This window comes from Crossiella sp. SN42 (assembly GCF_023897065.1).
Lineage (GTDB): Bacteria > Actinomycetota > Actinomycetes > Mycobacteriales > Pseudonocardiaceae > Crossiella.
In genome coordinates, this window is sequence record NZ_JAMHIV010000008.1 from 168,354 (window position 1) to 225,800 (window position 57,447).

Genomic DNA, 57,447 nt, shown 5'->3' on the forward strand with positions numbered 1-57,447 from the left:
ACCCTGCTGATCACCGCGCGGATGCGTTCGACCTGGTCCTCCACGGGGTGTGCCGCCTTCCTCCGGTGCGCTGACGAGGTGTCCATTGAACTACGACACGGTAAGGTTCGGCGCCGACATCGACCTGCGGGGGATGAGATGCCGAATACGACTCAGGTGCTGGCCAGAGTGGTCGACTCCGATGTTTCCGACATATTCCTGATCGTGACCATGGCCGCGGCGCTGGGCGCGCTGGTCATCTCGATCCTGGTGTTGGTGAAGCTGGGCAAAACCGGACACCGAGCTCAGCCTCCTGTGTCGTTCGGGCCGCCCCCCGGGCCACCCGGACCGGTGAACCAGCCCTTCCAGCCGCAGCAGCCGGTGAATCCGGGTCAGCAGCCTCCCCCTGTATGGGGTCAGTCGCAGGGGTGACCTGACCCCTGGTCTTACACCCGGAGTGTTCGCCCGGTCGGCGGAACCGCTGAACCGTGTGTGCCGGGCTGGCCGGTGTGCCACAGTGAGCGCAGGCCTGAAGTGCGGGCCGGGCGCCGCGCGTGGTGTGCGCGCGCAAACCGTTGACCGCCGCCGGGAACGGCTGGCGGAACGGCGACGTCTGCGTTGTGAACACTCCAATGGGGAGGAAGGGACCGTGGCAGGTTACGGATCTGATCCGGGGACGATGACCCGGGTCGCCAACTCCATCGCAGACGGTGCGACCAAGACCAGTGAGGCCGTCAAGGACTTCGTGGCCACCCAGGCCAACCCGGCGGACTTCGGCGTGAAGCACCAGGACAAGGGCGGTCCCTACCGCGAGGGTGTGCAGAAGCTGGCCGACGGGGTCAAGGGCATGGTCGAGTCGATGACCGCCTTCTCCAACAAGGTCAAGCAGTCCGCGGGCACCTACCGCGGCTCTGACTCCAACAACGCCGGCACTGTGCGTGGCTCCGGGAGCAAGTGATGGCAAAGAGTGACTGGGAAGAAGTCAAGGCGATCCTTGACAACCCCAACGTCAACCCGGACACCAAGCGGGAAATCCTCGACGAGTACCTGGACACGCGCGAGGACGACCGCATTGACGACGAGCACAAGAAGTACATCAAGGAGTACTCGCCGGGGAACGAGCTCGACGACGAGGACGAGAGCGAGTTCGACGGCGACGAGGACGACGACGACGAGGAACAAGAGCTCGACGAAGCGGTAGCCAAGGGCAAAAAAGAGGCCACCGACGCGGACAACAAAGAGGGCAGCGACAAGAAGGCCACCGAGGCCAACAACCAGGCGAAGGACAAGATCGGCAAGGCCCAGGCGCCCACCCTGGCCGAGGGCACGGTCAAGAACTCCAACGAGCTGTTCGACCCGGCGGCCGCCAGCCTGGAGATGTTCAAGCGCTTCCTACCCGCCTGGAACCTGCGCGGCAAGGGCGTCGACTACCAGACCAAGATCCAGCTGCGCTGGGAAGAGCAGAAGAACATCGACTTCCGCAAGTTCCTGCTGGAAGCCGATGAGTTCAACAAGGCCAAGGCCGCGGTCGACCAGTACGTCGATGACATCGACGGCCAGCTGATCAGCCTCTACGGCGCCTGGGACGGCAAGGCCGCCAGCGCCTCCAGCCAGCACTACAGCGGCGCGGTGCGCCCGCAGCTGGACCAGCTGGTCAAGCAGCTCGGCGGCGCCAGCGAGACGCTGACCAAGGCGGTCGGCGAGATCTACCGGGCGTGCAAGCTCAAGTGCGAGGAGCTGACCAACGCCTTCACCCTGACCATCGCGGGCGCGCCGCCGGAGATGGCCAAGAAGATCGTCACGATCGCCACGCAGGGCCTCACCGGCGACGACGACGCGCAGCGCAACCAGATCAAGGAGGTGGCGAGCTGGCTGGACCGCACGACCGGCAGCGCCACCTCGCGCGCGCTGGACGACGACGACTGTGGTGACCTCGAGGAATCCACCAAGACGATGGTCCGCGAGACCTGCCAGAAGTGGGCCGACGGTCCCTTCGACAAGGAGTTCGGCGGCAAGCTCACCCAGTTCGAGAACTCCTGCAACGCCGCGGTGACCACGGTCAACGCGCAGTGGGACTCGATCAACAACTTCCTCAAGGGCTACGAGCCGAAGTTCCCCAAGGAGGGCTCCGGCGGTGGCGGTGAGACCGGCGGCAACGGCGGTGGCGGCACCGGTTCCGGCGGTGGTGGCGGCACCGGTTCCGGTGGCGGTGGCACGGGGTCCGGCGGCGGTGGTGGCGGCATGCCCAAGCCGCCCCCGATGCCGGAGCTGCCCAAGCCCGAGGTGCCCGACCCCTCGAAGCTGATGGACCAGACCGACCCGTCCAAGGTGAAGGTGCCCAACGACGAGCAGACGGTCACCATCGACGACGGCAGCGGGCGCAAGATCCAGGTGACCGAGCCGACGGACGACGGCAAGGTCAAGATGATGATCACCGGTCCGGACGGCAAGCCGAAGCCGTACGAGATCGACTTCCAGCTGCCCGGCGAGAAGCCCGGCCAGCCCGGTCAGCCGGGCGGGATCCCTGGTCAGCCCGGTGGGCCCGGCCAGCAGGGCGGGACTCCCGGGGTGCCGCACGAGCGGCTGGACGTCTCCGGCAAGCCCGGCGGCGAGCAGCCCACCCAGATCAAGCCCGGTCCGGACGGGACCGCCTCGTTCCGGGACGGCAACTCGCTGATCACCACCCAGCTGGTGCCCGGCACGGACGACCAGATGAAGGTCACCGTGGACAACATGGACGGCAAGCCGCCGACCACGTACACGGTGAACTTCGAGGACGAGGCCAAGGGCGGCCCCGGCCAGACTGGGCCCGGTGCCCAGGGTGGCCCCGGCGGCCAGGGCCAGGGCGGCCAGGGCGGGATGCCGCGGCCGATGCCGATGATGGGCGGCGAGCCGGGTGAGATCCGCCAGGGCGGCCCGGCGCGGCCCGAGCCGATGCAGTTCCAGCAGGGCGGCCCGTACCAGCCCGAACCGGCCTACGGGCGGATGGAGCCCGGTCCCGGTCAGCACTTGCAGACCGAGCCCGCCTACGGGCGTCAGGGCGAGCCGATGATGCCGCAGGGCGCGCAGGGTGGTCCGCCGCCCGGGTGGCAGGGTGGCCCGCCGCAGGGGCCGCCGCCTGGCTGGCAGGGTGGTCCGCCGCCGCAGGGCTGGGGCGGTCCGCCGCCCGGGTTCCCGCCGCAGGGACCCCCGCCCGGCTGGCAGGGCGGTCCGCCGCCCGGGATGCCGTGGCAGCACGAGCCGATGCCCGCGCAGCACGGCGGTCCGCCGCCGCCTCCGCCCCCGCCGCCGAACTGGCAGCAGCCGCCGCCTCCGCCGCCGCAGTTCGTCGGCAACGACCACGGTGGCTGGCAGGGCGGCCCACAGCACGGTGGTCCGCCGCCTCCGCCGCCGAACTGGCAGCCGCCGCCCCCGCCGAACTGGGGCGGTCCGCAGCCGGGCTTCAACGGCGGGCCGTTCCCACCGCCGCAGGGCTTCGTCGACGGCACCGCGACGGCCTCGGCCGCCGGGGGCAGCTACGACGGTGGCTACACCCAGTCCTCCGCCGGTGGCGGCAGCCTGGGCAACCCGTCCGCGGGCAGCGCGTTCGGTGGCGGGCCGGACCAGCCCTCCGCCGGTGGCGCCGGGCTCTCGGACACCAACAGCCCGCAGGCCGGTGGCTCCGGTGGGGCCGGACTGGCCTCGGTGCCCGATGGCGCGGCCTGGAACCAGCAGCAGATGGGCGGCCAGCCCCCGGCGGGCGCGCCCATGGGCGGCGGCATGCCGATGGGCGGCGGCGCGGGCGCCGGTGGCGGCCAGGGCGGCGACCAGGAGCGGCAGAGCAGCAACTGGCGCACGCAGGGCCAGTACTTCTCCGTTGACGAGGAGGGGGAGCGGAAGTGGGTCAACCCGGTGCTGGGTGACGACGGCTTCCGCGACCGCTGAGCAGACATGCCTTCGACCACGGAGAAGGGCGGCCGGTGAGCGGACCGCAGTGGGGACAGGGACCGGGCGGCTACCCGCCGCCCGGCTTCGCCCAGGGGCCGCAAGGAATGCCGCCAGCGGGACCGCCGGGGCTGCCGCTGGCGGGGCTGCGGAAGCCGTCGCTGGTGGCGGTGGTGGTCGCGTTCGTCTGGGTGATCGTCAGCGCCGGGGTGGAGGTCGGTTTCGGGCTGAGCGTGGCCGGTGGTAGCCGCCTCGGCGGGTTCCACCTCGGTGTCGGGCACCTGCCCAACGACATCCTGGGCTACTACGCGATCCCCGGCGCGATGCTGCTGACCTTGATCTTCGCGGTGCTGACCCTGTGCCGGCAGAACTGGGCCAGGTTCATCCTGCTCGGGCTCTGCCTGGTCTTCTCCGGGGTGCACCTGTGGCGGCTGATCGAGAAGTTGCCCGCCGGGCTGGACGTGGTCGAGCTGCTGGTGCGGATCTGGTTCGTGGTGTTCTGGCTGATCGGCATCCTGCTGTACGTGCTGCCGCCGGTGAACCGGGCGCTGGGCAAGCCGCGTCCGCACGGCTTCCCGCCGCCGCACCCCGGGTGGGGACCGCCGCCGAACCGCTGATCAGCGGTGTGCGGCCGTGGGCAGCGGGCCCCGGGTGTAGTCGATCGTGCAGCCGCGGACCTCTTCCTCCAGCAGCGCGCTGTAGGCGCGGGTGCCGGTGAGGATGCGCAGCAGGAACGCGGTGGTCAGTGCCTTGGTCAGCTTCTGGGTGGTGTGGTGGGACCGGCCGTCCAGCAGCAGGTCGCTCCAGTGCCTGCCCTCGGTGAAGGCCAGGTGGGTGGCCTTGGTGATGCCGCGCAGCTGCACCGGTCCGGCCCAGGCCTGGGCGACCGGTTCGACGTGGCCCACGGTCGGCGCGACCAGGTCCTGCACCGCGGACAGGTGCAGGCCGGGCATGGCGCAGTGGTGGGCGGCGTCCAGGGCCGAGGGGCGGGTCTCCGACAGGGCCATGGTGACCACGGCGCGGACCCGCTCGTCCTCGGCGGCGGCCAGCACGGCCGCGCCGCCGCCCATGGAGTGACCGGCCACGGCCAGCCGTTCCGGGTGCACGCTGATCTGGCCCTCGCCGAGGCGGACGCCGGTGCAGACGTCCAGTGCGGTGCGCAGGTCGGCGGCCAGCAGGCGGTGGCTGGGCAGCGCGCCGGTGTGCGTGCCGGGGGCCGCGACCACGATGCCCCAGGACGCCAGGTGCTTGAACAGGCCCAGGTAGCGGCGGGCCGGTTGCAGCCAGCCGTGCCCGAAGGCCACCGCGGGCAGCCCGAGGCCCTGGGCTGGGGTGAGGATCACACCGGGCAGGCCGATCAGGCCCAGGTCGCCGCGCAGCACCTTGTGCGGACCGGGGCGGGTCAGCGTCACCAGCGCCTGCTTGGCCGTCAGGGCCTTGACCGCGCGTGCCATGCCCCGGACGGTAGTGGATACCGCCCCGCCCGGCTGGCGTCGGCCCGAGGTTTGGACCAATCCGACTCCGCCGACGGCAGCGCCTACCCTGTCCCGAGTGTGCGGGATCGTGGGATACGTAGGACATCGACCAGCTCTGACCGTCGTGCTGGACGGGTTGCGGCGGCTGGAGTACCGGGGCTATGACTCGGCAGGCGTGGCCGTGCTGGACGGCGGTGGCGGACTGGCCGTGGAGCGCAAGGCCGGGCCGCTGGTCAACCTGGAGACCAGGCTGGACGAGGTCGGCAGGGACGGCTTCGCCGGCACCAGCGGCATGGGCCACACCCGGTGGGCCACGCACGGCGCGCCGACCGACCGCAACGCGCACCCGCACCGGGACGGCACCGGCAAGCTGGCCGTGGTGCACAACGGGATCATCGAGAACTTCATCGCGCTGCGCGCCGAGCTGGAGGCCGCCGGGGTCGAACCGGCCAGCGACACCGACAGCGAGACCGCGGCGCACCTGATCGCCGCCGCCTACCGCGACGGGGAGACCGCCGGTGACCTGGCCGCCTCGGTGCGGCTGGTCTGCCGCCGCCTGGAGGGCGCGTTCACCCTGGTGGTCACGCATGCCGACCACCCGGACCTGATCATCGCCGCGCGGCGGTCCTCGCCGCTGGTGGTCGGGGTCGGCGAGGGGGAGAACTTCGTCGCCTCCGACGTGGCCGCCTTCATCGAGCACACCCGCGACGCGGTCGAGCTGGGCCAGGACCAGGTGGTCGAGCTGACCCGCGCCGGGTACCGGGTCACCGACTTCCACGGCGAGGACGCGCCGTGCACGCCGTTCCACGTGGACTGGGACCTCGCGGCCGCGGAGAAGGGCGGCCACGAGTACTTCATGCTCAAGGAGATCGAGGAGCAGCCCGACGCGCTGGCCAACACGCTGCGCGGGCACTTCCAGGACGGCCGGATCGTGCTCGACGAGCAGCGGCTGTCCGACCAGGACCTGCGCGATGTGGACAAGGTCTTCGTGGTGGCCTGCGGGTCGGCCTACCACTCCGGGCTGGTCGCCAAGTACGCCATCGAGCACTGGACCCGGCTGCCCGTTGAGGTCGAGCTGGCCAGCGAGTTCCGCTACCGGGACGCGGTGCTGGACCGCTCCACCCTGGTGGTGGCGGTCTCCCAGTCCGGCGAGACCGCGGACACCCTGGAGGCGGTGCGGCACGCCCGCGAGCAGAAGGCCCGGGTGCTGGCGGTCTGCAACACCAACGGCGCGCAGATCCCGCGCGAGTCCGACGCGGTGCTCTACACCCACGCCGGGCCGGAGATCGGGGTCGCCTCCACCAAGGCCTTCCTGGCCCAGATCGCGGCCAACTACCTGGTCGGCCTGGCCCTGGCGCAGGCCCGCGGCACCAAGTACCCGGACGAGGTGGCGCGGGAGTTCCACGAGCTGGAGGCGATGCCGGCCGCGGTCAGCCAGGTGCTGTCCACAGTGGACCGGATGCGCGAGCTGGCGCGGGAGCTGGCCGACTCCAAGGCGGTGCTGTTCCTCGGCCGCCACGTGGGCTACCCGGTGGCCCTGGAGGGCGCGCTCAAGCTCAAGGAGCTGGCCTACATGCACGCCGAGGGCTTCGCCGCCGGTGAGCTCAAGCACGGGCCGATCGCGCTGATCGAGGAGGGGCTGCCGGTCGTGGTGGTCATGCCCTCACCGAAGGGCCGGGCGGTGCTGCACAGCAAGCTGCTGTCCAACATCCAGGAGATCAGGGCCCGCGGCGCGCGCACCATCGTGATCGCCGAGGAGGGCGATGAGACGGTGCGGCCCTTCGCCAACGACCTGATCGAGCTGCCCGCGGTGCCCACCCTGTTGCAGCCGCTGGTCTCCACCATCCCGTTGCAGGTGCTGGCCGCGGAGATCGCCCGCGCGCGTGGCTACGACGTGGACAAGCCGCGCAACCTGGCCAAGTCGGTCACCGTCGAGTGAGCGGGGTCTGGGGCGCCGACCGGGTCAGGGCGGCCGAGCACGAGGTGTTCCAGCGGGTCCCCGAGGGCGCGCTGATGCGCAGGGCCGCCTTCGGCCTGGCCACCTACGCCATCGGCATGCTGGAGGACCTGACCGGCGGCGTGTCCGGGCGACGGGTGGCGCTGCTGGTGGGCGCGGGCAACAACGGCGGGGACGCGCTGTGGGCCGGGCACTTCCTGCGGCGGCGCGGGGTCGCCGTCGAGGCGGTGCTGCTGGACCCGGAGCGCGCGCACCCGGCCGGGCTGGCCGCGCTGCGCCGCTCCGGCGGCCGGATCGCCACCGACCACCTGGCCGCGGTGCGGGCCGCCGACCTGGTGCTGGACGGCATCGTCGGGTTGTCCGCGCGCGGTCCGCTGCGGCCGGCCGCGGCCAAGCTGGTCGAGCAGGTGGAGGCCCCGATCCTGGCGGTGGACCTGCCCAGCGGGGTGGACCCGGACACCGGTGTCGTGTCCGGCCCCGCCGTGCACGCCGCCGCCACGGTGACCTTCGGCTGCCTCAAGCCGGTGCACGTGCTGGCCGCCGGGCACTGCGGCGAGGTCTGCCTCGTCGACATCGGCATCGGCGACGACCTGGGCGAACCGGAGCTGGTGGTGCTCTCCGACGCCGAGGTCGGCGCCCGCTGGCCGGTGCCCGGCGCCAGTGATGACAAGTACACCCAGGGCGTCACCGGCCTGGCCGCCGGTTCCGCGGTCTACCCCGGCGCGGCGGTGCTGGCCACCGGCGCGGCCATCCGGGCCACCTCCGGCATGGTCCGCTACGCGGGCGAGGCCGCCGACCCGGTGCGGGAGCGCTGGCCGGAGGTGGTGGCCACCGGCTCGGTCACCGACGCCGGCCGGGTGCAGGCCTGGGTGGTCGGCCCCGGCCTCGGCACCGGCACCGCGGGCGCGGAGGTGCTGCGCCAGGTGCTGGCCGCCGGTGTGCCGGTCTGCGCGGACGCCGACGCGATCACCCTGCTGGCGGCGGAGGAGTCGCTCTGGGACGAGCGTGATCCGGACACCCCGATGGTGCTCACCCCGCACGACCGCGAGTTCGCCCGCCTGGCAGGCGAGGTCGGCGACGACCGGGTGGCCGCGGCCCGCCGCGCCGCGCGGCGCACCAACGCGGTGGTGCTGCTCAAGGGCCACGCCACGGTGATCGCCGCGCCGGATGGCCGGGTGCTGGTCAACCCGGCCCGCTCGGCCTGGCTGGCCACCGCCGGATCGGGTGATGTGCTCTCCGGTCTGATCGGCGCGCTGCTGGCCGGTGGCATGGATCCGCTGCTGGCCGCGGGCTGCGCGGTGCGCGCGCACGAGGTGGCCGGGCAGCTGGCCGCGCGGGACGCGCCGACCTCGGCCTCGGTGCTGGTGGACGTGCTGCCCGAGGCGATCCGCGCGTTGCGGTCGGCATCCGGGTTGGGAACCGGCAGTTCCAGTATTTGAGGGTGCCGACTCACCGCAGGTGTCCATAGGGTGGTCCCAGGTGTGCGAGGACGGACACAGCGGGGTGAGTGGATGAGCCAGATCCGCGTCTTGGGCGAGCCGGTCGAGCGGGGCGAGGAGGTGCTCACACCCGCGGCGCTGGAGTTCGTGGCCGGGTTGCACCGGGCCTTCGGGGCGCGGCGGCGCGAGCTGCTCGCCCGGCGGGCCGAGCGCAGGGCCCAGGCCGCGGCGGACCGGCGGCTGGACTTCCTGCCGGAGACCAGGGAGATCCGCGAGTCCGGGTGGCGGGTGGCCGAGGCGCCCGCCGACCTGCGGGACCGGCGGGTGGAGATCACCGGGCCGACCGAGCGGAAGATGGCGATCAACGCGCTCAACTCCGGGGCCAAGGTGTGGCTGGCCGACCTGGAGGACGCGAACACCCCGCACTGGCGCAACGTGGTCTCCGGGCAGGTCAACCTGGCCGACGCGGTGCGCAAGACGATCGAGCTGAGCACGCCCGAGGGCAAGCGGTACGCGCTGCGGGCCGACGTCGAGCACGCGGTGATCGTGGTGCGGCCGCGTGGCTGGCACCTGGACGAGGCGCACCTGCTGGTCGACGAGGAACCGGTGGCCGGCGCGCTGGTGGACTTCGGGCTCTACTTCTTCCACAACGCGGCCGAGTTGATCGCCCGCGGCAGCGGCCCTTACTTCTACCTGCCCAAGCTGGAAAGCCACCTGGAAGCCCGGCTGTGGAACGACGTGTTCAGCCAGGCCCAGGCCGAGCTCGGCATCCCGCAGGGCACCGTGCGGGCCACCGTGCTGATCGAGACCATCCCGGCCGCCTTCGAGATGGACGAGATCCTCTACGAGCTGCGCGAGCACGCCGCCGGGCTGAACGCGGGTCGCTGGGACTACCTGTTCAGCATCATCAAGACCTTCCGCGACTCCGGGCCCGAGTTCGTGCTGCCCGACCGCAACAGCGTCACCATGACCGCGCCGTTCATGCGCGCCTACACCGAGCTGCTGGTGCGCACCTGCCACCGGCGCGGCGCCTTCGCCATGGGCGGGATGGCCGCGTTCATCCCGAACCGGCGCGACCCGGAGGTCACCGCGACCGCGCTGGCCAAGGTGCGCGAGGACAAGCAGCGCGAGGCCGAGGACGGCTTCGACGGGTCCTGGGTGGCCCACCCCGACCTGGTGCCGGTCTGCCGCGAGGTCTTCGACGCGGTGCTCGGCGATGAGCCGAACCAGCTGGGCCGGACCCGGGATGACGTGCAGGTCAAGGCCGAGCAGCTGCTGGACGTGGCCTCCGCGGAGGGGGCGGCGACCGCCGCCGGGCTGCGCAGCGCGGTGGACGTCGGGGTGCGCTACATCGCCTCCTGGCTGGCCGGCAACGGCGCGGCGGCCATCCACAACCTGATGGAGGACGCGGCCACCGCGGAGATCTCCCGGTCCCAGCTGTGGCAGTGGATCTACAACGACGTCGGCCTGGACACCGGCGAGCCGGTCACCGCGGACCTGGTGCGCCGGGTGCTGGCCGAGGTCACCGCGCACCTGCGCGGCGAGCACCTGCCCCACCTGGACCAGGCGGCCGAGGTGTTCGAGCAGGTGACGCTGGCCCAGGAGTACCCCGACTTCCTCACCCTGCCCGCATACCAGCGGATCGTCACGACCTAGGAGAGTCCACAGTGGACCTGGACGCGATAGCGGGCGAACTAGACCGGCAACTATCCACTGTGGACTTCGAACGGGACCGGGCCTACCCGGGTGATCCCGGCGGGCGGCAGCCGGTGCACACCGTCTACGTGCCTGCCGACCGGGTCCGGCCCGGACTGGCCGCGGCCTGGGGCGCGCAGGCGCGGGCCGCGCTGGCCGAGCACGCCCCGGACGGGGCCGCGCTGGCCGCGGCCACCGGGGTGGACGGCGCGGCCGGGCTGCGCGGCCGGGTGCTGGCCAAGCTGACCGCGGAGCCGATCGAGGACCTGCGGGTCGACCTGGAGGACGGCTTCGGCGCGCCCGGCGAGGCCGAGGAGGACGCGGCGGCCCGCTCGGCCGGCCGGGCGCTGCGCGAGGACCTGGCAGCAGGCACCGCGCCGCCGTTCTGCGGCGTGCGGCCCAAGGGCCTGGAACCCGCGTTGCGGCGGCGCGGGTTGCGCAGCCTGGCGCTGTTCCTGACCGAGCTGGTCGACGGCGGGCTGCCGCCGGGGTTCGTGATCACCTTCCCGAAGGTCACCTCGGCCGCGCAGGTCACCTCCGCGGTGTGGCTGTGCGGGCGGCTGGAGCAGGAGCTCGGGCTGGCCGAGGGCGCGCTGCGGTTCGAGCTCCAGGTGGAGACCACCCAGGCGATCCTGGGCCCGGACGGGCGGGCCACCGTGGCCGAGATGGTGCACGCCAGCGAGGGCCGGTGCGCCGGGCTGCACTACGGCACCTACGACTACAGCGCGGCCTGCGGGGTCACCGCGGCGCTGCAGAGCACGGCCCACCCGGTGGCCGACCACGCCCGGATGGTGATGCTGCTGGCCGCGGCCGGCACCGGGGTGCGGCTGTCCGACGGGTCCACCAACATCCTGCCGGTGGGCGGCAGCGCCGAGGTGCACGCGGGCTGGCGGCTGCACGCCCGGCTGGTCCGGCGGTCCCTGGACAGCGCCTACTACCAGGGCTGGGACCTGCACCCGCACCAGCTGCCCACCCGGTTCCTGGCCACCTACGCCTTCTACCGGGAGGCCTTCCCGGCCGCCGCCGCGCGGCTGCGCGCCTACCGGGACCGGATCGCGGGCACCGTGCTGGACGAGCCGGCCACCGCGCAGGCGCTGGCGATCGGGCTGGTGCGCGGGCTGGACTGCGGGGCGCTGGCGGCCGAGGAGGTCGAGCAGGCGGTGGGCGCCGAGCGGGCCGAGCTGGAGGTGCTGGCGCGGCGGCGGATCGGCTGAGGCGCTCCTGGGCTGCCCGGCGGATCCTTGTGACACCATTGACGGTGTTATGGCTGACCAGACGCGCTCCGCCCGCGCCGAGACCGTGATCGACACGGCGGCGCTGCGGCACAACTACGCCCACCTCGCCGGGCTGGCCGCCGCCTCCGGCGCCGCGACCATGGCCGTGGTCAAGGCCGACGGCTACGGCCACGGCGCGGTCGAGGTGGCCAAGGCCGCGCTGACCGCCGGGGTCACCTGGATCGGCGTGGCCGCGCCGGAGGAGGCGCTGGAACTGCGCGCCGCCGGGATCACCGCACCCGTGCTGTGCTGGCTGTACCCGGTGGAGCAGGACTTCAGCGCGGCCATCGCGGCCGAGGTCGACCTGTCGGTGTCCTCGAAGGCCGAGCTGGCCGGGGTGCTGGCGGGAGTGGCCGCCACCGGGCGGTCCGCGCGGATCCACATCAAGGTGGACACCGGCCTGTCCCGCAACGGGGCCGAGCCGGGCAGCTGGCAGGGCCTGTTCGAGGCGGCGGCCAAGGCGGCGGCCGACGGCGCGGTCGAGGTGGTCGGCCTGTGGTCGCACCTGGCCAGCGCGGACGAGCCGGACAGCCCGGCCACCGACCAGCAGGCCGAGGTCTTCGCGCAGGCCTACCGGACCGCGGTCGAGCTGGGCCTGCGCCCGCTGCGGCACCTGGCCAACTCCGCGGCCACCCTGCTGCGCCCCGACCTGCACTTCGACCTGGTCCGGGTGGGCATCGCGGGCTACGGCCTGAACCCGGTGCCCGGCCACGGCGGCGACGAGCTGCGCCCGGCGATGACCTTCCGCTCCAGCGTGAGCAGGGTGAAGCGGGTGCCCGCCGGGACCGGCGTGTCCTACGGCCTGACCTGGACCGCGCCCGCGGAGACCAGCCTGGCCCTGGTGCCGGTGGGCTACGCCGATGGCGTGCCCAGGGCACTCTCCGGCCGGATGGAGGTCTTCCTGGGCGGGCGGCGGCTGCCGGTGGTCGGCCGGATCTGCATGGACCAGATCGTGGTGGACTGCGGCGACGCCGAGGTGGCCGAAGGGGACGAGGTCATCCTGTTCGGGCCAGGCGAGCGCGGCGAACCCACCGCGCAGGAGTGGGCGGACAAGATCGGCACCATCCACTACGAGATCGTCACCGGCATGTACCGGCCGCGGGTGCGGCGCAGCTACCGGGGCCACGGATGAACCGGATCTGGCGCGCCGTCGGCATCGCGGGCGGCGTGCTCGGCGCGGCCGTCGGCGCGGGCGCGGTCGGCGCGGCCACCCAGACCCGCCGGATCAAGGCCCAGCGCGCGGGTGGCGCCGAGGACGACCCGTTCACCGACGAGCACCTGGGCGAGCTGCGCCCCGACCGGCAGTCCACCGTGGCCGCCGACGACGGCACGCCGCTGGCCTGCGAGGAGGTCGACCCGGCCGACGGCGGCAAGGCCGAGCTGACCGTGGTGCTGGTGCACGGCTACACCCTGGACCGCCGCTGCTGGCACTTCCAGCGCCGGGACCTGCCCGAGCTGGTCGACCCGAGGGTCCGGCTGGTGCTCTACGACCAGCGCTCGCACGGCCGCTCCGGCCGCGCCGGCAAGGACACCGCCACCATCGAGCAGCTGGGCCGGGACCTGGACGCGGTGCTGCGCGCGCTGGCCCCGGACGGGCCGCTGGTGCTCGTCGGTCACTCCATGGGCGGCATGACGATCATGGCGCTGGCCGAGCAGCAGCCCGAGCTGTTCGTGGACCGGGTGCGCGGGGTCGCGCTGATCGGCACCGCGGCGGGCAAGGTGGGCAGCTCCGGGCTGCCCCGGCCGCTGCTGTCCCGGTACAACCCGGTGACCCTGGGCGTGGGCAAGGTGGCGGGCACGCTGCCCGGCGTGGTCGAGTGGGTGCGCAAGGTGGGCGGCGAGATCACCTGGAGCGTGGTGCGGCGGCTGGCCTTCGGCGACCGCGAGGTGAGCCCCTCGCTGGTGGACCTGATGGACCGGATGATCGACGACACCCCGGTCGAGGTGATGACCGACTTCCTGTCCACCCTGGAGACGCACAACCGGTACGCCGCGCTGGCCGGCCTGCGGCACTGCACGGTGCTGGTGCTGGGCGGCGACGCGGACCGGCTGACCCCGTACTCGCACTCCGAGGCCATCGCGGCCGAGCTGCCGGACGCCGAGCTGGTGCGCGCCACCGGGGCCGGGCACATGGTGATGCTGGAGCAGGCCGGGCTGGTGACCGGGAAACTGACCGAACTCATCCGGCGCTGTGCCAGCCCCGGGAGCGGAAAGCGTTGGTGGCGAAAGGCATGACCACTGTGGACAGTGCACTGTGGACGATCGAACTGCCGGAGGTGGCCGACACCGAGGCCTTCGGCGCCCGGCTCGGCGCGCTGCTGGCCGCCGGTGACCTGGTGCTGCTCGCCGGGCCGCTCGGCGCCGGGAAGACCGCGCTGACCAGGGGGATCGCCGCCGGACTTGGCGTGCGCGGGCAGGTCAGCTCGCCCACCTTCGTCATCGCCAGGGCGCACAAGCCCGGCGAGCGCGGCATCCCGCTGGTGCACGTGGACGCCTACCGGCTCAGCGGCTTCGACGAGCTGGAGGACCTGGACCTGGAGACCGACCTGACCACCTCGGCGGTCGTGGTCGAGTGGGGCGAGGGCGTGGCCGAGGGGCTGGCCGAGGAACACCTGCTGATCCGGCTGGAGCGCCGGGAGGACGAGGTGCGGGTGGCCATGGTGTCGGGCACGCCCCGGCTGCTGGCCGGGCTGCGCGAAGGCTGACCGCGGCCGGGTTCCGGCGAGGCTCAGCCCCGCCGGAACCCGTGCCACTCAGCGGGTCGCGGACCAGTAGATGGCGTTCGCGACCTGGCTGTACAGCCCCTTCGGGTGCGCCCGGAACATCGGCTCGGTGCCGAAGAGCACCACCCGCGCGCCGGACTCGTCCGTGCCCGAGACCACCGCGGCCTGGCCACCTGCCGCCTTCGGGCCGCCGGAACCGTCCTCATTGGACGTCCAGTGCCCGGAGGCGAGCGGGTTCCCGTTGCCGTAGCGCTGTTCCACGGTCACCCCGGCGCCGATCTCGGTGAACCACTGCGGCGAGTAGACGAAGGAGTTCGGCAGCGCCTCCGCGCCCACCACCCCGGCCGCGTTGTTGGTCACCGTGACCACGCCGTTGGCATCGCCCTTGCCCTGCACCGGCTTCACCGGCAGCAGCCCGGCCTGGGTGTTGAACGCGCTGCCGGTGGCGCCGCGGGTGACCACGCCACCGCGGGCCAGGAACGCCTGCAACGCGGTCTTCGCGGCCGGGTTGAGGCCGGTGAAGGACAGGCCGGAGGAGGCGAAGAGCACGTCCACCCGGCTGAGGTCAAAACCGTTGTTGAGCACCGTGGTGGACACCGGCCGCACGTCGAAGCCCATGTCCCGCAACGCGAACAGCTCGTCAGGGCCGACCGCGGCCGCGATGGTGAGCCTGCGCAGCGGGCTGCCCGGCTCGCCGGTGGCGGCCAGGCCGAAGCGCACGCCGTAGCGGTCGGCGACCTGGATGGCGTCCACCCGGGCCGAGGCGGGCACGACGATCGAGCCGTCCGCGCGGCGGCGCAGCTCGATGCCCCGGCCGAGCAGGTCGTTGACCGCGCTGGCGTCCTTGCCGTCGCGCACGGTCAGCGTGAGGTCCTTGCCCGGCGCGGCGTCCACGCCACCGGTCGGCGACGCCGCGGTCACCGGCTTGCCCTGCACCCGCAGGTCGCCGGAGACGGCCACGTCCACCGAGGCGCCCCAGAGCAGGCGGTGGCTCCAGCCGGAGATGTCGTACATCAGCGGCGCCCGCTCGGAGACGTCCCCGCCCTGCTCCAGCATCACGTTGGCCAGCGCCCGCTTCGGCTGGTGCATGTCCACCACGTACGAGCCCGCCGGGTAGGTCCGGCCGTTGAGCGAGAACGCCCGCTCCGCCCTGGTCACCCGCACGTCGTGCGCGACCAGGTGGTCCACCAGCCGGGCCGCGGCCGCGCCGGAGCGCTGGGTGGCACCGGCCGGGATGACGTAGGCGCGCGGGAACTTGGTGCTGTAGCGGTCTTCCGGGCCGAAGCCGGGCACGAAGCCGTCCGGGATGGGCCGCAGCGCCTCACCGGCCGCGCCGCGGCGGAAGACCTCGATCTGGTTGGAGATCATGTCCGCGCGGTTGGCCGAGACGTAGTCCAGGGTGCTGCGGATGGTCGACTCCACCACGTCGGTGTTGACCGCGGCCCGCCTGCGCAGCTCGCTCACCGGCAGGCTCTGGTACGCGCCCCGGTTGACCTGCAACGGAACCTCGATGGTGTAAGCCACCGCGCCGTGGAACATGGCGTACTGCGCGGTGAACACCGGCGCCCAGCCGTCCCACTCGCCGACCGGGTAGTCCCGGAACGGGATCTGCACGTCCTGCGCCTCGGCGTGGCCGAGCGCCTTGACGCCCTGCTCCATCTTCAGGCCGTTGGCGTAGCCGTGCTTGATGTAGAGGTCGAAGTCGTAGTTCTGGCCGTGCGGCGGGCCGGTCGGCTCGATCAGGGTGCCGCCGACGTAGCCGTGCTCGTCCAGCATGGCCACCGGCTGGGTGCGGATCGCCAGGTCCCGCATCACCCGGCCCTCCGGCTGGGAGGAGGTGACGAAGTCGCGGTTGAGGTCGAAGTTGTTCGCGTTCGCCCTGACCCCGCTCACCCGGCCGTCCGGGTTGGCCGAGACGTTGAAGTACACCCGGTGCTGCCGCAGCAGCTCCAGCGCCTTGCGGTCGCTGGTGGTGGCCAGGTAGTCGATCATGCGCAGCGCGCCGTCGGTGCCCTCGTACTCGTCACCGTGAATATTCGCGTTGATCCACACCGGCGCTTTGTACTCCCGGCGCAGCCGGTTGTCCTTGGCCGCCGAGCGCGGGTCGTCCTCGATCTCCGCGCGCCAGGCGTCCTGCTGCCTGGTCTCCTGCGGGCGCTCCGGCGCGGTCAGGGTGACCAGGTACAGGTCCCGCCCGAGACCCGACTGGCCGACCACCTCCACCGACACCCGGTCGCTGCGCTGCTGGATCTCGTTCAGCTTGGGCGCGATCGAGTGGTACGGGGCGAGACCGAGCTTGATCGAGGAGTCGCTGGGCTCCTCCGGGAACACCCGCAGCTGGGTCTGCCTGGGATAACCATCCTTCTTGGTGACCTTGTTCGCCCCGTGGGCGCGCAGGCCGCTGCGCCCGGTCGGGGTGTCGGTGGCCGCGATCTCGTTGCGGTCGGGGCCGTTGGCCGGGTCCTCGCCCTTGGTCACCCGCTCCGGCTGCGCGGGGGCGGCACTGGCCACCGGCGTCCCCAGCAGCGCGGTGCCCGCGGTGAGCACCGCGGCGGCCACCACCGTCAGGCGGTGTCTTCTACGGCGTGTCAGCACGTGCTTGCCTCCCCAGATCCGGATGTCGGGTCGTGCTTAGTCGCTGGCCGATCACCTGGTCAAGAGGTCGAACGGCCCTGCGTGCCCGGGGTCTCGTAGGCTTGTCCGCGTGCTCGTGCTCGCCCTGGACACCGCCACCCCCGCCATCACCGCGGGGATCGTCGCGCTGGCGGACTCCGGTCCGCGGCTGCTCGCCGAGCGGGTGACCCTCGACCCGAGAGCGGCCGGTGAGCTGCTCACCCCGCAGGTGCACCAGGTCGCGGAGGCGGCCGGGATCGCGCTGGCCGAGCTGGCCGCGATCGTCACCGGCGCCGGTCCTGGCCCGTTCACCAGCCTGCGCGCGGGCATGGTCACCGCGGCCGCGTTCGGGCACGCCTTGGACAAGCCGGTGCACCCGGTCTCCACCCTGGACGCGATCGCCGCCGGTACCAGCCACGACGCGGGTCTGCTCGTGGTCACCGACGCCCGCCGCCGCGAGGTGTACTGGTCGGCCTACGACGCGGCCGGGCGCAACGTCACCGGCCCCCGGGTGGACCGCCCGGACGCGGTGGCCGAGCTGCTCACCGGCGAGCTCGCCGGGCTGGGCATCACCCAGGTCGCCGGGCACGTGGCCGCCCAGCACGCCGAGCTGTTCGGCCTGGCCGTGCTGGACGCGGCGTACCCGACCCCGGTGGGCCTGGTGCGCGCCGCGGAATCCGCGCTCGGCGGCGAGCCCGCGCCGCTCACCCCGCTCTACCTGCGCCGCCCGGACGCGGTGGAACCCGCGGGCCGCAAGCGGGTGAGCCCGGCATGACCGTCCACATCGGACCGTTGCGCCGCGAGGACCTCAAGCGCTGCGCGGAGCTGGAGGCGGAGCTCTTCGCCGGGGACGACCCCTGGTCCGAGCCCGCCTTCGCCGCCGAGATCGACGCCGGGCACCACTACGTCGGCGCCTACGCCGAGGGTGAGCTGATCGGCTACGCCGGGATCGCGCTGCTGGTCGGCCCGCCGCAGGCCGAGGCCGAGGTGCACACCATCGCGGTGCACCCGGACTGGCAGGGCAACGGCATCGGCAAGGCGCTGCTGCTGGACCTGCTGGCGCACGTGGGTCAGGTCAACGCCACCGTGTTCCTGGAAGTGCGCACCGACAACGAACCGGCCATCGCGCTCTACGAACGGCAGGGCTTCGAGAAGCTCGGCGTGCGCAAGCGCTACTACCAGCCCTCCGGCGCGGACGCCTTCACCATGCGCCGGGTGCCCACCGCGGAAAGCAGAACAGCATGATCGTCCTCGGCATCGAGACCTCCTGCGACGAGACCGGCGTCGGCATCGTCCGCCGCGGTCCGGACGGCCACCTGGAGCTGCTGGCCGACGAGGTCGCCTCCAGCGTCGAGGAGCACGCCCGCTTCGGCGGCGTGGTGCCCGAGATCGCCAGCCGGGCACACCTGCAGGCCATGGTGCCCACCATGCGCAGGGCGCTGGACGCGGCGAAGCTGTCACTGTCCGATGTGGACGCCGTCGCGGTCACCGCGGGGCCGGGGCTGGCGGGCGCGCTGCTGGTCGGGGTGTCGGCGGCCAAGGCCTACGCCAGCGCGGCGGGCAAGCCGCTCTACGGGGTCAACCACCTGGCCGGGCACGTGGCCGCGGACACCCTGGAGCACGGCCCGCTGCCCAGTCGCTGCCTGGCGCTGCTGGTCTCCGGCGGGCACAGTCAGCTGCTGCTGGTGGACGACCTGGTCAGCAAGATCACCGAGATCGGCGCCACCATCGACGACGCCGCGGGCGAGGCCTACGACAAGGTGGCCAGGGTGCTCGACCTGCCCTACCCCGGCGGCCCGCCCATCGACAAGCTGGCCAGGCAGGGCAACCCGAAGGCCATCGACTTCCCGCGTGGCCTGACCGGCCCGAGGGACGCGCGGCACATGTTCTCCTTCTCCGGCCTCAAGACCGCGGTGGCCCGCTGGGTCGAGCAGCGGGAGCGCGCGGGCGAGCCGATCCCGGTGGCCGATGTCGCGGCCAGCTTCCAGGAGGCGGTCGCGGACGTGCTCACCATGAAGGCGGTGCGCGCGGCCACCGAGCTGGGCGTGGGCACGCTGGTGATCTCCGGCGGGGTGGCGGCCAACTCGCGGCTCAAGGAGCTGGCGGCCGAGCGCTGCGCGGCGGCCGGGATCGAGCTGCGGGTGCCCAGGCCGAGGCTGTGCACCGACAACGGCGCGATGATCGCCGCGCTGGGCGCGCACGTGGTGGCCGCGGGCGCGGACCCCTCGCCGCTGACGCTGTCCGCGGACCCCTCGCTACCGCTGGTCTACGGCGGCTGAGCCGAACCGCTTGGCCGCCTGGTGCTGGTGGCCGAGCCTGCGCAGCGCGGCGAAGAGGGCGTCGCCGAGCACGGTGCCGACCACCGCGGTCTCCACCACCGCCTCCGGGTTGTCCAGGCCGGCCAGCTGGTCCACATCGGCCTCGGCCACCTCGTCGGCCAGCCGCACGTAGCGTTCCAGGTCCGCCAGCAGCCGTTCCTGGCCCAGCTCGCGGAAGGTGCCGAGCAGCCCGGCGGCGGCGCGCCCGGCCGGGTCCGCCGGGTCGATGGTCCAGCCGCGTTCGGCGGCCGCGGCGCGCAGCCGTTCGTAGGCCCAGTCCGCGTCCGGGGCGGTGGCATGGGTCAGGCCGTACTGGGCGGCGCCCAGGGTGTCGAACAGCCCGGCCCCGCTGTCCAGCGACTCCACCACCCTGCGCACCTCGGCCACCGAGCAGCCGCCGGTCTCGATCAGCGCCCGGACCAGCTTGAGCCGCCGGACGTGCGCCTCGGTGTACTGGGCCTGGTTGGGGCTGGTCCGCTCGCCGGGCGGCAGCAGCTGTTCGCGCAGGTAGAACTTGATCGTCCCGACCGGGACGCCCGACTCGGCGCTCAGCTCCGCCATCCGCATGCGGGTCAACCTACTTGTGCGAGCCACATGGATACCGTAGCTTTCCAAAGTAGAAAGCGCTGCTATCCATATGGAGGAGCCATGGCGGGCTGGCATCGACCTCTGCTGGTGTGCTCGGCCGCGATGGCGGCGCTCGCGCTGGTCTCGCTGGCCGGGGTGGTTCTTGACGAGCGGACCGTGCTCGGCGCGCCGCTGTGGCTCAAGCCGTTCAAGTTCGCGGTGTCCAACGCGCTCTACGGCCTGACCTGGGCCTGGCTGGCCTCGCTGCTCGGAAGCGGCGCGCACCGCTGGGCCAACGCGGCGGCGGCGATCATGGTGCTGGACTTCGTGATCATCCTGGTCCAGGCGCTGCGCGGGCGGCCAAGCCACTTCAACCTGGCCACTCCACTGGACACCGCGCTCTACGTGGTGATGGGCGTGGCGGTGGTGGTGCTGTGGGTGGGCACGGCCGTGCTGACCCTGCGGGTGCTGCGGCTGCCGATCGCCGACGCCGGACAGCGCTGGGCGCTGCGGCTGGGCACCGGCATCTCGCTGCTCGGCCTGGCCCTCGGCGGCCTGATGACCGTGCCGAGGGCGAGCCAGCCCCTACCCGGTCCGGTGGCAGGCGCGCACAGCGTCGGCGTGCCCGACGGCGGCCCCGGCCTGCCGCTCACCGGCTGGAGCACCACCGGCGGCGACCTGCGCGTCCCGCACTTCGTCGGCATGCACGCGCTCCAGGCGCTGCCGCTGTTCCTGCTGCTGCTCACCGCGCTCCAGGTGCCCGCGCTGCTGCGCGCCCGGCTGGTGGTGGTGGCCGGGACCGGTTACCTCAGCCTGGTCGCGCTGGTCACCTGGCAGGCGTTGCGCGGCCAGCCGCTGCTGCGCCCGGACGCGCTGACCCTGGCCGCGCTGGGAGTGCTGCTGCTCGGGGTGCTCGCGGGCGCGGTCAGGGCCGCAGCGACCAGCCGTCCAGGACCTCGGCCAGCAGCCAGTTCCCGCCCAGCGCCAGCGAGCCCAGCGCCACCAGCCCGAACACGCTGACCCAGAAGATCCCCGGCAGCCCGGTGAGCCGGGCCAGCTGGTCCGCGTCGGAGTCCCTGGCCCGGCCCCGCCGCCGCTTGCGCTGGAGCTCCGGCACCGGCCGCACCCCGCCGATCAGCAGGAACCAGGTGACCAGGTAGGCGAACCCGGCCTGCACCGCGCTGTCGGCCAGCACCGACACCGCCACCAGCGCGCCGCCGGTGACCAGCAGCAGCACCGCGCCGTAGACGTTGCGCACCATGATCAGCACCAGCAGCAGCAACGCGGTGCACACCCACAGCAGCAGCGTGATCATCCCGGTGCCGAGCAGCGCGGCCAGCCCGAGACCGAGCAGCGAGGGCGCGATGTACCCGGCCAGGACGGTGAGGACCATGCCCGGCCCGGTCGGCTTGCCCCGGGAGGTGGTGAGCCCGGAGGTGTCGGAGTGCAGCCGGATCCCGCTCAGCCGCCGCCCGACCAGCACCGCGATCAGCCCGTGGCCCGCCTCGTGCACGATGGTCACCACGTTGCGGGCCAGCCGCCACGGCCCGTTGGCCAGCACGACGATCAGCGCGACCAGCGCCGTCGTCAGCACGACCCACTGCGGCGGCGCCGGTTGCACACTGATCAGCCGTTCCCAGAAGTCCACGCCCCACTGCTACCAGACGGGGGTGAAGATCCCCTCTCAGGCCCGGTGCAGCCCGGGTTCCCGGTCCTGCACCAGGAAGCTGGCCGCGGTCTCGGCGGGCGCGTCCGGCTTGGTCACGTACGGCAGGGTGCGGAAGTCCGCGCGCAGCTCGCTCGCGGTGAACTTGGTCCGCACGTACCCGCGCCGGTTCTTGTGGAACTTCACGTGCGGGTTCTCCGCGAGCACCGCCGCGTTCGGGTCGTCGTTGCCGTCCCGGCCGCTGGTGATCGAGGTGGTGACCAGCTCGACGCCCACGGTCTTGGAGGTCGGGTCGCCGTAGCCGGCCTTGATGTCGGCCGCCCAGTGCCGGTGCACGTCGCCGGTGAGCACCACCGCGTTGCGGGTCTGTCCAAGCCCGGCGGCGATCTTGTCCCGGTTCACCTTGTAGCCGTCCCAGGCGTCCATGTTGAAGCCCTCGGGGGTGCCGGGGGTGAGGTCGATCTGGGCGAAGAAGACCTGCTGGCCGAGCACGTTCCAGCGGGCGCGGGAGCGGTGCAGGCCGTCCAGCAGCCAGCGCTCCTGGTCCGCGCCGGTGATCGAGCGAGTGGGATCCAGCCTGGCCTCGCACCCGGCCTTCACCCCGTCGCCGCAGGCCTGGTCGCTGCGGTACTGGCGGGTGTCGAGCATGTGGAAGTCGGCCAGCCCGCCCCAGCGGATCCGCCGGTACAGCTGGAGGTCGATGCCGTTGGGCTTGGCCGTCCGGCGCAGCGGCATGTTCTCGTAGTACGCCTGGAACGCCGCGGCCCGCCGCGCCAGGAAGGCCGGGTCCGGCTGCTCGGGAACCTCGTCCGCCCAGTTGTTCTCAGTTTCGTGATCATCCCAAATGACGGCCCAAGGCGCGGTGGCGTGCGCGAGCTGGAGGTCGGGGTCGGTCTTGTACTGGGCGTGCCGCAGCCGGTAGTTCGCCAGCGTCCGGGTCTCCGGGCCGAGCACCTTGCGCACCTCGTTGGCACCGGCGGCGTACTCGTACTGGTAGTCGCCCAGGTGCAGGATCAGGTCCGGGTGGTCCTCGGCGAGGCGGCGGTAGGCGGTGAAGTAGCCCTGGCCGTAGTGCGAGCAGGAGGCGAAGCACATGGTCAGCTCGGTGCGCAGCACCTCGGGGCCGGGCGCGGTGCGGGTGCGGCCGGCCGGGGAGAGCTCACCGCCGGTGCGGAAGCGGTAGAAGTACTCGCGACCGGCGCGCAGCCCGCCGACCTCCACGTGCACGGTGTGCGCGGACTCCGGCCGGGCGTGCGCCACCCCGCGCCGGGCGATCCGGCGGAACCGCTCGTCCTCGGCCACCTCCCAGTGCACCGGCACCACCCGGTCCGGCATGCCGCCGAGGCCGTCCTCGTTCAGCGGGGACACCGCAAGGCGGGTCCACAGCACCACGCCATCCGGGGTCGGGTCCCCGGAGGCGACGCCGAGGGTGAACGGGTCGACGAGCTTGCGGGAGGGGGCGGCGACCGCGGGCAGGGCGGTGGACAGGGCCAGGGTGGCCGCGCCGCCGAGCAGGGCGGAGCGTCGGGACACGCGCATGGTGGGGCCTCCATGGTTCGGGAACACCCCGATCCCATGTCCGGGCGCGTGACGCGCACCAGCCACCATTGGTTGCCACCTCGGCACGGCGCGGTGAACTTCCCGGAACTCCGGGCCTACGGTTGAGGTATGAGCTGGCTGGACGACCGGCTGAGCCGGGCCGAGCGGGACGGGGCCAGCGCCGTGCAGTGGAACGAGCTGGGGATGGCGCTGGCCGACCAGCGGCGCTGGCAGCGTGCGGAGGACTGCTTCCGCCAGGCCATCGCCGCCGGTGGCGAGCACGCGCACTACAACCTGGGCAACGTGCTCCGCCAGCGCTACCTGCCCGCCAGGGACCGCACGCTGCTCGAACAGGCCGTGCACAGCTACCGCAAGGCCGTGGTGGCCGGCTGCCTGGACGCGCACCAGGCCCTGGGCATGGCCCTGGTCGAGCTGGGCGAGTACACCGAGGAGGCCCGCGAGCAGCTCGGCATCGCCGCCCGGCTGGGCGAGCGCTGGGCGGTGATGGGCCAGGCCCAGCTGGCCGAGGCCGACGGCGACCCGGCCGAGCAGGAGCGGCTGCTGCGCGACCTGCTCACCGACGCCGACCCGGTGCTGGCCGACTGCGCCCGCGCCGAGCTGGGCATCGTGCTGCGCTTCGAGCAGCGGGCCGCCGAGGCGGAGACCCTGCTCGCCGAGGGCGCGGAGCGCGGCCAGCGGCACTCCGCCTACCAGTACGCGCTGCTGCTGGATGAGGACCCGCACGCCGCGGCCAGGGCCGAGCCCGCCTTCCGCCGGGCGGTCGAGCTGGGCGAGCAGCAGGCCCTGCTCAAGCTCGGCAGGCTGCTGCGCCGCAACCACCGGTCCCGGGCCGCGGTCGAGGTCTTCGCCGCGGCGGTCGCGGCCGGGCTGCCCGAGGCGCACGCCCAGCTCGCCCGCGCCCACCGCGACCTGGGCGAACGCCAGGAGATGTTCGCCGCCCTGGACCTGGGCATGGCCCTCGGCGACGCGGAGGCCTTCTTCGAGGCGGCCGAGATCGCCGAGCTGGAGGACCGGCGGGCCGAGGCCGAGCAGATCCTGTGGCGGGCGCTGGCCGAGCTGACCGACCCCGGCGACCTGGCCATGGCCAGGGTGCAGCTGGCCGATGAGTTCTTCGACGCCGGGCGCGCGGCCGAGGGCGTCGAGCTGCTGCGGGCCGGGGTGGCCGCGGGGGAGAGCGAGGCGGTCAACTCCCTCGGCAACTACTACAGCGAGCACCTCGGCGACCCGGCCTCGGCCGAGGCGGTCTACCGGGCCGCCGTGGCCGCTGGCGACGATCTGGCCCGGTACAACCTGGCGCACCTGCTCTGGGCGGAGGGCAGGCTGGCCGAGGCCGAGTCCGAACTGCTGGGTCTGGTCACGGCGGGCGAGCCGGGTGCGTATCGTGACCTCGCGGAACTCGCCACGGCCAGGGGGCAGGCGAGCGAGGCTGAGAGATACCGCTCACTCGTTCCGAGGGGCCGTCGTTGAGCGTTGGCACTCGCAGGGGTAGAGTGCCAATCGAACGGCGCTTCACCGCCCCGGCACCCGCGACGACGGGATGGTAGGAGCCGTAACTCAACTACCTGCCAACGCTTTCGAAGACCTACGGAGGTCAAACCGGTGAGCGTGAACATCAAGCCGCTCGAGGACAAGATCCTCGTCCAGGCGAGCGAGGCCGAGACGACGACCGCGTCCGGCATCGTCATCCCGGACACCGCCAAGGAGAAGCCCCAGGAGGGCTCCGTCCTGGCCGTTGGGCCGGGTCGTGTGGACGACAAGGGCAACCGCGTCCCGGTGGACGTGAACGTCGGCGACGTTGTCATCTACTCCAAGTACGGTGGCACCGAGGTCAAGTACAACGGCGAGGAGTACCTGATCCTCTCCGCCCGCGACGTGCTGGCCGTCATCCAGAAGTGACGACCTGCTGCTGAGCACCTGATCCGCCCCGGCGGCCCCTCCGGGGGTCACGGGGCGGTTCTACGTGCAGGGCAAGAGAAGGAGAAGGGAAGAGATGGCTAAGCACATCAGCTTCGACGAGCAGGCTCGCCGCGCGCTCGAGCGTGGGGTGAACCAGCTGGCCGACGCGGTCAAGGTCACCCTTGGCCCGCGCGGCAGGCACGTCGTGCTGGACAAGAAGTTCGGCGGGCCCACCGTCACCAACGACGGTGTGACCATCGCGCGGGAGATCGAGCTGCCCGACGCCTTCGAGAACCTGGGCGCGCAGCTGGCCAAGACCGTGGCCACCAAGACCAACGACGTGGCAGGCGACGGCACCACCACCGCCACCGTGCTGGCCCAGGCCATGGTCCGGGTCGGCCTGCGCAACGTGGCCGCCGGCGCCAACCCGGCCTCGCTGGGCAAGGGCATCCAGGCGGCCTCCGACGCCGTGGTGGAGGCGCTCAAGGCGCGCGCCACCCCGGTCAAGGGCCGCGACAACATCGCCCAGGTCGGCACCGTCGCCTCCCGCGACGAGTCGATCGGCGCGCTGCTCGGCGAGGCCATCGAGCGGGTGGGCGAAGACGGTGTGATCACCGTCGAGGAGTCCTCCAGCCTGGCCACCGAGCTGGACGTGACCGAGGGCGTGCAGTTCGACAAGGGCTACATCTCCGCCTACTTCGCCACCGACCAGGAGGCGCAGGAGGCCGTGCTGGAGGACGCCTACGTCCTGCTGCACAAGGACAAGATCTCCGCCCTGGCCGACCTGCTGCCGGTGCTGGAGAAGACCGCGGAGGCCGGCAAGCCGCTGCTGATCATCGCCGAGGACGTCGAGGGCGAGGCCCTGTCCACCCTGGTGGTCAACTCGCTGCGCAAGACGCTGCGGGTCACCGCGGTCAAGGCGCCGTACTTCGGCGACCGCCGCAAGGCGTTCCTGGACGACCTCGCCGCCGTCCTGGGCGGCCAGGTGGTGGCGCCCGAGGTCGGGCTCAAGCTCTCCGAGGTCGGTCTGGAGGTGCTCGGCAAGGTTCGCCGCGTCGTGGTCACCAAGGACACCACCACCATCGTCGACGGCGGTGGCGACCGGGCCGGTGTGGACGCTCGCATCGAGCAGATCCGCCGGGAGATCGAGGCCACCGACTCCGACTGGGACCGCGAGAAGCTCCAGGAGCGGCTGGCCAAGCTCTCCGGCGGCATCGCGGTGATCAAGGTCGGCGCGGCCACCGAGACCGAGCTCAAGGAGCGCAAGCACCGCATCGAGGACGCGGTCGCCGCCACCAAGGCCGCGGTCGAGGAGGGCATCGTGCCCGGCGGCGGTTCCGCCCTGGTGCACGCGGCCAAGGAGCTCGACGGCAACCTGGGCCTGACCGGCGACGAGGCCACCGGTGTGGCCATCGTGCGCGAGGCGCTCAACGCGCCGCTGTTCTGGATCGCGGCCAACGGCGGGCTGGAAGGCTCGGTCGTGGTGCACAAGGTCAAGGACTCGGAGTGGGGCCAGGGCTTCAACGCGGCCACCCTCACCTACGGCGACCTGATCGCCGACGGTGTGGTCGACCCGGTCAAGGTCACCCGCTCCGCGGTGGCCAACGCCGCCTCGATCGCCCGGATGGTGCTCACCACCGAGGCCTCCGTGGTGGAGAAGAAGGACGACGAGCCCGCGGGCTCCGGGCACGGCCACGGTCACGGGCACGGCCACTGACCTTGGCCTGGTAACGAAGCGCGCGTGACGAACGACAAGGGCGGCACCTCCCGGATCCGGGGGTGTCGCCCTAAGTCGTCAGAAGGGGTTGTGCGGTGGCTGCGCTGCGTATGGCGGCGGACTCCGGCGGGTTCAGGCCGGAGCTGGGGTCAGGGCCAGCTTGCGCCGGCGGTTGCTGATGATCGACTCTCGTTCGGACTCCGACATCCCGCCCCAGATGCCATACGGCTCCTGGACGGCGAGAGCGTGCCGACGACACTGGGCGAGCACTGGGCACGCCTCGCACACCGCTTTGGCCTTGGCCTCGCGCCGTGCCCTTGCTGGTCCCCGCTCACCGTCGGGGTGGAAGAAGAACGCACTGTCCATACCGCGGCAGGAGCCGCGCAACTGCCAGTCCCACAGGTCCGCGTTCGGGCCGGGGAGTCGCCGGGTGTCAGCCATCGCGACCACCTTCTTGCCGGAGTTGATGTGTCGTCGTGCCGTGGGGTGCCCGGATCTAACCTTGATCAACCGTAGAACCGCGCCAAAACTTGTTCAATCGCTAGGCTCGTCAGACCTAGTTCAACGCCGGGTGATCAAAATGGCTTGTCAGCGGCCTGCACCACCTGACTCAGGTTGCCGACCGGGTGACCCCGACCTGAACATGAACACGTGACGAGATCGACAGGTCCGGGTATACCCCGGCCGACGCGGCGACATCCCGCGTCGTCGGCGCTCGTCCCGAGAACTGGCGACGAGGAGTCCTCACTCCGGTTGACCGTGGCCGCGATGGCCGGCCTGCTCGGTGTCGCCCCGGCCACTCTGCGCACCTGGGACCGCCGCTACGGCCTCGGCCCCAGCGACCACACCACCGGGCGGCACCGCCGCTACGGCCCGGCCGACATCGCCCGGCTGGAGCGGATGCACCGCGCGCTGCTGCGCGGGGCCGCCCCGGCCGAGGCCGCCCGCTACGCCCGCAGCTCCACCGAGGACACCGACGCCACGGCCGAACCGCCGCGCAGGCCCGCGCACCGGATCGGCCGCGGCCTGCGGCTGCCGGGCGCCGGGCGCCGGGCCCGCGGCCTGGGCCGGGCACTGCTGGCCATGGACGCCCCAGCGGCCCAGGCGGTGCTCGCCGAGGCCATCGCCGAGGACGGGGTGGCCGCGGCCTGGGACCAGCTGGCCGGCCCGGTGCTGGCCGCGCTGGCCGAACGCGACCTGGCCCCGGTCAGCCACCTGGCCGCGCAGTGCGTGCGCGCCGCACTGGCCACCGCCGAGGTCGGCGCGCCACTGCCCGCCTCGGACAACCCGGTGCTGCTCTTCGCCGCCGACCCGGCCGCGCTGCCACCCAGGGTGCTGGCCACCGCGCTCGCCCTGCGGGGCATCCCGGCCACCGTGCTGCTGGCCGCCCTCCCGGCCGAGGCGCTGGCCGCGCTGGTCCGCCGACTGTCTCCGGCCGCGATCCTGTTCTGGGCCGCCGACCCCGGCCAGGCCGAGCCGAGGTTCTTCCACCGGGTCAAGGGCCGGGTGCCGATGTTCGCCTGCGGACCGGGCTGGGCGGAGGCCGAGCTGCCCGAGCGGATCCGCCGGGCAGGCGCCCTCGCCGAGACCGCGGCTCGTCTGGAAGCGTCCCTGGGGTGAACCTGGACCGGGTGCGGGCGGCGGCCTTCGGCGACCGCCCGGCCGAGAACGTCTTCGCCGAGGCCGCCACGACCGGCTGGGCCGCCTGGTACGCCGCGGTCGCCCTGGGCGGCCAGGGCCACTACGCCGCCGCCCTGACCACCCTCACCCGCCTGGGCCGCGGCCCGGAGGCGGTGCTGTCCGCCGCGGCCTGGACCGCGCTGGCCTCGCACCGCAGACAGCTGGGCGCGCACACCGCGGCCGCGGGCTATGACGGAGAGGCCCTGCGCAGGCTCGCCCAAGCGGGGCTGTACCCCTTGCCGCCCGCCACCGCGCCGCTGACCGCCACCGAGTCGCCCGCCGCCGCGCCGTTGATCGCAGCCTCGCCCGCCACCGTCGCGCCGCGGACCGCCGGGCCGTCCGCCACCGCGCGGCCCGCCACCCCGCCCGACGCGCCCCCGCCCTCTCCCGAGCCCCTCCGCGCCATCGTCGTCGACGTCCTGCTGGGCCTGGCCGCTGACGCGATCGGCCGCGGTCGCCTCACTGCCGCCGCCCGGTTGCACGCCGAAGCGGTTTTGACTCTCGGAAGTGACCCCTCCTGGCGTCCCCGGGTCCGCCTCGGCTGGGTCGAGGCCGAGATCGCGCTCGCCCAAGGTCATCCGCACCGGGCCCTACCAGCGAGTAAACGAGCATGTGAGGTAGCTCACACCACGTCTTCGGTGCGTCATCAAACCAAGTCAGAGCTGGTCCTGGGCGTGACGGAGCAGGTCCTCGGGTTACCCACCGGAGTGGATTTTCTACGCAGTGTGATCAAAAATGCCAGTCAGCACGGCCTGTGGCCGCTCGTCTGGCCGTCAGCGTTACTGCTGTCGGAGGCTGAACCCGATCGGGTCGGATATCACCGGAATGGCGCTCGCGACGCTCTGACCACGGTGTTAGGCCGTACCGACGCGTCCGGACGGCGGTTGGCCGCCCGATCTGCGTGGTTACCCTCGTGGTTGCTCCGTTCTAGTGAACCGGGGGATGCGGCCAGCCGGATGAATTTCTTGACGGATTAAGCACCAGATCGTGTCAAGGTTCCGCCGTCAGCGTCCGATAGGGGAGTTGGAACGTCACTCAGCTGTAGGAAGGAGTCCCCGGTGACGACGGTCTTGATCTGTGATGACCGGCGAAGCGTCCGGGAGGGTCTCACTCGCGTGATGTCGGCCGTCCCTGGGGTCAGCCGCATCGACTGTGTCGGTCACGGCGACGAGCTGCTCGCGCGCTTCTCCCGGCAGGCGGTCGACGTCGTCCTGGTGGGAACCCAGCGCGCGGTGCCGACCGGGGTGGAGGCCACTCGGCGTCTCGTCTCGGCGCACCCGCAGGCCAACGTGATCGTCTTCGGCGCTCCGGACGACGCGGGCAGCATCGCCGCGGCCATCGCCGGCGGCGCCCGTGGGTACCTGCGCTGGGACGCCTCGCGGCCCGAGCTGGTCGCCGCGCTGGCGCACACCCTGGCGAGCACCTCGGTGCCCGCTCCCCGGCAGCCGTCCGACCCGGGCGTGCAGCTCACCGAGCGTGAGCTGCAGGTCCTGCGCGGCATGAGCCAGGGCAAGAGCAACGGCCAGATCGGTCGCGAGCTGTACCTGTCCGAGGACACGGTGAAGACGCACGCCCGGCGGCTGTTCCGCAAGCTCGGCGTCCGGGACCGCGCCCAGGCGGTCGCGCACGGTTTCCGCCGCGGCCTGGTCTCCTGACCACCACGGCCCACAATCTCGCTGACGAAGCAGGTAGCTCGGCGTATCGCCGGGCTACCTGCTGTCATGCTCAGACCCATTCGCACGAGGCCAGGACGCCTCAAGCTCCTGGTCTCGCTTTCCCCACGGTCTGCGCCCCGGCACTCTCTTCTCCGTATCCCGGCGGGTACGGTGAAGCCGACCGGGAGGGCGGGCCACGGTCGGTGAATCGTTTATGTCGGTCCGTCAGCGCGTAACACCAGGGCTACTCACCACGATGACCAACACGGGGGACGGACTGGACGCCGTCGTAGGCGCCGCGATCGGCGGCGACCGAGAGTCGATCGGCCGTCTGCTGGCGTCGATCCGTCCCTTGGTGGTGCGGTACTGCCGCGCCCGGGTAGGCAGGCAGGAACGTTCGTACGCTTCCGCGGACGACGTCGCCCAGGAGGTGTGTCTCGCCGTGCTGACGGCGTTGCCCAGCTACCGCGACCAGGGACGCCCGTTCCTGGCGTTTGTGTACGGCATTGCCGCGCACAAGGTGGCTGACGCGCATCGCAGCGCTGCCCGTAACCGGTCGGAACCGGTCCCCGAGGTGCCTGACGCCCCGGAGACCGAGGCCGGTCCGGAACAGCGGGCCATGCACGGTGAGCTGTCCGAGCGGATGGCACAGCTGTTGCGGGTGCTGCCCGCGAAGCAGCGGGAGATCCTGCTCCTCCGGGTCGTGGTGGGTCTGTCCGCCGAGGAGACCGCGGACGCGGTCGGCTCAACCCCGGGAGCGGTGCGGGTGGCCCAGCATCGGGCGCTCGCCAGGCTCCGCAAGACCTTGGCACCGGAGGAGGTGGTCTGAACATGGCCGAGCAGCACAACCAAGGTGACGTCGAACTGGCACGGCGGCGCGCCGGGGCACTGGCGCCCGAGGACCCGTTGACCACCGACCACGGCGAGGTCGACGGGCCGGTCGACCTGATGGCCGTCCGCGCGGACGACATGCTGCTGGACAGCCTGGCCGGCACGCACCACGACGCGAACCGCTCCCTCGGCGACCAGGAGCTCTCCGCCCTGCTGCTGTCCTGGCGGCGGGACGTGGACGCGGAGCCGATCGGCGAGCTGGTCGACATCGACACCGCGCTGGCCACCATCGAGGCCGCCAAGACGCAGAGCCGTCGGCGGCACCGTTTTCTCATTCCGCTGGCCACGGCCGCGGCGGTGCTCGCGATCGGGTTCACCGGGGTCGGGCTGGCCGCCCGCACCGCCGAACCCGGCGACACCCTCTGGGGACTGACCAGGGTGCTCTACGCCGACCACGCCCGGTCGGTGGAGGCCGCCGCCTCGGTGCGCGCGGACCTGGACATCGCCACCAACGCGTTGCGGCAGGGCAGGCCGGACATCGCCAAGGCCGCGCTGGAACGGGCCGCCGCCGCGCTGGCCGCGGTCGCGGCCGAGGACGGCAAGGACACCCTGGCCCAGCAGCACGAGTCGCTGAAGGAACAGGTCGGCGAGCCGCCGACGCCGGGCACCGGCAACCCGTCGGAGCAGCCGCCGCCGGTGGTCGTGCCGCCGCCGGCCACGACGACCTCCAAGTCGGACCCGCCCGCGCCGCCGCCGAGCACCACCACGACGCCGCCGTCGACCACGACCACGCCGCCGAGCACCACCACGACCACCCCGCCGTCGAGCACGACCACCTCGCCGTCGGAGTCGCCCAGCGGTGGCAACAGCAGCAGCGGTGGCCGCAGCACCGAGAACAACCCGCCGCCCCCGCCCCCTCCGCCGCCGGCCAGCCCGGCGCAGTCCGCGGAGAGCCCGGTGCTGACCGACCACAGCTGACGCCAGACCTCGGCACCCCCTGTTCGTCACTCGAACAGGGGGTGTTCGCGTTGTTGCCACCGGTACCCCGTCGGTCCACTGTGGAGCGATGCGCGGTCCGGCGGTCGAGTGGCGTGGTCTGTGGGGCGCGCTGGGCGTGCTCGCCGGGGTGTTCGGCATGCTGGTGCTGCCGCTGCTGGCCGATGCCACCGTGGCCGAACCAGCCGTGCTCGTGCGGGCCGGGGACGAGGCGCTGCTGCGCTCCGCCGACGGCGCCGGCTCCGCTCGGGTGGACCTGAGCCCGCTGGCCGGGTTCCGGCAGGCGGCCAGCCAGCCCCCGGACAGCGTCTCGGCCGCGCAGGGCGGGGCGAGCTGCACTGTGGAGCTGAAGACCGGGGTGGTGGACCCGGCGGTGACCTTCGCCCGGATCGGGCGGCTGTACGCGTTGCAGGGACGGCCGGTCACGCCGGTCGGGGAGCTGCGCACGGCGAACGGGCTGACCGGACTGGCCGGTGAGTTCGACGGCGGCACGCTGGTGCTGCTCGGCGGGCCGGGGCCGGTGGTCACCGTCTCGGCGCGGGGGCTGTCCGCGCCGGTGCTGCGGGGGCTGCTGGACGGCGTGGTGGTCCAGCCGTGACGATCACCTCGCCGGTGGCCCCGCGCGCGGGCTGGGCCACGCTGCTGCGCCGCCCGATGTTCTGGGCCTACCTGGTCCTGCTGGTATTCGGCCTGCGCTCGTTCGCCAGTGGCGATCTCTACGCGGCGCGCGCGACCCCGGTCGCGGCGGTCACTGCGGTGCTGGCGCAGTGCCTGCTGGTGGTGGTGTTCACCGTGCTGATCCGGCGGCTGGACCTGTTCGAGAAGGAACCGCCGGTGCTGCTGGCGCTGGCCTTCCTGTGGGGCGCGTTCATCGCGCCCGCGGTGGCTGCCCCGGCCAACGGCGCGCTGCTCAGCCTGGCGGGCAAGACCGGTGGCGCGGCCTTCGCCGCGGACTGGGGCGCGGCGCTGGCCGGGCCGCTGTCGGAGGAGTGGCTCAAGGGGCTCGGCGTGGTGGCCGTGCTGGTGATCGTGCGCGAGCACCTGCACCGGTCGCTGGACGGGCTGGTCTACGGCGCGATGATCGGCCTGGGGTTTGAGGCGCTGGAGAACTTCGGCTACGCGGTCAACGCCGCGCTCACCGACGTCAACGACGACTTCTCCGCCGCGCTGGGCAGCTCGGTGTCCCGGCTGCTGTTCGGGGTCGGCGCGCACGTGATCTTCACCGGCATCGCCGGGTTCGGCCTCGGCTACGCGCGCACCGCCACCGACCGCTCGTCCGGCCACCGCGCGCTGGTCGCGGCGGCCTCGGTGCTGACCGGGTACGGCCTGCACGTGCTGTGGAACTCCCCGCTGCTCGGGCAGCTGGGCGTGCTCGGCGCGCTGGCCAAGTACGCGGTGCTGGTGCTGCTGTTCACCCTGGTCTACCGGTACACCGCGCGGCGGGAGTTCGCCTGGTTCGCGGCCACCGTGCGCGAGGAGGACCCGGAGATCATCACGCCGCCGGAGGTGGCCGCGCTGCGCACCGGCCGGGTCAGGCGGCAGGCTCGCAAGCTGGCCCGGCACACCTACGGACCCCTTGGCGCGCAACGGATGCGCCGACTCCAGGACGCGCAGCTGGCGCTGGCCATCGCGCTGGAGAACAGTGTCGACCACGAGCTGGACCCGGCCGTCGACCGGGCCCGGCACGACGTACGGCATGCTCGTCTCGCCCTGGAGCAGCGAGGAGCCTGATGAGTCCCTTCCTCACCGGTATGGACACCGCCCGGCGCCCTACCGGTCCCTGGCTCGCCCTTGTCGTGGTGGCCTTGGCGATGCTGCTGGTCGGCGGCGCGGGCGGCCTGGCGGCCAACCTGCTGCTGACCGGATCGGTCACGCCGCAGACCGGGAACCTGCGCGGTCAGGTGGCCATGCTGGTCGGCGGGTTCGCGCCGGTGGCACTGGTGCTGTGGCTGTGGATCCGGTTCAAGGAGCGGCGGCCGTTCGCCAGCGCGGGCTTCACCACCTCGCCGCGCGGGCTGGCGCTCGGCGCGCTGGCGGCCTTCCTGGTCTTCGGCGGGATCGTGCTGGTGACTGTCCTCAGTGGACACATGTCGTTCACCGGCGGGCCGAACTGGTCGCTGCTGCCCGGTGCGCTGCTGGCCCTTGCCGCGTATGCGATCCAGGGCTCCACCGAGGAGCTGCTGTGCCGGGGTTTCCTGCTCCAGGCGCTGACCAGGCGGTGGGGCGTGCTGGCCGCGGTGCTGGTGCAGGCCGCGCTGTTCGCCGCGCTGCACACCGGCAACGTGGGCGGTCTCCAGGTGCTCGCGGTGCTGAACCTGCTGCTGTACGGGCTGTTCACCGCGGGCTGGGCGATCGCCGAGGGCGGGCTGTGGGGCGTGTGCGGGTTCCACCTGATGTGGAACTGGGTGCAGGGCAACGTCTTCGGCGCCTCGGTCTCCGGCACCGAGGTCAGCACCGCGCTGCTGACCCTGCGCGGCGGCGAGCCCAGCATCGTCAACGGCGCGGCCTTCGGCCTGGAGGCCAGCGTGGTGACCACGGTCGCGCTGGCCCTGGGCTGCGCGCTGGTGTTCGCCCCGGCCAGGCGGGCGATCCGTGGTTAACCCGCGCAGGCTGGTGTACCGCCTCGGCGAGTTGGTGCTGATCCTGCTCGGCCTGGCCGCGGTGCTGGGCGAGGCGGTCAGCCTGTCCAGCGTGCTGCTGCTCGGGGGGTGGAACCTGGTCGCCTTCGGCTACGTGCTGCTGCGCTGGCGCCGGGTCCGCCGGGCCCGGTTCGGCATGGACGAGCGGGCCGACGGCTCACCGGCCTGGCTGAGCACGGTGGCCGGGCGCAGGCTGGGTTTTGTGGCCACCGTGCTGGCCAGCCTGGTCGGCGTGCTCTCCGGGCTGATGATCGTGCTGTACGAGCGGTTCGGCGCGGACGGCGACTCCACCTACCTGATCAAGCTGATCGGCGCGCCCACCATCATCTTCGCCTGGCTGATGCTGCACTTCGGCTTCGCCGAGCGGTACGCGCACCTGCACTACGAGCTGTGCGGCGGGCAGGGCCTCGGTTTCCCCGACGAGCCGGAGCCGAACCTGGCCGACTTCGCCTACTTCGCCTTCACCATCGGCACCTCGTTCGCGGTCTCCGATGTGACCGTGCGGCGCCGCGAGCTGCGCTACGCGGTGCTGGTGCACAGCACGATGTCCTTCCTGTACAACACCGCCCTGCTGGGCATCGCGATCGGCGTGCTGACCGGGCGATAGGGCAGTGCTGCCGCCCCAAGGTGCCGGGGCCGGGGCAGGTACCCGGATTTTCCGTTTTCGCTGGCTAACTTCCGCTCCGCTGAAGTGGTCGAAGACGGGAGCGACGGGATGCGATATCGGAGCTGGGCGGCGCTGGCGCTGGCCCTGTTAGTGGGCGGAATCGGGCTGGTGCTGGCGAATCCGGCGCTGGCGGTGCCGGTGCGCGGGCAGACCGGCTGGTCGGTGCTGCTGTGCAAGTTCAAGGACAAGCCGCAGGAGCCGCAGAACCAGCAGTTCTTCCGCGACTTCCTGACCCAGGACGGCGCGGGCCAGGGCGGCCTGGCCGACTACTTCGCCGACCAGTCCCGCGGCCGGGTGACCTTGCACGGCTCGGTGGTGCGCGGCTGGTACACGATGCCGTTCACCCTGGAGCAGCAGCGGCCGAAGACCCGCTGGGACCGGATCCAGGACTGCGTGAACACCGCGGCGAGCAACGGCTACACCGTGCCCGGCGGGCACCGGATCGTCGCCATCCTCAACGACTGGGTGGACTCCGGCGCGGCGGGCGGCCGGGTGCTGCTGGACCCGGGCGCGTGGAACGTCGGCTTCGCCGCGCACGAGATGCTGCACGGCTACGGCCTGGGCCACTCCTTCTCCGACGACCCGACCTACCGCAACGTGGAGTGGGCGCAGATCGGCGAGTACGACAACCCGTGGGACATCCAGTCCGCGATGAACATCCACACCTTCCAGACCGCGCGCTTCGGCACCAGCGCGGTCGGGCTCAACGGCTACTTCCGGGACAAGCTCGGCTGGCTGCCCAGGGACCGGGTGTTCACCCTCGGCGCGGACGGCGTGCGCACCCGCACCATCACCCTCTCCGCGCTGGAAACCCCTGGCACGGCGGGCACCCAGCTGCTGCGCATCCCGTTCGACGCCAACGACCCGTACCGCTACTACACGGTGGAGTTCCGCAAGAAGACCGGCTGGAGCGCGGGCATCCCGGCGGACATCGTCATGCTGAACGAGGTGCGCGAGGGCACGCCGTACCTGCTGCGCACCAGGGGCGGTGACCGGCACCCGGTGCAGTCCCTGGACGCCAACGGGGTGTCCGTGCGGATCAACGGCATCAGCGGCGACACCGCCTCGGTCACGGTGAGCACGAACACCGTGCAGGGCGCCACCTACGGCCCCAACGCCTGCACGAGCGGCTGGGTGTGGCGGGACGGCGACCAGCACGACTACGTGTGCGTCACCGGCGCGGTCCGGCAGCAGGCGGCTGCGGACAACAACGCCACCCACGGCCGCTGGTACCACGGCCCCTACGGCCCGCACACCTGCGTGCAGGGCTACGTGTGGCGGGAGGCCTGGCCAGGTGACGACGTGTGCGTGACCCCGGCGAACCGGCAGCAGGCATGGAACGACAACGCGGCCGGCCCGGGCCGGATCGCGCGGCCCTGACCTGGACGGGGCAGGTTCCACTGTGGACGGTGCCCGTGACTGCGCACCGTGACGGCGTGGTCATGTTCTGTGGTGGCCCGTGGGTTCACCGGATGGGATGACGCCGTGAGCTGGCTAACGCTCGCCCTCGGTGTGAGTTACGCCATCCGCGTAGCCCCGGCAGTACTCCCAGCTGACGTAGCTGGCCGGGTCCGGGTCGTAGGCGGGCTCGTGCGGGCGCATCCGGCCGTCGTCGAGCAGCTGCTGGAGACTGGAGCGCAGCAGCTCCCAGTCGTGGTAGTGCGGCTCCCGGCAGTCGCCGCAGTCCACGACGATGCCACGGAGCCCACGCGGCTCCAGAAGTGCCTGGTAGACGGCCAGGTCGGCCAGGTCGGCGAGCAGGTCGGCGCGCTCGTCCTCGCCGAGGGGCTCGGCCGTTTCCTCCTCTGCCTCGCCCAGCACCAGGGCCGGGTCCTCCGGGTCCCCGGCGAAGGGATCGGGCGGCAACGCGTTGTGCGGCACGTGGGGCACGGTACCTGGCTTGCGGCCGGAGGTGTTGCCGCCGGTCGGCCGGTTAGCATGTGGTCACCCGTTCCGCTGGCTCCACCTGGCCGGCGGGAACCACCGTGTGACCGGCGCACCAGGAAGGCCGACACCAGTCATGACCAGCGAGCTCACCGCTCACGGCATCCCGCCGAAGTTCGCCATGCTCGGCCTGACCTTCGACGACGTCCTCCTCTTGCCTGCCGAGTCCGATGTCGTGCCCGGCGCGGTCGACACCTCCAGCCGGGTCTCCCGCAACATCACCCTGCGGGTGCCGGTGGTCTCCTCGGCCATGGACACCGTCACCGAGGCCCGGATGGCCATCTCCATGGCCCGCCAGGGCGGTATCGGCGTGTTGCACCGCAACCTCTCCGTCGACGAGCAGGCCGCGCAGGCCGAGGTGGTCAAGCGCTCCGAGGCCGGCATGGTCACCGACCCGGTCACCTGCTCCCCGGACGACACGCTGGCCGAGGTGGACGAGCGCTGCCGCCGGTTCCGCATCTCCGGCCTGCCGGTCACCGACGCGCAGGGCCGCCTGGTCGGCATCATCACCAACCGGGACATGCGCTTCGAGGTCGACCACTCCCGCCCGGTGCGTGAGGTGATGACCCAGATGCCGCTGGTCACCGCGCACGTCGGCGTGTCGGCCGAGGCCGCGCTGGGGCTGCTGCGGCGGCACAAGGTGGAGAAGCTGCCGATCATCGACGGCGACGGCAAGCTGCGCGGCCTGATCACGGTCAAGGACTTCGTCAAGACCGACCAGTACCCGCTGGCCACCAAGGACCCGGACGGCCGCCTGGTGGTCGGCGCCGCGGTCGGGGTCGGCGATGACGCCTACCGCAGGGCGATGGCCCTGGTGGACGCGGGCGTGGACGCGATCGTGGTGGACTCCGCGCACGCGCACTCGCGCAACGTGCTGGACATGGTGGCCAAGCTCAAGCAGGAGCTGGGCGAGTCCACCGACATCATCGGCGGCAACGTGGCCACCCGGGCCGGCGCGCAGGCGCTGGTGGACGCGGGCGCGGACGGCGTGAAGGTCGGCGTCGGCCCCGGCTCCATCTGCACCACCCGCGTGGTGGCGGGCGTGGGCGCGCCGCAGATCACCGCGATCTACGAGGCCTCGCTGGCCTGCGCCCCGGCCGGGGTGCCGGTCATCGGCGACGGCGGCATCCAGTACTCCGGCGACATCGCCAAGGCCATCGCGGCCGGCGCCAGCACGGTCATGCTGGGCAGCCTGCTGGCCGGCACCGCGGAGGCGCCCGGCGAGCTGATCCTGCACAACGGCAAGCAGTACAAGACCTACCGCGGCATGGGCTCGCTGGGCGCGATGCAGTCCCGTGGCCAGGCCAAGTCCTACTCCAAGGACCGCTACTTCCAGGACGACGTGCTCAGCGAGGACAAGCTGGTGCCGGAGGGCATCGAGGGCCGGATCCCGTTCCGCGGCCCGCTGTCCAACGTGGTGCACCAGCTGGTCGGCGGCCTGCGCTCGGGCATGGGCTACGCCGGTGCGGCCACCATCACGCAGCTGCAGCAGGCCCAGCTGGTCCGGATCACCGCGGCCGGGCTCAAGGAGAGCCACCCGCACGACATCACGATGACCGTGGAAGCGCCGAACTACACCACCCGGTAACCGTCCACAACGGACATACCCGGCAGTCAGTGCAGTTGTCACAGTGAGAGAGGATCGACGTGCGGGACCAGGTGGAGATCGGTGCCGGGCGCACCGCGCTGCGTGCCTACGGGCTTGACGACATCGAGATCGTGCCCTCCCGGCGCACCCGCTCCTCCAAGGACGTGTCGCTGGACTGGCGGATCGACGCCTACCGCTTCGACATCCCGCTGATCACCCACCCCACCGACGCGATCGTCTCGCCTGCCACCGCGGTGCGCTTCGGCGAGCTCGGCGGGCTCGGCGTGCTCAACGCCGAGGGGGTCTGGGCGCGGCACGCCAACGCCGAGGACGCGCTGTTCCGGGTGGTGCAGGCCGCCGACGAGCAGGAGGACCCCTCGGCCGCGGTGCGCATGCTGCAGGAGCTGCACGCCGCGCCGATCCGGGTGGACCTGCTCACCGAGGCCATCCGCACCGTGCGCGAGTCCGGCAACACGGTGGCGGTGCGGGTCAGCCCGCAGCACGCCGAGGAGCTGACCCCCGACCTGCTGGCCGCGGGCGTGGAGATCCTCATCGTGCAGGGCACCATCATCTCCGCCGAGCACGTCTCCAGGGACGGTGAGCCGCTGAACCTCAAGCGGTTCATCGCCGACCTGGACATCCCGGTGATCGCCGGTGGGGTGGGCGACTACCGCACCGCGATGCACCTGATGCGCACCGGCGCGGCCGGGGTGATCGTCGGTTACGGCCAGTCCCAGGCCAGCACCACCAACCGGGTGCTGGGCATCGGGGTGCCGATGGCCACCGCGATCGCCGAGGCCGCGGCCGCCCGCCGCGACTACCTGGACGAGACCGGCGGCCGGTACGTGCACGTGATCGCCGACGGCGGGCTCACCTACTCCGGTGACATCGCCAAGGCCATCGCCTGCGGCGCGGACGCGGTGATGCTCGGCGAGGCGCTCACCGAGGCCGAGGACCTGCCCGGCCAGGGCTACTACTGGACCGCGGCGGCCGCGCACCCCTCGCTGCCGCGCAGCGACGTCTACGGCTTCACCAGCGGCCACAGCCTGGAGTCGGTCCTGTTCGGCCCGGCCACCAGCCCCTACGGCACGCTGAACCTCTTCGGGGCGCTGCGGCGCGCGATGGCCAAGACCGGCTACTCGGACCTGAAGGAGTTCCAGAAGGTCGGCCTGACGGTTCGCAAGTGAGCCCCAGGACCATCCTCGCGGAGAACGACCTCATCGCCCTCGCCCAGTTCGGGCCGGGCGATGAGGACGTGCTGAGCGAGGGCAGCGACGGCGCCTTCGACGTGGACCGGGACGAGCAGGAGCCGCTGGTGCGCTTCGAGGTCTCCGGGCGCGCCGCGGTGCTGGACCAGATCACCGGCGAGCTGGTCGGCGGCGTGAGCTGGCACCCGGTCAGCTACGGCCCGGCCCGTTCCTGCACCGCCTGGAACTTCGGCATCGCGCTGCTGCCCTCGGCCCGTGGCCGCGGCCTCGGCTCGGCCGCCCAGCGGCTGCTGGTGGAGCACCTGTTCGCCAGCACCGACCTGGACCGGGTGGAGGCCTCCACGGACGCGGAGAACCGGGCCGAGCAGCGCGCGCTGGAGAAGGCCGGGCTGCGCCGCGAGGGCGTGCTGCGCGGGGCCCAGCTGCGCGGCGGGGTGCGCAGGGACCTGGTCACCTACGGCATCCTCCGGGCCGACCTGGCCTGAACGTGCGGCCGGAAGGGCGAGTGAGGCGGCCCGTTCGGTGGCTCCTCGGCTCGCTGTCCAGGTAGGCGCTTTCCCCTAGCTTCGGTGCGGTAGTCGCCGACCAAGGGGGAGGGCGCATGCCCGCCGACGAGTTCCCGGCGCCAGTGCGCCTGCTGCGCCCTGCCGACCTGCTCGACCTCAGCTTCACCTTCCACGGCCTGAAGTTCGAGGACGCGTTCCGGCGCAGGCTGGTGCCCTCGGTCGCCGGTCAGGACGGCCTGATCGTGGTCGCGCTGCCGCCACAGCACCTGCTGGAGGAGGCCTTCCCGGAACCGGTCGGCAACCCCTCGGCCCCGCCGGTGGCGGCCCGGATCGCCGGTGGCGGCCAGCTGGTGTTCACCGTCGGCGCCGGGGAGCGGGTGCCCTACGAGGAGGCCGGTCTGCTGGCCGCGCTGCGCACGCTGCCGATGCGGGTGGTGCCGGTCGCGGACGGGCCGGGCGTGCCGGAGAACCCGTTGCGGGACCGGGTGAACAACCCGCGCACCGCGATCGAGCTGCCCTATCGGCTGTACCTGTCCCCGCGCTCGGCCGACCGCTGGATCCACCGCGCCGAGGCGCCGCCGGAGAGCGGCCGGGTCGAACTGTGGCACACCCGGCTGCGCGGCCGGACCGCCCGCGCGGTGTGGACCAGGGACTTCACCGGGGACACCGCGCCGCCAGTGGGCTCCCCGGTCCCTCCCGGCCCGTTCCTGGCCTCGCTGAAGCCGGAGCACCGGCGGGACATCGTGCACCTGACCGCCAGCCACGGCCTGAGCACCGAGACCGGTCAGCCCTACCTGCCCCAGCCGGTCCAGCTGGCGCACCTGGTGCTCAGCGCGCTGGGTGGCTACCTGGACAGCCACGGCGACTGGTCGCTGCACCGGCCCGCCGGGATTGACCTGGTGGAGTGGCGGCACCGGGCCGCGCTGGGCCGGGACCACTACGTGCGGGTGGTGGAGGCCGGGTTCCTGGCCCCGTTCGGCCACCGCGCGGTCAAGGTGACCATCACCGAGCGCAAGTTCCACCCCGACCGGCCCGGCAACCCGGCCTACCTGCGGCAGCGGGTGTTCGTGGTGGTGCGCGAGCCGGTGCGGGAGTTCGACCCGGCCGAGGAGCTCACCGCGGCGGGCACCGAGCACCGGTTCAACCACCTGTTCCCCTTCCGCGGGGTCCGGCTGCTCACCCTGGTCACCCCGGACCTGGTCGGGGACACCGAGGAGGAGTTCTTCCCGGCGACGCAGGCGGAGAAACCGTTCCAGTTCAAGGCGGTCGGGCAGGACCGCAACCGGCGCGCGGTGGAGTTCCGCACCCCGCTGCTGTTCGTGCCCGCCCAGCACAACGCGGAGCGCCTGGCCCAGGTGCTGGCCACCTACCAGAACGCACCGGCCAACCGGGTGGTCAGCCTCGGCGGGCAGGCGCTGGCCTACGCGGACAGCGCGCGGGTGGACGACACCAGCCTGGACACCACCGAGCTGACCTGGGAGCTGCGCGCGCCCCGGCAGTGGGCGGAGCTGCCGCCCTCGGAGTTCGCCAGGTTCGCGCCGATCGTGGCCGGGGCCAAGGCCGTGGTGGCCGCGGCCAGCCGGTTGACCGGCAACGCGGAGGCGGTGCCGATCGGGTACGCCGAGCAGTACGCGGTGGCTGGTTTCCCCAGGGCCGCGGACCGGGCGGACTCGCCGAACAAGGGTGAGGTCTTCGTCGAGGTCAAGGCGAACGTGTCACTGAACTTCGAGGCCAACGGCGGGCGGGACCGCTCCGGCGGGCTGGCCGCGCCCTCGATCCAGGTGGCCGGGATGTCCCGGATCACCGGCCCGGTCGGCGGCACGCTGGCCAACGCGGCGGCCGGCACGTTCGACCCGGCCGATGTGCTGGACGCCTTGAAAGCCAAACTGTTCGGCCTCGTCCCGCTGTCCGCGATCGTGCGCGGGGCCGGGCTGGACGAACCGCTGCGCGCACCCCGGTTCCTCACCGAGACGGTCAACGCGGTCACCTCCTTCCTCTCCGACCTGCACCGGATCCGGGAGCTGATGGACCTGGTGGAGCAGCGGTTCAACCAGATCGCGCAGCGGGCCAGGGAGGTCCGGCGCACCGCGGCGGAGTTCGTGGACATCACCGGCGAGTTCCTCGCCCCCGGCGGCGCGGAGCCGGCCATCGGCGACGTGGAGGCGAAGTTCAACGCCTTCCTCAACGCGGTGCAGGCGCTGATCGCCGAACTCCCGGCAGGCATCGATCCCGCGGTCCCGGCGTTCCTGGAGCGGGTCCGCGCGCAGGCCGCCACCTGGACCTCCGCGGCCGGATCGGCGTTCTCGCTCAAGGACTCCATCCTCAAGGCGGCCAAGAACTTCACCCTGCCGGAGACGGTGAACACCCGGCTGGAGTGGGAACCGAAGGTCCAGAACTACAAGAACCTGCTGGTCTTCCGGGAGCGCGGCCGGTTCGCCGTGGTGGTGGACCTGCGCGGCTCGCTGCGGCCGGACCTGGCCGTCGGCGCGGATGTGAGCTGCTCGCTGGAGGACTTCCAGATCAACGTGCTCGGCGTGATCGAGCTCTACTTCGAGCGGATCCGTTTCCTGGCCAGGGCTGGGAAGAAGCCGGACGTGGAGGTGGCCTTCGGGGACGTGACCTTCGTCGGGGACCTGTCGTTCGTGCAGACCCTGCGCAACATCATCCCCTTCGACGGCTTCAGCGACCCGCCCAGCCTGGACGTGGGCGCAGAGGGCATCACCGCGCGGTACGGGATGCCGTTGCCCAGCCTGGCGATCGGGGTGTTCAGCCTGGAGAACATCCGGCTGGACGCGCACTTCCGGCTGCCCTTCGTCGGCAGCGGGATGGAGGTCGGGTTCTCCTTCTGCCGCCGGGAGGCCCCGTTCCGGCTCACCGTGGCCTTCTTCGGCGGCGGCGGGTTCTTCGGCATCGCGTTGAACCCCGAAGGCTTGCTCTACTGCGAAGGCGCGCTGGAGTTCGGCGCGGCGGTGTCGATGAACCTGGGCGTGGCCAGCGGCAGCCTGTCGGTGATGGCCGGGATCTACTTCCGGATCGACGGCCAAGGGGTGGAGCTGGCCGGGTACTTCCGGGCCCGCGGCGAGGTCGACGTGCTCGGCCTGATCTCGGCCTCCATCGAGCTGTACCTGGAGCTGCGCTACGACCACGGCGTGGTCACCGGCCGGGCCACCATCACCATCACCATCGAGATCGCGTTCTTCTCCGAGTCGGTGGAGATCAGCTGCGAGAAGACCTTCGCCGGTTCGCCGAACACCGATGCCCGCGCGGCGCTGGACGCACCGCGCACCTTGACCTTCGCCGAGTTCATGGCTCCCTACACCGAGGCCGGCCTGCGCCGGGACCCGGTCCTGGAGTACTGCTCGGCCTTCGCGGAAGGCGCCTGAGATGACCGCTCCCGCCACCCACAAGGCCGTGTGGACGGCGCTGCCCAACGGCTTCCACCCGGATGGCAGGGCCAGGCTGTCCGTGCTGGTCAGCCCGCGGATCGAGGCCGCCACCCTTGGCGAGGGCCCGTTCCTGGACTGGCCGCTGATGCTGAGCGGACTGATCTCCGGTCTGGGCCTGGTGTTCAGCTGGGCCGGGCAGACCCACCGGGTCGCGGCCGAGGTGGAGAACCGTTACGCCGGACCGGACTCCACGCTGTGGCAGACCCTGTTCCCGCCCGGCAGCCCGTGTCAGTCCACTGTGGACAGAGCGGCGAACGGTGGCATCGACGAGCTGCGCTCCTTCCCGGGAACCCAGGTGCACGACCGGGTCACCGCCATGTACCGGAGGCTGGCCGGGAAGGTCGCCGAGGGCAGGCTCAACGCCGAGGACACCAGGGAGGTGATCCGCGGCTGCGGCGACCCGCCGCCGGAGAGCCAGCTCGGCTTCGCCTTCCCCGCCCTGAACAACCTGCGGCAGGACGACACCTTCATCGGGGCCAGCCAGTTCGCCGCGAACCCTGCGCAGTCGTTCCGAGACCTGAACGACCTGTTCGAGCCCGGGGGCGGGCAGCCGCCGCCGATCGGGCTGGTGGCCGAGGCGGCGCCCCAGCACATCTACCGCGACTACCGCTACGGCGCCCGGCACACCTTCGCCGAGTCGTTCCAGTACTACCGGCGGAGCTCCTTCCGCGCCGAGGACGAGCCGGCGCCCGCGGTGACCGCGCCGGAGAAACCCAAGCTCACCGTGGCTGGCGTGTGCGGCCTGCTCGGCGACTACCCGGCCCTGCAACGCCGCTTCGGCCTGGTGGTCGACCTGCTGGTGACCCTGCCTGCCGGGCTGCCGGAGACCGGGGCCACCGTCTCCGTCGACCCAGGCCCCGGCGCGGCGGCCTCGCTCAAGCTGCCGGAGCTGCTGCCGCTGACCCGGCTGCGGCACCTGCCGGGACGGCGGTTCGAGGCGGCGACGGCGGCAAACAGCCGGCTCAAGGACCGCTACCTCGACCTCAGCCAGCAGAAGAGCTGGGCGGTCACCGACCTCGACGTGGACTCCGCCGCGATCCGGATCGCCGACTTCAGCGCGGCCGTGCAGCGGATCAGCGCCGAGGCGGGCAACCGCATGGGCACCGGCCTGCCCGCGCTGCGCAACGCCGGGATCACCCTGCTGGCCACCGACCGGGACCGCTGGTTCGCCGAGCAACTGGGCGGCAACACGGTCCGCGCGCTGGCGGCCGAGGCGCCCACCGTCACCGCCGAGGCGCTGGTGCGCGGCTACCGGGTCGACGTCGGCCTGGCCGAGGCGCCGACCGCGCCGGTCACCGCCTGGTACTCGCTGTGCCGCCGCCGCGGCAGCTACGCGCTGCGCCCGGCCACCGGCCAAGTCATCCCGATCACCGGCGTGGCCGAGGACGAGGGCCAGGTGAAGACCAGCGCCACCACCAAGTCCGCGCCTGCCGACACCAGGGCCTTCACCCACGAGGCGCTCTTCGGCTGGGACGGCTGGAGCCTGTCCGCGCCGCGCCCCGGCCGGACCATCGCCGAGGACGGCACGGTGGTGGTGCCGGAGCGGCAGGTGGACGAGAAGTTCCCGCTGGACACCAGTTTCACCCCGGTGCCGGGCAGCCTGCCCAAGCTGCGCTTCGGCCAGACCTACCGGCTGCGCGCCCGGTTGGTCGACCTGGCAGGCAACAGCCCCGAGCTGACCGATCCGTCCACTGTGGACATCGAGTCGGCGCCGGTCACCTACCGGCGCTGGGAACCGGTGCCGCACCCGGTGGTGGTGCCCCGGCACGCCTTCAACGAGGGCGAGTCCAACGAGCGCCTGGTCATCCGCAGCACGGTGGACGAGGACGGCCGCGAGGTCTCCGCCACCTTCTGGGCGCTGGACAACCGGGACGTGCCCGACCACAACGACGACCCGCTGCCCGCCGACGGCCTGAGCCGCCGCTACCGGGACACCGACGAGCGGCACCTGGCCCCGCCCAAGGCTGCCCTGCAACTGGCCGAGCAGCACGGGAAGTACGACGACGTGCTGGGCGGCAACCCCTCCGCCGAGCAGCGCAGGCGGTTCCTGGTCGCCGCCTCGCGGGAGGCGGGCAGCTTCACCGACGTGGTGGTGCGCCGGGCGGACCACCCGGAGCTCACCGTCGACCTGCGGCACCGGATCAAGGTCGCCACGCACAACAGCAAGGCCCCCGGCCCGGTCACCGACCTGCGCACCCTGCGCAAGGGCGGCGAGCTCCAGGAGGGCGAGTTCGTCGTGCACACCGGCGACGACCTGCTGCTGCCCTACCTGCCGGACCCGCTGGCCCGCGGCCTTTCGCTGCGCGGGCTGCCGACCGAGGATCCGGAGGGCACCGACGAGGTGCACTCCTTCTACGGCATCCTGCACCGCGAATGGCCGGACGCCGGGCCGATCCGGCTGGTGCTGGAGGAGGGCGACGGCGAGCCGAGGTTCAGCGCGGCCAGCCGGACCCTGACCGTGCAGCTGCTCAAGGGCGAGGTGCGCACCATCCGCCTCAGCTGCGCGCTGGAGGAGGCTGACCTGGAGCTGCTGCACGGCTGGCGGCTGCTCACCGAGTCCGAGGAGTGGCGGCGGTTCACCCCGGCCGAGCGGGAGCTGCTCACCAAGGCCACGGTCAACGGGGAGAACTGGATGCTCACCCCGTGGGTCGACCTGACCCTGGTGCACGCGGTGGAACGGCCGATCGCCCGCCCGGTGCTGCACGACCTGTCCTTCCCGCGCGCGGCCGGAGCCACCTTCACCGAGGTGCACGGCGTGCTGGTGGCCGACGCCCCCAGCACCGGCCGGGTGGACGTGGACGCGACCTGGCAGGAGTGGCTGGACGACCCGGCCGAGGAGGCGCCCCGGCGAGTCAGCGCGCGCACCCGGCTGGGCGGGCTGGAGCTGCGCGAGATCGAGGACAACCTGGCCTTCGGCGCGGGCAAGCTCAAGCACGAGTTCGGCGACACCCGGCACCGCAACGTCGGCTACGTGCCGGTCGGCACCACCCGCTTCCGCGAGTACTTCCACCCGTCCATCACCGCCGACCTGGACCGGATCACCAGCGTCGGCCCGGTGTGCGTGGCTCCGGACGGCAAGCCCTGGCCGGTGCCCAGCAGCCGCAGGCCGCTGCCACCGCGACCGGCCTACCTGGTGCCCACCTTCCGCTGGGAGACGGTCAACGACGAGGAGAACCGCCGCCGCACCAGCATCCGGCGCTGCGCCGGGGTGCGGATCTACCTGGAACGCCCCTGGTTCTCCTCCGGCGATGACGAGCTGCTCGCCGTGGTGCTCGACCCGCGACGGCAGCTGCCGCCGGAACTGCGCAGCGACTGGGGCGTGGACCCGGTCTGGGCGGAGAGCACCCAGCTGCCGCCGCTGGCCGCGGACCGGATCACCAACCCGGCCGCCTCCGCCACCGGACTGGCCATGGCCGAGACCCTGGCCGGCGGCCCGGCCACGGTGGACGTGGTCGCGGTGCAGCCGGAGTTCGACCCGGACAAGGGCCTGTGGTTCGCCGACGTGGACCTCGACCCCGGCGTGCCCACCGCCTACTTCCCGCTGCTGCGCCTGGCCCTGGCCCGCTACCAGCCGCACTCGTTGGCCGGGCTCGAGCTGTCCTCGATCGTGCTCGCCGAGTTCACCCAGCTGGTGCCCGCCCGCACCCTGCTGGCCGAGGAGACCGCCGACGGCGTCCGGCTGACCCTGCGCGGCGCGGCCACCGCGGACGCGCTCGGCGCCAAGGCGGGCACCGGGCTCGCCGCGGCCGCGGCCAGCCGCCGGGTCCGGGTGAGCGTGCAGGTCAAGCGGAGCACCGAGGAGGAGTTCGACTGGCGCCAGGTGGCCACCGGCGAGCTGGCCTGCGTGGCCGACGGCGCCGGGTTCGCCTGGACCGGCGGGCTGCCGCCGGTGGAGGTCTCGATCACCCGCGACTACCGGCTGGTCCTGGAGGAGCACGAACGCCACCAGGCCGACCCGGACGCGGCCGAGGAGACCGTCCCGGTCGGTGGCACGCCGACGCCGGTGGGCTACCGCCTGGTGCACGCCGACCGGGTGCCGCTGGACGCCCGGATCGGGCGGCTCGTGCTGGACTTCTCAGACTTTATCGTTACTGGCGGTAACACCCTCTAGCGGCGAGGACAGGTCCTCTCTACTTTGGGTACATGACCCAACTCGCCAGTAACAACGACTACGACGTCCTGGTGATCGGTTCCGGCTTCGGTGGCAGCGTGGCCGCGCTGCGGCTGGTGGAGAAGGGCTACCGGGTGGCGGTGCTGGAGGCCGGGCGCCGCTTCGCCGACGAGGAGTTCGCCAAGACCTCCTGGGACCTGCGCCGCTTCCTCTGGGCGCCGAAGCTCGGCTGCTTCGGCGTGCAGCGGATCCATATGCTGCGCAACGTGCTGATCCTGGCCGGGGCCGGGGTCGGCGGCGGGTCGCTGAACTACGCGAACACGCTGTACCGGCCGCTCAAGCCGTTCTACCGGGACCAGCAGTGGGCGCACATCACCGACTGGGAGGCCGAGCTCGCGCCCTACTACGAGCAGGCCACCCGGATGCTCGGCGTGGTGCCCAACCCGAGCACCACCCCCTCGGACGAGGTGATCAAGGACGTGGCCGGGGACATGGGCGTGGCCGGCACCTTCCACACCACCCCGGTCGGCGTGTTCTTCGACCGGCCCGGCCAGCGCGCCGCGGACCCGTACTTCGGCGGCGCCGGGCCGGAACGCACCGGCTGCACCGAGTGCGGCTCCTGCATGACCGGCTGCCGGGTCGGCGCGAAGAACACGCTGATGAAGAACTACCTCTACCTGGCCGAGCGCAAGGGCGCGGAGGTCTTCCCGCTGACCACGGTCACCGGCCTGCGCAGGCGTGCCGACGGCGGCTGGGTGGTGGCCACCGAGCGCACCGGCTCCTGGCTGCGCAAGGGCCGCCGCACCTTCACCGCGGGCCAGGTGGTGCTCGCGGCAGGCACCTGGGGCACCCAGAACCTGCTGCACAAGCTGCGGGACAACGGTTCGCTGCCCGCGCTCTCGCCGAGGCTGGGCCAGCTCACCCGCACCAACTCCGAGGCCATCCTGGGCGCGAAGGCCACCAAGGTGGACCCGAACCGGGACTTCACCAAGGGCGTGGCCATCACCTCCTCGTTCCACCCCGACGAGGACACCCACATCGAGCCGGTCCGCTACGGCAAGGGCAGCAACGCGATGGGCCTGCTCCAGGCGCCCGCGGTGGCCACCATGCTGCGGCACCCGCTGCTCACCCTGCGGAACCTCTCGGTGCGCAGGTGGAGCGAGCGCACGGTGATCCTGCTGGTGATGCAGAGCCTGGACAACTCGATCACCACCTTCACCAAGCGCGGCTGGCTGGGCGGCCGCAAGCTCAGCTCCAAACAGGGCCACGGCGCGCCCAACCCGAACTCCATCCCGGCCGGGGTCAAGGCCGCCGAACTGGCCGCTGACAAGATCAACGGCATCCCCGGCGGCGCGATCAGCGAGATGTTCAACATCCCGATGACCGCGCACTTCCTCGGCGGCTGCCCGATCGGCCTGGACGCCGAGCACGGTGTGATCGACCCCTACCACCGGGTGCACGGCTACCCCGGGTTGTCCATCGTGGACGGCTCGGCCATCTCGGCGAACCTGGGCGTGAACCCCTCGCTGACCATCACCGCCCAGGCCGAGCGCGCCCTCTCGCTGTGGCCCAACAAGGGCGAGGCCGACCCCCGGCCCGCCCAGGGCGCCCCGTACCAGCGCCTCAACCCCGTCCTCCCGGTCAGCCCCGCCGTGCCCGCGGCCGCTCCCGGCGCGCTCCGCCTGCCCATCGTGAGCTGACTCCCGGCCGCCCACTGAGATCACGCTCAGTGGGCGGAATGGTGACGATCTCGGCCGATGGGGTACGGCAGGTAGCTGATCCATCACGGAATGTTCCCCGCGAGTGTGACCGCTGGCACAGTGTGGGGATGGATCAGCCGATAGAGGACGTTGGGGAGCGGGCATGAGTGCGGAGTGTGTGCTCGTGGTCGGCGGCGGCCCGGTCGGACTGATGGGCGCGCTGCTGCTGGCCAGGGCCGGGGTGCCCAGCGTGGTGCTGGAGGCGGCGGCGGAACGGGCCACCATCGGCAGCCGGTCCATCTGCGTCCAGGGGGACGTGCTGGACATCCTGGAGCGGGTCGGCCTCGGCGAGCGGGTGGCCGCGGCCGGGGTCACCTGGCACACCGGGCGCACCTACTACCGCGAGCACGAGGTGCTCACCGTCCGGCTGCCGCACCGGCAGGGCTTCCCGCCGTTTGTGAACCTGCCGCAGACCGACCTGGAACGGCTGCTGGACGAGCGGGTCGCGGCCGAGCCGATGGTCACCGTGCACCTGGGCCACAAGGTGATCGGGCTGAGCCAGGACCGCGAGGGCGTCGAGGTGGTGGTGAGCACCCCCGACGGCGAGCGGACCTTCCGGGGCAGCCACTGCCTGGCCGCCGACGGCCCGCGCTCGCTGGTCCGCCAGCTGCTGGACCTGCCGTTCCAGGGCTACAGCTTCCGGGACAAGTTCCTCATCGCGGACATCCGCGCCCCGCTGGGCCACGCCGCCGAGCGCCGCTTCTACTTCGACCCGCCGGCCAACCCCGGCCGCCAGGTGCTGGTGCACCCGCAGCCGCAGGGCCGCTGGCGGATCGACTGGCAGGTGCCCGACGACTTCGACCTGACCGAGGCCAGGAGCAACGGCGGCCTGGACACCCTGGTCCGCTCGGTGGTCGGCGAGGCCGACTACGAGCTGGAGTGGGCCTCGGTCTACCGCTTCCACCAGCGCTGCGTGCCCGCGATGCGGATCGGCCGGGTGCTGCTGGCCGGGGACGCCGCGCACGTGATGAGCCCGTTCGGCGCGCGCGGCCTGAACTCCGGCATCGCGGACGCGGAGAACGCGGCCTGGAAGATCGCCTTCGACCGGGCGGGCTGGGGCGGCCCGCTGCTGCTGCACTCCTACGACGCCGAGCGCCGGGCCGCGGCCAGGGAGAACCTGCGCGTCACCGGCGAGACCATGCGCTTCCTGGTGCCGCGCACCGGAGCCGAGCAGGCCTACCGCCGGGACGTGCTGGAGCGCAGCGTGCGCGAGCCCGCCGCCCGCGCCAAGATCGACTCCGGCAAGCTGGCCGAGCCCTTCTACTACCTGGACTCCCCGCTGACCACACCCGCCCAGCCCACCGAGATCGCCGCCTTCCCGCGCGATCCTGGCGTGCCAAGGCCGCCGCTGCCCGGCGTGCTGTGCCCGGACACCTCGCTGGCCGGGCACGGCAGGCTGCGCCCGCACTTCGGCCCGGAGTTCCACCTGCTCACCGTGGCCTCCCGGCCGCGCCTGCCCAAGGGCCCGCCGGTGCACGTGCAGCCGCTGGAGGAGGCCGCCGACGGCGGCGCGCTGGCCGAGGCGCTGCGGATGCCGCCCGGCTCGGCCGCGCTGGTCCGCCCGGACGGCCACCTGGCCGCGGTGCTGCGCGCCGGGGACCTGGGCGCGGGACTGGTCAGCGCGCTGCGTCGCGCGACCGGGTGGTGACCGGCGTTACAGCCAACGAACGCAGGCGATAGGGCGTCTCCTGTACGGGCACAGGAGGTGACCAATGGATCGACGAGGATTCCTGCGGCTGGCCGGGGCCGGCGCCGCGGCACTGGCCACCGGCGCGTGCGGCGCCGGTGCGGAGGCGCCGCCCAGCGGTACCACCAGCGCCACCACCACCCCGCCGGGCACCACCGGCCCGCCCCCGCCGCCGGACTGGGCCGCGCTGCGCGCCAAGGTCCCGGTGCTGCTGCCGCCGGAGAAGGACTTCACCGCCGCCTGGTCCCCGTTCAACGCCGCGCTCCAGCTGCCGCCACCGGCCGCGCTGGCCCGCTGCGAGATCCCGGAGCAGGTGCAGGAATGCCTTGAGGTGGCGCGCAAGTCCAAGATCGCGGTGGCCGCGCGCAGCGGCGGGCACAGCTACGCCGGCTTCAGCGCCCCGGCCGGTGGTCTGGTGGTCGATGTGTCCCCGATGCGCGAGGTCCGGGTGCAGCCCGACGGCACCGCGGTGATCGGCGCGGGCGCCAAGCTCGCCGACGTCTACGCCGGACTGGCCCGCGCCGGGCGCGCGCTGCCCGCCGGGTCCTGTCCCTCGGTCGGCATCGCCGGACTCACCCTCGGCGGCGGGATCGGCGTGCTGGCCCGCAAGCTCGGCCTCACCTGCGACCACCTGCGGACCGCCCAGGTGGTGCTGGCCGACGGCTCGCTGCGCACCGCCTCGGCCGACTCCGAGCAGGAGCTGTTCTGGGCCCTGCGCGGCGGGGGCGGCGGCAACTTCGCGCTGGTCACCCAGTTCGAGTTCGGCACCGTGCCCGCGCCGGGCCTGACCGTGTTCTCGCTGCGCTTCCCGGCCGGGTCCGCCGCCTCGGTGCTCGGCGCCTGGCAGGACTGGATCGGCTCGGCTCCGCCGGAGCTGTGGTCGATCTGCCACCTGCTCGGCGGCACGCCACCGGCCGCCATGGTCGCCGGCTGCTACGTCGGCGGCGCGGGCGGGCTGAACCCGCTGCTGGACCAGCTGGTCAGCGCCGCGGGCGCGCGGCCGACCCAGCGCATGGCGCAGCCCAAGGGCTACCTGGACGCGATGCGGCACTTCGCGGGCAACGGCGGCGGCAAGCGCGAGGGCTTCGCCGCCGCCTCCCGGATCGTGGAGCACAAGATCAGCAACCCGGACCGGGTGGTCGGCCAGGTGCAGGGCCGCAAGATGGACCTGCTCTTCGACGGCCTCGGCGGCGCGGTCGGCGAGATCGGCGTGGCCGACACCGCCTTCCCGCACCGCAAGGCACTGGCCAGCGTGCAGATCTACGCCCCGGCCGAACGCGCCGAGCACGCCAGGCAGCTCGCCGCGGTCACCGAGGTGCAGAGCGCGCTGACCGGCCTGGTCGGCAAGGGCAGCTACGTGAACTACCTGGACGCCGCGCAGAAGGACTGGGCGCGGGCCTACTACGGCCCGAACCTGGACCGGCTGCGCGCGGTGGCCACCCGGTACGACCCGGACGGGGTGTTCCGCTTCGCCCAGGGGCTCACCAGCTGACGCCGGTCAGCACCACCACCCGCTCCTCGGTGAAGTCGTTCATCGTGGTGCGCACGCCCTCGCGCCCGACGCCGGAGCCCTTGACCCCGCCGTAGGGCAGCTGGTCCGCGCGGTAGGACGGCACATCGCCGATGATCACGCCGCCCACCTCCAGCTCGGTGCCCGCCCGGAACGCGGTCTGGATGTCGTGGGTGAACACCCCGGCCTGCAGGCCGAAGGCGGAGTCGTTGACCTCGGCGAAGGCCTCGTCCACGCCGTCCACCGCGGCCACCGCGAGCACCGGTCCGAAGACCTCCTCACACCACACCTTGGCGTCCTTGGGCACCTCGGTGAGCACGGTCGGGGCCACCGTGGCGCCCTCCCTGGTGCCCCCGGCCAGCACCTTCGCGCCGGCCCCGGTCGCCTCGGAGATCCACTGCTCCACCCGCTTGGCCGCGTCCTCGTCGACCAGCGGGCCGACCTCCACCTCCGGGTCGTGCGGGCTGCCGGTGCGCAGCGCGTTCACCGCGCTGAGGAGCCTGGGCAGGAAGTCCTCGTACACCGCCCGGTCCACCAGCACCCGCTGCACCGCGATGCAGGACTGCCCGGCCTGGTAGTTGCTGAACAGCGCGATCCGCTGCGCCGCGAAGTCCAGGTCGGCCTCGGAGCTCCAGTCGCCGCAGACCACCGCGGCCGCGTTACCGCCCAGCTCCAGCACCACGTGCTTGCGCGGCGCCGAGTCCATGATCGAGAAGCCTACCGGCCCCGACCCGGTGAAGCTGACCACCGGCAGCCGCTCGTCCCGCACCAGCGCCGCGGTCTCCTCGTTGCCCACCGGCAGCACCGAGAACGCGCCCTTGGGCAGGTCGGTCTCGGCCAGGATCTCGCCCAGGATCAGCGCGGTCAGCGGGGTGCGCGGCGCGGGCTTGATGATGATCGGCGCGCCCACCGCCAGCGCCGGGGCCACCTTGTGCGCCACCAGGTTCAGCGGGAAGTTGAACGGCGCGATGCCCAGCACCGGGCCGCGCGGGACGCGCTTGACCATCGCCACCCTGCCCTCGGCCGAGGGGTCGGTGTCCAGCCTGGTCAGCTCGCCGGTGAACCGGCGCGCCTCCTCCGCGGCCAGCCGGAAGGTGTGCACCGCGCGGCCGACCTCGCCGACGGCCCACTTCAGCGGCTTGCCGTTCTCCGCGGTGATGATCTCGGCGATCTCCTCGGTCCGCTCGGCCAGCCGCTTCGACACGTGCGCCAGCGCATTGGCCCGCAGGTGCGCGGGGGAGGAGCGGAACTCGGTGAACACCGCGGCGGCCGCGGCCACGGCGCGCTCGACCTGCTCCGGTCCTGGCACGCTGACGGTGGCGACCTCGCTGCCGTCGAAGGGGTGGCGCACGACCAGCTCGCTGACGCCCGGCTCGGGCGATCCGGCGATGAAGGACGGTCGGGGCTTCGGGGGCTCCAGGTCGGTCATGGCAATCACCGTAAGCCTGACCCCGGCATCAGCACAGGGTGATCCCGGCGTCGCACCGGGTCCCCGGCCACCCCCCGGGCGTTCCCGTGGCCGCGCGGCTGGGAGAATCGGGTTCTCGTTCCCGGTCCTGACCTGGAGGTTCGCCACGGTGGCCAGTAACACCGACCGCCCCGTGCTCGTCGTCGACTTCGGCGCCCAGTACGCCCAGCTGATCGCCCGCCGCGTCCGCGAGACCCAGGTGTACTCCGAGGTCGTGCCCTCCACCGAACCGGTCGAGGAGCTGCTCAAGCGGGACCCGGCCGCGATCGTGCTCTCCGGCGGCCCGTCCAGCGTGTACGAGGACGGCGCGCCGCAGGTCGACCCGAAGCTGTTCGAGGCTGGCGTCCCGGTGTTCGGCATCTGCTACGGCTTCCAGGCCATGGCGGTCGCGCTGGGCGGGGCCACCGAGCACACCGGCACCAGGGAGTACGGCCGCACCGAGCTGGCCATCACCGAGAACGGCGGGGTGCTGCACGAGGACCTGCCCGGCCACCACCCGGTGTGGATGAGCCACGGCGACTGCGTGACCAAGGCCCCCGAGGGCTTCACCGTCACCGCCACCAGCTCCGGCGCCCCGGTGGCCGCCTTCGAGAACGTCGAGCGTCGCTTCGCCGGGGTCCAGTACCACCCCGAGGTGCTGCACTCCCCGCACGGCCAGGAGGTGCTGCGCCGCTTCCTGCACGACATCGCCGGCGTCCGTCCACAGTGGACCACTTCCTCCATCGTGGACGAGCAGGTCGAGCTGATCCGCGCCCAGGTCGGCCCCGGCAAGGCCATCTGCGGCCTCTCCGGCGGGGTGGACTCCGCGGTGGCCGCGGCCCTGGTGAACCGGGCCATCGGCGACCGGCTGACCTGCGTGTTCGTCGACCACGGCCTGCTGCGCGCGGGCGAGCGGGCCCAGGTCGAGCGGGACTACGTGGCCGCCACCGGCGTCCGCCTGGTCACCGTGGACGCCCAGGAGCGGTTCCTCACCGCGCTGGCCGGGGTCACCGACCCCGAGGAGAAGCGCAAGATCATCGGCCGCGAGTTCATCCGGGTCTTCGAGCAGGCCGCCAGCGACCTGCAGGCCGAGGCCGGCGCGCAGGGCGAGCACTACGACTTCCTGGTCCAGGGCACCCTGTACCCGGACGTGGTGGAGTCCGGCGGCGGCACCGGCGCGGCCAACATCAAGAGCCACCACAACGTCGGCGGCCTGCCGGAGGACCTCCAGTTCAAGTTGGTCGAGCCGCTGCGCGCGCTGTTCAAGGACGAGGTCCGCCGGGTCGGCCTGGAACTGGGCCTGCCCGAGACCATCGTGCACCGCCAGCCCTTCCCCGGCCCCGGCCTCGGCATCCGGATCATCGGCGAGGTCACCGCCGACCGGCTGGCCATCCTGCGCTCGGCCGATGCCATCGCCCGCGAGGAGCTGACCGCGGCCGGCCTGGACCGCACCATCTGGCAGTGCCCGGTGGTGCTGCTGGCCGACGTGCGCTCGGTCGGCGTGCAGGGCGACGGCCGCACCTACGGCCACCCGGTGGTGCTGCGCCCGGTCTCCAGCGAGGACGCGATGACCGCGGACTGGACCCGGCTGCCCTACGACGTGCTGGAGCGCATCTCCACCCGGATCACCAACGAGGTCAACGACGTCAACCGGGTGGTCCTGGACGTCACCAGCAAGCCCCCGGGCACCATCGAGTGGGAGTGAGCCGGGCCTAGGCCGAGGCGCGGCGGATCAGCTCGGTCGGGAGGACCTCCCGGCCGGGCTCGACCTCCTCGCCGGCGACCAGCCGGAGCAGCGTCCGCACCATCCGGCGCATCTGCTCGGCCGGGTGCTGCCGGATGGTGGTCAGCGGCGGGTCGGACAGCGGGGCCACCGCGGGCTGGTCGTCGAAGCCGATCACCGCGATGTCCTCCGGCACCCGCTTGCCCGCCGCCCGCAGCACCCGCAGCGCGCCATCGGCCATCAGGTCGTTCGCCGCGAACACCGCGTCCAGCTCGGGCAGCCGTTCGAGCAGCTCCCGCATGGCCTGCTCGCCGCCCTGACGGGTGAACTCGCCACAGGCGGTCAGCTGAGCGGCCCGCTCCTGGCTCACGCCCATCGCCTGCTGCCAGCCGGTCAGCCGGTCCAGCGCGGCCTTCTCATCCGACGGCCCGGTGATGGTGGCCACCGTGCGGCGGCCGAGGCCGAGCAGGTGCTCGGTGGCCATCCGCGCGCCGCCCACGTTGTCGTTGTCCACCAGGTGCAGGCCGTCCTCCGGCATCCACAGCTTGCCGCCGAAGACCACCGGGATGGGCAGGCCGGCCACCGCCTCCGGCAGCGGGTCCCGCTTGTGCGGGGCCAGCAGCAGCGCGCCGTCCACGTGCCCGGCGCCCAGGAAGCGCAGCACCCTGGCGTGCGTGGTCTCGTCCTGGGTCAGCATCAGCACCATCTGGGTGTCCATTGTGGACAGTTCCTCGGTGGCGGTGCGGACCACGGTGGAGAAGTGCGGGTCGTCGAAGACCTTGTTCTCCGCCTCGGAGAGCACCAGCGCGATCGCCTCGGTGCGCCGGGTGACCAGCGTCCTGGCCGCCTTGTTCGGCACGTAGCCCAGCTGGCGGACCGCGTTGTGCACGGCCTCGCGCGCCTCCGGGCTGACCCTGGGCGAGTCGTTGATCACCCGGGACACGGTCGCGCGGGACACGCCCGCCACCGCGGCCACGTCCTCCAGGGTCGGGCGGCCGAGTCCGTGCGCGAGGGCGGGCGGCGTCTTCACCCCGCTATTAATACAGAAAAGGATCACAAAAGCCGAATGCGCCGCCCCGGTGTCGAGAAACCACCGGGGCGACGCAAACGGGCAAACGTGAATTCAGTATCGATTTGATTTCCGGCCGGTCACCTACCGGCGCGGGCGCAGCGAGTTGCCGAGCAGGACCAGGCCGATGAACAGGGCGATCGCCGCGATCGCCCAGCGCACGTCCACCACCTGCCA

The 57,447-nt window shown here is 72.7% G+C and carries 48 protein-coding genes (2 of these 48 running past the window's edge); 37 read left to right on the plus strand and 11 right to left on the minus strand.

Annotated features, from left to right (window positions below):
* Window positions 1-86 carry the 5' end (the start) of an acyl carrier protein gene (locus M8C13_RS12035; protein ID WP_252480600.1) on the minus strand. It extends 193 nt beyond the left edge of the window, so the window shows 86 of its 279 coding nt (coding positions 1-86); the start codon lies at window positions 84-86; its stop codon lies off the left edge, out of view.
* A gap of 52 nt (window positions 87-138) precedes the next feature.
* Here M8C13_RS12035 and M8C13_RS12040 point away from each other — a divergent pair, with 52 nt between their 5' ends.
* The 4 genes from M8C13_RS12040 (at window position 139) to M8C13_RS12055 (ending at window position 4,520) form a co-directional block, all read left to right on the plus strand.
* Complete coding sequence (locus M8C13_RS12040; protein ID WP_252480601.1) at window positions 139-411, plus strand: hypothetical protein; 273 nt, start codon at window positions 139-141, stop codon at window positions 409-411.
* A 247-nt stretch (window positions 412-658) separates the two neighbouring features.
* Window positions 659-937 carry a hypothetical protein gene (locus tag M8C13_RS12045; protein ID WP_252480602.1) on the plus strand — a complete coding sequence of 93 codons (279 nt, stop codon included), beginning with the start codon at window positions 659-661 and terminating at the stop codon, window positions 935-937.
* Window positions 937-3,903, plus strand: a complete 2,967-nt coding sequence (locus M8C13_RS12050; protein WP_252480603.1) for a WXG100 family type VII secretion target — start codon at window positions 937-939, stop codon at window positions 3,901-3,903. The genes M8C13_RS12045 and M8C13_RS12050 overlap by 1 nt, the downstream gene beginning before the upstream one ends.
* A gap of 35 nt (window positions 3,904-3,938) precedes the next feature.
* On the plus strand, window positions 3,939-4,520 hold the full coding sequence (locus M8C13_RS12055) for a hypothetical protein (RefSeq protein ID WP_252480604.1): 582 nt from the start codon (window positions 3,939-3,941) through the stop codon (window positions 4,518-4,520).
* On the opposite strand, the gene M8C13_RS12060 is transcribed toward M8C13_RS12055, so the two are convergent.
* Window positions 4,521-5,357 carry a dienelactone hydrolase family protein gene (locus tag M8C13_RS12060; protein WP_252480605.1) on the minus strand — a complete coding sequence of 279 codons (837 nt, stop codon included), beginning with the start codon at window positions 5,355-5,357 and terminating at the stop codon, window positions 4,521-4,523. It lies immediately after the preceding gene.
* Window positions 5,358-5,454: 97 nt separating this feature from the next.
* On the opposite strand from M8C13_RS12060, the gene glmS reads away from it, so the two are divergent.
* The 7 genes from glmS to tsaE all read left to right on the plus strand — a co-directional run bounded on the left by glmS (window position 5,455) and on the right by tsaE (window position 14,448).
* Complete coding sequence (gene glmS, locus M8C13_RS12065) at window positions 5,455-7,317, plus strand: glutamine--fructose-6-phosphate transaminase (isomerizing) (protein ID WP_252480606.1); 1,863 nt, start codon at window positions 5,455-5,457, stop codon at window positions 7,315-7,317.
* Window positions 7,314-8,774 carry an NAD(P)H-hydrate dehydratase gene (locus M8C13_RS12070; RefSeq protein WP_252480607.1) on the plus strand — a complete coding sequence of 487 codons (1,461 nt, stop codon included), beginning with the start codon at window positions 7,314-7,316 and terminating at the stop codon, window positions 8,772-8,774. The genes glmS and M8C13_RS12070 overlap by 4 nt, the downstream gene beginning before the upstream one ends.
* 72 nt (window positions 8,775-8,846) lie before the next feature.
* On the plus strand, window positions 8,847-10,430 hold the full coding sequence (aceB, locus tag M8C13_RS12075) for a malate synthase A (RefSeq protein ID WP_252480608.1): 1,584 nt from the start codon (window positions 8,847-8,849) through the stop codon (window positions 10,428-10,430).
* Window positions 10,431-10,441: 11 nt separating this feature from the next.
* On the plus strand, window positions 10,442-11,683 hold the full coding sequence (locus M8C13_RS12080; protein ID WP_252480609.1) for an aldolase/citrate lyase family protein: 1,242 nt from the start codon (window positions 10,442-10,444) through the stop codon (window positions 11,681-11,683).
* A gap of 49 nt (window positions 11,684-11,732) precedes the next feature.
* Window positions 11,733-12,875 (plus strand): alanine racemase, encoded by a 1,143-nt coding sequence (gene alr / locus M8C13_RS12085; RefSeq protein ID WP_252480610.1) that lies wholly within the window; start codon window positions 11,733-11,735, stop codon window positions 12,873-12,875.
* Window positions 12,872-13,978 carry an alpha/beta fold hydrolase gene (locus M8C13_RS12090; RefSeq protein WP_252480611.1) on the plus strand — a complete coding sequence of 369 codons (1,107 nt, stop codon included), beginning with the start codon at window positions 12,872-12,874 and terminating at the stop codon, window positions 13,976-13,978. Before alr ends, M8C13_RS12090 begins: the two co-directional genes overlap by 4 nt.
* On the plus strand, window positions 13,975-14,448 hold the full coding sequence (tsaE, locus tag M8C13_RS12095) for a tRNA (adenosine(37)-N6)-threonylcarbamoyltransferase complex ATPase subunit type 1 TsaE (RefSeq protein ID WP_252480612.1): 474 nt from the start codon (window positions 13,975-13,977) through the stop codon (window positions 14,446-14,448). Before M8C13_RS12090 ends, tsaE begins: the two co-directional genes overlap by 4 nt.
* Before the next feature lie 48 nt (window positions 14,449-14,496).
* Here the strand turns inward: tsaE and M8C13_RS12100 are convergent, their stop codons facing one another.
* Complete coding sequence (locus tag M8C13_RS12100; protein ID WP_252480613.1) at window positions 14,497-17,061, minus strand: M14 family zinc carboxypeptidase; 2,565 nt, start codon at window positions 17,059-17,061, stop codon at window positions 14,497-14,499.
* A 109-nt stretch (window positions 17,062-17,170) separates the two neighbouring features.
* On the opposite strand from M8C13_RS12100, the gene tsaB reads away from it, so the two are divergent.
* Genes tsaB through tsaD form a run of 3 tightly spaced genes read left to right on the plus strand, consistent with a single transcriptional unit; the run spans window position 17,171 to window position 19,358 of the window.
* The gene (gene tsaB / locus M8C13_RS12105; RefSeq protein WP_252480614.1) at window positions 17,171-17,854 is read left to right on the plus strand and encodes a tRNA (adenosine(37)-N6)-threonylcarbamoyltransferase complex dimerization subunit type 1 TsaB; all 684 of its coding nucleotides are present in this window, start codon (window positions 17,171-17,173) and stop codon (window positions 17,852-17,854) included.
* On the plus strand, window positions 17,851-18,324 hold the full coding sequence (gene rimI, locus M8C13_RS12110; RefSeq protein WP_252480615.1) for a ribosomal protein S18-alanine N-acetyltransferase: 474 nt from the start codon (window positions 17,851-17,853) through the stop codon (window positions 18,322-18,324). The genes tsaB and rimI overlap by 4 nt, the downstream gene beginning before the upstream one ends.
* A complete protein-coding gene (gene tsaD, locus M8C13_RS12115) occupies window positions 18,321-19,358 on the plus strand; it encodes a tRNA (adenosine(37)-N6)-threonylcarbamoyltransferase complex transferase subunit TsaD (protein ID WP_252480616.1) in 1,038 nt (345 codons plus the stop codon). Before rimI ends, tsaD begins: the two co-directional genes overlap by 4 nt.
* On the opposite strand, the gene M8C13_RS12120 is transcribed toward tsaD, so the two are convergent.
* Window positions 19,335-19,964 carry a MerR family transcriptional regulator gene (locus M8C13_RS12120; protein WP_252480617.1) on the minus strand — a complete coding sequence of 210 codons (630 nt, stop codon included), beginning with the start codon at window positions 19,962-19,964 and terminating at the stop codon, window positions 19,335-19,337. The genes tsaD and M8C13_RS12120 overlap by 24 nt on opposite strands.
* A gap of 81 nt (window positions 19,965-20,045) precedes the next feature.
* Here M8C13_RS12120 and M8C13_RS12125 point away from each other — a divergent pair, with 81 nt between their 5' ends.
* The gene (locus M8C13_RS12125) at window positions 20,046-20,984 is read left to right on the plus strand and encodes a hypothetical protein (protein ID WP_252480618.1); all 939 of its coding nucleotides are present in this window, start codon (window positions 20,046-20,048) and stop codon (window positions 20,982-20,984) included.
* On the opposite strand, the gene M8C13_RS12130 is transcribed toward M8C13_RS12125, so the two are convergent.
* The gene (locus M8C13_RS12130) at window positions 20,890-21,612 is read right to left on the minus strand and encodes a M50 family metallopeptidase (protein WP_374213059.1); all 723 of its coding nucleotides are present in this window, start codon (window positions 21,610-21,612) and stop codon (window positions 20,890-20,892) included. The two genes, M8C13_RS12125 and M8C13_RS12130, sit on opposite strands and share 95 nt — an antisense overlap.
* A gap of 36 nt (window positions 21,613-21,648) precedes the next feature.
* Entirely contained in the window at window positions 21,649-23,169 is a 1,521-nt protein-coding gene (locus tag M8C13_RS12135) for an alkaline phosphatase (RefSeq protein WP_252480619.1), read from the minus strand.
* A gap of 129 nt (window positions 23,170-23,298) precedes the next feature.
* Here M8C13_RS12135 and M8C13_RS12140 point away from each other — a divergent pair, with 129 nt between their 5' ends.
* From M8C13_RS12140 to groL, 3 genes are all read left to right on the plus strand, one after another.
* Window positions 23,299-24,657, plus strand: coding sequence for a tetratricopeptide repeat protein (locus tag M8C13_RS12140; RefSeq protein ID WP_252480620.1), 1,359 nt, complete (start codon window positions 23,299-23,301; stop codon window positions 24,655-24,657).
* Between the two features lie 132 nt (window positions 24,658-24,789).
* Entirely contained in the window at window positions 24,790-25,086 is a 297-nt protein-coding gene (groES, locus tag M8C13_RS12145; RefSeq protein WP_185000304.1) for a co-chaperone GroES, read from the plus strand.
* Window positions 25,087-25,180: 94 nt separating this feature from the next.
* Window positions 25,181-26,803 (plus strand): chaperonin GroEL, encoded by a 1,623-nt coding sequence (gene groL / locus M8C13_RS12150; protein ID WP_252480621.1) that lies wholly within the window; start codon window positions 25,181-25,183, stop codon window positions 26,801-26,803.
* Between the two features lie 132 nt (window positions 26,804-26,935).
* Here groL and M8C13_RS12155 read toward each other — a convergent pair whose 3' ends face one another.
* Window positions 26,936-27,244 (minus strand): WhiB family transcriptional regulator, encoded by a 309-nt coding sequence (locus M8C13_RS12155; RefSeq protein ID WP_256508920.1) that lies wholly within the window; start codon window positions 27,242-27,244, stop codon window positions 26,936-26,938.
* A 327-nt stretch (window positions 27,245-27,571) separates the two neighbouring features.
* On the opposite strand from M8C13_RS12155, the gene M8C13_RS12160 reads away from it, so the two are divergent.
* The 10 genes from M8C13_RS12160 (at window position 27,572) to M8C13_RS12205 (ending at window position 36,651) form a co-directional block, all read left to right on the plus strand.
* Window positions 27,572-28,423, plus strand: coding sequence for a MerR family transcriptional regulator (locus tag M8C13_RS12160; RefSeq protein ID WP_252480622.1), 852 nt, complete (start codon window positions 27,572-27,574; stop codon window positions 28,421-28,423).
* Complete coding sequence (locus tag M8C13_RS12165; RefSeq protein ID WP_252480623.1) at window positions 28,420-29,460, plus strand: hypothetical protein; 1,041 nt, start codon at window positions 28,420-28,422, stop codon at window positions 29,458-29,460. The genes M8C13_RS12160 and M8C13_RS12165 overlap by 4 nt, the downstream gene beginning before the upstream one ends.
* 81 nt (window positions 29,461-29,541) lie before the next feature.
* Entirely contained in the window at window positions 29,542-30,138 is a 597-nt protein-coding gene (locus M8C13_RS12170) for a response regulator transcription factor (protein ID WP_086781717.1), read from the plus strand.
* Window positions 30,139-30,394: 256 nt separating this feature from the next.
* Window positions 30,395-30,967, plus strand: a complete 573-nt coding sequence (locus tag M8C13_RS12175; RefSeq protein WP_185000298.1) for a sigma-70 family RNA polymerase sigma factor — start codon at window positions 30,395-30,397, stop codon at window positions 30,965-30,967.
* A gap of 2 nt (window positions 30,968-30,969) precedes the next feature.
* A complete protein-coding gene (locus M8C13_RS12180; protein ID WP_252480624.1) occupies window positions 30,970-31,947 on the plus strand; it encodes an anti-sigma-D factor RsdA in 978 nt (325 codons plus the stop codon).
* 88 nt (window positions 31,948-32,035) lie between these two features.
* The gene (locus M8C13_RS12185) at window positions 32,036-32,563 is read left to right on the plus strand and encodes a hypothetical protein (protein WP_252480625.1); all 528 of its coding nucleotides are present in this window, start codon (window positions 32,036-32,038) and stop codon (window positions 32,561-32,563) included.
* Window positions 32,560-33,696 (plus strand): PrsW family intramembrane metalloprotease, encoded by a 1,137-nt coding sequence (locus tag M8C13_RS12190; RefSeq protein ID WP_252480626.1) that lies wholly within the window; start codon window positions 32,560-32,562, stop codon window positions 33,694-33,696. The genes M8C13_RS12185 and M8C13_RS12190 overlap by 4 nt, the downstream gene beginning before the upstream one ends.
* A complete protein-coding gene (locus M8C13_RS12195) occupies window positions 33,696-34,565 on the plus strand; it encodes a CPBP family intramembrane glutamic endopeptidase (protein WP_252480627.1) in 870 nt (289 codons plus the stop codon). The genes M8C13_RS12190 and M8C13_RS12195 overlap by 1 nt, the downstream gene beginning before the upstream one ends.
* Complete coding sequence (locus M8C13_RS12200; protein ID WP_252480628.1) at window positions 34,558-35,211, plus strand: DUF1345 domain-containing protein; 654 nt, start codon at window positions 34,558-34,560, stop codon at window positions 35,209-35,211. The genes M8C13_RS12195 and M8C13_RS12200 overlap by 8 nt, the downstream gene beginning before the upstream one ends.
* A gap of 108 nt (window positions 35,212-35,319) precedes the next feature.
* On the plus strand, window positions 35,320-36,651 hold the full coding sequence (locus tag M8C13_RS12205; RefSeq protein WP_252480629.1) for a hypothetical protein: 1,332 nt from the start codon (window positions 35,320-35,322) through the stop codon (window positions 36,649-36,651).
* Window positions 36,652-36,765: 114 nt separating this feature from the next.
* Here M8C13_RS12205 and M8C13_RS12210 read toward each other — a convergent pair whose 3' ends face one another.
* Window positions 36,766-37,152: a DUF5319 family protein gene (locus tag M8C13_RS12210; RefSeq protein ID WP_247755625.1), complete on the minus strand. Its 387-nt coding sequence runs from the start codon at window positions 37,150-37,152 to the stop codon at window positions 36,766-36,768.
* 139 nt (window positions 37,153-37,291) lie between these two features.
* Here M8C13_RS12210 and guaB point away from each other — a divergent pair, with 139 nt between their 5' ends.
* From guaB to M8C13_RS12250, 8 genes are all read left to right on the plus strand, one after another.
* Window positions 37,292-38,803 (plus strand): IMP dehydrogenase, encoded by a 1,512-nt coding sequence (gene guaB, locus M8C13_RS12215; RefSeq protein WP_252480631.1) that lies wholly within the window; start codon window positions 37,292-37,294, stop codon window positions 38,801-38,803.
* A 59-nt stretch (window positions 38,804-38,862) separates the two neighbouring features.
* Window positions 38,863-39,990: a GuaB3 family IMP dehydrogenase-related protein gene (locus M8C13_RS12220; RefSeq protein ID WP_252480632.1), complete on the plus strand. Its 1,128-nt coding sequence runs from the start codon at window positions 38,863-38,865 to the stop codon at window positions 39,988-39,990.
* Window positions 39,987-40,496, plus strand: coding sequence for a GNAT family N-acetyltransferase (locus M8C13_RS12225; protein ID WP_252480633.1), 510 nt, complete (start codon window positions 39,987-39,989; stop codon window positions 40,494-40,496). Before M8C13_RS12220 ends, M8C13_RS12225 begins: the two co-directional genes overlap by 4 nt.
* A gap of 116 nt (window positions 40,497-40,612) precedes the next feature.
* On the plus strand, window positions 40,613-43,900 hold the full coding sequence (locus tag M8C13_RS12230) for a hypothetical protein (RefSeq protein ID WP_252480634.1): 3,288 nt from the start codon (window positions 40,613-40,615) through the stop codon (window positions 43,898-43,900).
* Between the two features lies 1 nt (window position 43,901).
* The gene (locus M8C13_RS12235; protein WP_252480635.1) at window positions 43,902-48,074 is read left to right on the plus strand and encodes a hypothetical protein; all 4,173 of its coding nucleotides are present in this window, start codon (window positions 43,902-43,904) and stop codon (window positions 48,072-48,074) included.
* Between the two features lie 32 nt (window positions 48,075-48,106).
* Window positions 48,107-49,774 carry an FAD-dependent oxidoreductase gene (locus M8C13_RS12240; protein ID WP_252480636.1) on the plus strand — a complete coding sequence of 556 codons (1,668 nt, stop codon included), beginning with the start codon at window positions 48,107-48,109 and terminating at the stop codon, window positions 49,772-49,774.
* Between the two features lie 163 nt (window positions 49,775-49,937).
* A complete protein-coding gene (locus M8C13_RS12245; protein ID WP_252480637.1) occupies window positions 49,938-51,482 on the plus strand; it encodes an FAD-dependent monooxygenase in 1,545 nt (514 codons plus the stop codon).
* A gap of 64 nt (window positions 51,483-51,546) precedes the next feature.
* Window positions 51,547-53,013, plus strand: coding sequence for an FAD-binding oxidoreductase (locus M8C13_RS12250; RefSeq protein ID WP_252480638.1), 1,467 nt, complete (start codon window positions 51,547-51,549; stop codon window positions 53,011-53,013).
* Here M8C13_RS12250 and M8C13_RS12255 read toward each other — a convergent pair.
* Complete coding sequence (locus tag M8C13_RS12255; protein ID WP_252480639.1) at window positions 53,003-54,460, minus strand: aldehyde dehydrogenase family protein; 1,458 nt, start codon at window positions 54,458-54,460, stop codon at window positions 53,003-53,005. The genes M8C13_RS12250 and M8C13_RS12255 overlap by 11 nt on opposite strands.
* A 148-nt stretch (window positions 54,461-54,608) precedes the next feature.
* Between M8C13_RS12255 and guaA the strand changes: the two genes are divergently transcribed.
* Window positions 54,609-56,183, plus strand: coding sequence for a glutamine-hydrolyzing GMP synthase (guaA, locus tag M8C13_RS12260; protein ID WP_252480640.1), 1,575 nt, complete (start codon window positions 54,609-54,611; stop codon window positions 56,181-56,183).
* A 7-nt stretch (window positions 56,184-56,190) separates the two neighbouring features.
* On the opposite strand, the gene M8C13_RS12265 is transcribed toward guaA, so the two are convergent.
* Both M8C13_RS12265 and M8C13_RS12270 read right to left on the minus strand, forming a co-directional pair.
* Window positions 56,191-57,231 (minus strand): LacI family DNA-binding transcriptional regulator, encoded by a 1,041-nt coding sequence (locus M8C13_RS12265; protein WP_252480641.1) that lies wholly within the window; start codon window positions 57,229-57,231, stop codon window positions 56,191-56,193.
* 123 nt (window positions 57,232-57,354) lie between these two features.
* Window positions 57,355-57,447, minus strand: partial view of a hypothetical protein gene (locus tag M8C13_RS12270; protein ID WP_252480642.1) — the end only. The gene runs 111 nt beyond the window's last position; the window shows 93 of its 204 coding nt (coding positions 112-204); its start codon lies off the right edge, out of view; the stop codon is at window positions 57,355-57,357.

Excerpts from the sequence above, each read along its gene's own strand:
- M8C13_RS12040 (WP_252480601.1), top strand. The coding sequence starts at position 139 with ATGCCGAATACGACTCAGGTGCTGGCCAGAGTGGTCGACTCCGATGTT.
- M8C13_RS12045 (WP_252480602.1), top strand. The coding sequence starts at position 659 with ATGACCCGGGTCGCCAACTCCATCGCAGACGGTGCGACCAAGACCAGT.
- M8C13_RS12050 (WP_252480603.1), top strand. The coding sequence starts at position 937 with ATGGCAAAGAGTGACTGGGAAGAAGTCAAGGCGATCCTTGACAACCCC.
- M8C13_RS12060 (WP_252480605.1), bottom strand. The coding sequence starts at position 5,357 with ATGGCACGCGCGGTCAAGGCCCTGACGGCCAAGCAGGCGCTGGTGACG.
- aceB (WP_252480608.1), top strand. The coding sequence starts at position 8,847 with ATGAGCCAGATCCGCGTCTTGGGCGAGCCGGTCGAGCGGGGCGAGGAG.
- alr (WP_252480610.1), top strand. The coding sequence starts at position 11,733 with ATGGCTGACCAGACGCGCTCCGCCCGCGCCGAGACCGTGATCGACACG.
- M8C13_RS12090 (WP_252480611.1), top strand. The coding sequence starts at position 12,872 with ATGAACCGGATCTGGCGCGCCGTCGGCATCGCGGGCGGCGTGCTCGGC.
- tsaE (WP_252480612.1), top strand. The coding sequence starts at position 13,975 with ATGACCACTGTGGACAGTGCACTGTGGACGATCGAACTGCCGGAGGTG.
- rimI (WP_252480615.1), top strand. The coding sequence starts at position 17,851 with ATGACCGTCCACATCGGACCGTTGCGCCGCGAGGACCTCAAGCGCTGC.
- tsaD (WP_252480616.1), top strand. The coding sequence starts at position 18,321 with ATGATCGTCCTCGGCATCGAGACCTCCTGCGACGAGACCGGCGTCGGC.
- M8C13_RS12120 (WP_252480617.1), bottom strand. The coding sequence starts at position 19,964 with ATGCGGATGGCGGAGCTGAGCGCCGAGTCGGGCGTCCCGGTCGGGACG.
- M8C13_RS12125 (WP_252480618.1), top strand. The coding sequence starts at position 20,046 with ATGGCGGGCTGGCATCGACCTCTGCTGGTGTGCTCGGCCGCGATGGCG.
- M8C13_RS12135 (WP_252480619.1), bottom strand. The coding sequence starts at position 23,169 with ATGCGCGTGTCCCGACGCTCCGCCCTGCTCGGCGGCGCGGCCACCCTG.
- M8C13_RS12140 (WP_252480620.1), top strand. The coding sequence starts at position 23,299 with ATGAGCTGGCTGGACGACCGGCTGAGCCGGGCCGAGCGGGACGGGGCC.
- groL (WP_252480621.1), top strand. The coding sequence starts at position 25,181 with ATGGCTAAGCACATCAGCTTCGACGAGCAGGCTCGCCGCGCGCTCGAG.
- M8C13_RS12155 (WP_256508920.1), bottom strand. The coding sequence starts at position 27,244 with ATGGCTGACACCCGGCGACTCCCCGGCCCGAACGCGGACCTGTGGGAC.
- M8C13_RS12160 (WP_252480622.1), top strand. The coding sequence starts at position 27,572 with ATGGCCGGCCTGCTCGGTGTCGCCCCGGCCACTCTGCGCACCTGGGAC.
- M8C13_RS12175 (WP_185000298.1), top strand. The coding sequence starts at position 30,395 with ATGACCAACACGGGGGACGGACTGGACGCCGTCGTAGGCGCCGCGATC.
- M8C13_RS12180 (WP_252480624.1), top strand. The coding sequence starts at position 30,970 with ATGGCCGAGCAGCACAACCAAGGTGACGTCGAACTGGCACGGCGGCGC.
- M8C13_RS12185 (WP_252480625.1), top strand. The coding sequence starts at position 32,036 with ATGCGCGGTCCGGCGGTCGAGTGGCGTGGTCTGTGGGGCGCGCTGGGC.
- M8C13_RS12195 (WP_252480627.1), top strand. The coding sequence starts at position 33,696 with ATGAGTCCCTTCCTCACCGGTATGGACACCGCCCGGCGCCCTACCGGT.
- M8C13_RS12205 (WP_252480629.1), top strand. The coding sequence starts at position 35,320 with ATGCGATATCGGAGCTGGGCGGCGCTGGCGCTGGCCCTGTTAGTGGGC.
- guaB (WP_252480631.1), top strand. The coding sequence starts at position 37,292 with ATGACCAGCGAGCTCACCGCTCACGGCATCCCGCCGAAGTTCGCCATG.
- M8C13_RS12230 (WP_252480634.1), top strand. The coding sequence starts at position 40,613 with ATGCCCGCCGACGAGTTCCCGGCGCCAGTGCGCCTGCTGCGCCCTGCC.
- M8C13_RS12235 (WP_252480635.1), top strand. The coding sequence starts at position 43,902 with ATGACCGCTCCCGCCACCCACAAGGCCGTGTGGACGGCGCTGCCCAAC.
- M8C13_RS12240 (WP_252480636.1), top strand. The coding sequence starts at position 48,107 with ATGACCCAACTCGCCAGTAACAACGACTACGACGTCCTGGTGATCGGT.
- M8C13_RS12245 (WP_252480637.1), top strand. The coding sequence starts at position 49,938 with ATGAGTGCGGAGTGTGTGCTCGTGGTCGGCGGCGGCCCGGTCGGACTG.
- M8C13_RS12250 (WP_252480638.1), top strand. The coding sequence starts at position 51,547 with ATGGATCGACGAGGATTCCTGCGGCTGGCCGGGGCCGGCGCCGCGGCA.
- M8C13_RS12255 (WP_252480639.1), bottom strand. The coding sequence starts at position 54,460 with ATGACCGACCTGGAGCCCCCGAAGCCCCGACCGTCCTTCATCGCCGGA.